Source organism: Novosphingobium jiangmenense (assembly GCF_015694345.1).
GTDB lineage: Bacteria > Pseudomonadota > Alphaproteobacteria > Sphingomonadales > Sphingomonadaceae > Novosphingobium > Novosphingobium jiangmenense.
On the sequence record NZ_JADQDC010000003.1, the window covers coordinates 221,277 to 275,374 of the forward strand.

General features: G+C 65.2%; 57 protein-coding genes (1 of these 57 only partly in view). 32 read left to right on the forward strand and 25 right to left on the reverse strand.

The features are described 5' to 3' along the window. The 3 genes from I2488_RS06190 to I2488_RS06200 all read right to left on the reverse strand — a co-directional run. Window positions 1-7, reverse strand: the beginning of a protein-coding gene (locus tag I2488_RS06190; RefSeq protein WP_246465518.1) for a GNAT family N-acetyltransferase. Its footprint begins 425 nt before the window's first position; only the first 7 of its 432 coding nucleotides appear in the window; the start codon lies at window positions 5-7; its stop codon lies beyond the left edge, outside the window. A 63-nt stretch (window positions 8-70) separates the two neighbouring features. After that, the gene (gene tsaB, locus I2488_RS06195; protein WP_196274925.1) at window positions 71-688 is read right to left on the reverse strand and encodes a tRNA (adenosine(37)-N6)-threonylcarbamoyltransferase complex dimerization subunit type 1 TsaB; all 618 of its coding nucleotides are present in this window, start codon (window positions 686-688) and stop codon (window positions 71-73) included. An 11-nt stretch (window positions 689-699) separates the two neighbouring features. After that, the gene (locus tag I2488_RS06200) at window positions 700-1,278 is read right to left on the reverse strand and encodes a NifU family protein (RefSeq protein WP_196274926.1); all 579 of its coding nucleotides are present in this window, start codon (window positions 1,276-1,278) and stop codon (window positions 700-702) included. A gap of 114 nt (window positions 1,279-1,392) precedes the next feature. Between I2488_RS06200 and I2488_RS06205 the strand changes: the two genes are divergently transcribed. Both I2488_RS06205 and I2488_RS06210 read left to right on the forward strand, forming a co-directional pair. Next, complete coding sequence (locus tag I2488_RS06205; protein WP_196274927.1) at window positions 1,393-1,965, forward strand: FKBP-type peptidyl-prolyl cis-trans isomerase; 573 nt, start codon at window positions 1,393-1,395, stop codon at window positions 1,963-1,965. Window positions 1,966-2,013: 48 nt separating this feature from the next. Then, entirely contained in the window at window positions 2,014-4,905 is a 2,892-nt protein-coding gene (locus tag I2488_RS06210; RefSeq protein WP_196274928.1) for a M16 family metallopeptidase, read from the forward strand. Between the two features lie 5 nt (window positions 4,906-4,910). On the opposite strand, the gene I2488_RS06215 is transcribed toward I2488_RS06210, so the two are convergent. The 3 genes from I2488_RS06215 to I2488_RS06225 are packed head-to-tail and all read right to left on the reverse strand — an operon-like array spanning window position 4,911 to window position 8,082. Beyond that, on the reverse strand, window positions 4,911-5,561 hold the full coding sequence (locus I2488_RS06215; protein ID WP_343070996.1) for a TadE/TadG family type IV pilus assembly protein: 651 nt from the start codon (window positions 5,559-5,561) through the stop codon (window positions 4,911-4,913). Beyond that, complete coding sequence (locus tag I2488_RS06220) at window positions 5,558-6,142, reverse strand: TadE/TadG family type IV pilus assembly protein (RefSeq protein ID WP_196274929.1); 585 nt, start codon at window positions 6,140-6,142, stop codon at window positions 5,558-5,560. Before I2488_RS06220 ends, I2488_RS06215 begins: the two co-directional genes overlap by 4 nt. Next, window positions 6,139-8,082, reverse strand: a complete 1,944-nt coding sequence (locus I2488_RS06225; protein WP_196274930.1) for a TadE/TadG family type IV pilus assembly protein — start codon at window positions 8,080-8,082, stop codon at window positions 6,139-6,141. The genes I2488_RS06220 and I2488_RS06225 overlap by 4 nt, the downstream gene beginning before the upstream one ends. 196 nt (window positions 8,083-8,278) lie before the next feature. Between I2488_RS06225 and I2488_RS06230 the strand changes: the two genes are divergently transcribed. Beyond that, window positions 8,279-9,652, forward strand: a complete 1,374-nt coding sequence (locus I2488_RS06230) for a class II 3-deoxy-7-phosphoheptulonate synthase (protein ID WP_196274931.1) — start codon at window positions 8,279-8,281, stop codon at window positions 9,650-9,652. Window positions 9,653-9,696: 44 nt separating this feature from the next. Here I2488_RS06230 and I2488_RS19785 read toward each other — a convergent pair whose 3' ends face one another. The 6 genes from I2488_RS19785 to I2488_RS06260 all read right to left on the reverse strand — a co-directional run bounded on the left by I2488_RS19785 (window position 9,697) and on the right by I2488_RS06260 (window position 16,677). Next, the gene (locus I2488_RS19785; protein ID WP_196274932.1) at window positions 9,697-10,380 is read right to left on the reverse strand and encodes a winged helix-turn-helix domain-containing protein; all 684 of its coding nucleotides are present in this window, start codon (window positions 10,378-10,380) and stop codon (window positions 9,697-9,699) included. A gap of 453 nt (window positions 10,381-10,833) precedes the next feature. Then, complete coding sequence (locus tag I2488_RS06240; protein WP_196274933.1) at window positions 10,834-11,910, reverse strand: phosphotransferase family protein; 1,077 nt, start codon at window positions 11,908-11,910, stop codon at window positions 10,834-10,836. Then, window positions 11,907-12,995, reverse strand: coding sequence for a Zn-dependent alcohol dehydrogenase (locus I2488_RS06245; RefSeq protein ID WP_196274934.1), 1,089 nt, complete (start codon window positions 12,993-12,995; stop codon window positions 11,907-11,909). Before I2488_RS06245 ends, I2488_RS06240 begins: the two co-directional genes overlap by 4 nt. An 11-nt stretch (window positions 12,996-13,006) precedes the next feature. Next, window positions 13,007-14,299 carry an acyl-CoA dehydrogenase family protein gene (locus tag I2488_RS06250; protein ID WP_196274935.1) on the reverse strand — a complete coding sequence of 431 codons (1,293 nt, stop codon included), beginning with the start codon at window positions 14,297-14,299 and terminating at the stop codon, window positions 13,007-13,009. A 105-nt stretch (window positions 14,300-14,404) separates the two neighbouring features. Beyond that, entirely contained in the window at window positions 14,405-15,832 is a 1,428-nt protein-coding gene (locus tag I2488_RS06255; protein ID WP_196274936.1) for an MFS transporter, read from the reverse strand. Further along, window positions 15,829-16,677: an SDR family NAD(P)-dependent oxidoreductase gene (locus I2488_RS06260; protein WP_196274937.1), complete on the reverse strand. Its 849-nt coding sequence runs from the start codon at window positions 16,675-16,677 to the stop codon at window positions 15,829-15,831. Before I2488_RS06260 ends, I2488_RS06255 begins: the two co-directional genes overlap by 4 nt. A gap of 193 nt (window positions 16,678-16,870) precedes the next feature. On the opposite strand from I2488_RS06260, the gene I2488_RS06265 reads away from it, so the two are divergent. The 3 genes from I2488_RS06265 (at window position 16,871) to I2488_RS06275 (ending at window position 20,111) form a co-directional block, all read left to right on the forward strand. Then, window positions 16,871-18,031 carry an acyl-CoA dehydrogenase family protein gene (locus I2488_RS06265; RefSeq protein ID WP_196274938.1) on the forward strand — a complete coding sequence of 387 codons (1,161 nt, stop codon included), beginning with the start codon at window positions 16,871-16,873 and terminating at the stop codon, window positions 18,029-18,031. 3 nt (window positions 18,032-18,034) lie between these two features. Beyond that, window positions 18,035-19,174, forward strand: coding sequence for an acyl-CoA dehydrogenase family protein (locus I2488_RS06270; protein ID WP_196274939.1), 1,140 nt, complete (start codon window positions 18,035-18,037; stop codon window positions 19,172-19,174). 133 nt (window positions 19,175-19,307) lie between these two features. Further along, on the forward strand, window positions 19,308-20,111 hold the full coding sequence (locus I2488_RS06275; RefSeq protein ID WP_196274940.1) for an SDR family oxidoreductase: 804 nt from the start codon (window positions 19,308-19,310) through the stop codon (window positions 20,109-20,111). Window positions 20,112-20,234: 123 nt separating this feature from the next. Here I2488_RS06275 and gmk read toward each other — a convergent pair whose 3' ends face one another. The 3 genes from gmk to I2488_RS06290 are packed head-to-tail and all read right to left on the reverse strand — an operon-like array spanning window position 20,235 to window position 21,861. After that, window positions 20,235-20,885, reverse strand: coding sequence for a guanylate kinase (gene gmk / locus I2488_RS06280; RefSeq protein WP_196274941.1), 651 nt, complete (start codon window positions 20,883-20,885; stop codon window positions 20,235-20,237). 51 nt (window positions 20,886-20,936) lie between these two features. Beyond that, window positions 20,937-21,329, reverse strand: coding sequence for a hypothetical protein (locus I2488_RS06285; RefSeq protein WP_196274942.1), 393 nt, complete (start codon window positions 21,327-21,329; stop codon window positions 20,937-20,939). Window positions 21,330-21,363: 34 nt separating this feature from the next. Beyond that, window positions 21,364-21,861 carry an SspB family protein gene (locus I2488_RS06290; protein WP_196274943.1) on the reverse strand — a complete coding sequence of 166 codons (498 nt, stop codon included), beginning with the start codon at window positions 21,859-21,861 and terminating at the stop codon, window positions 21,364-21,366. A gap of 85 nt (window positions 21,862-21,946) precedes the next feature. On the opposite strand from I2488_RS06290, the gene hisB reads away from it, so the two are divergent. The 16 genes from hisB (at window position 21,947) to I2488_RS06370 (ending at window position 33,165) form a co-directional block, all read left to right on the forward strand. Then, window positions 21,947-22,540, forward strand: coding sequence for an imidazoleglycerol-phosphate dehydratase HisB (gene hisB, locus I2488_RS06295; protein ID WP_196274944.1), 594 nt, complete (start codon window positions 21,947-21,949; stop codon window positions 22,538-22,540). Next, window positions 22,533-23,162: an imidazole glycerol phosphate synthase subunit HisH gene (gene hisH, locus I2488_RS06300; RefSeq protein WP_196274945.1), complete on the forward strand. Its 630-nt coding sequence runs from the start codon at window positions 22,533-22,535 to the stop codon at window positions 23,160-23,162. The genes hisB and hisH overlap by 8 nt, the downstream gene beginning before the upstream one ends. Before the next feature lie 68 nt (window positions 23,163-23,230). Continuing rightward, entirely contained in the window at window positions 23,231-24,370 is a 1,140-nt protein-coding gene (locus I2488_RS06305) for a glycoside hydrolase family 130 protein (RefSeq protein ID WP_196274946.1), read from the forward strand. Between the two features lie 22 nt (window positions 24,371-24,392). After that, on the forward strand, window positions 24,393-25,118 hold the full coding sequence (gene hisA / locus I2488_RS06310; protein WP_196274947.1) for a 1-(5-phosphoribosyl)-5-[(5-phosphoribosylamino)methylideneamino]imidazole-4-carboxamide isomerase: 726 nt from the start codon (window positions 24,393-24,395) through the stop codon (window positions 25,116-25,118). A gap of 1 nt (window position 25,119) precedes the next feature. Beyond that, window positions 25,120-25,881 (forward strand): imidazole glycerol phosphate synthase subunit HisF, encoded by a 762-nt coding sequence (gene hisF / locus I2488_RS06315; RefSeq protein ID WP_196274948.1) that lies wholly within the window; start codon window positions 25,120-25,122, stop codon window positions 25,879-25,881. Window positions 25,882-25,978: 97 nt separating this feature from the next. After that, window positions 25,979-26,143, forward strand: coding sequence for a PEP-CTERM sorting domain-containing protein (locus I2488_RS06320; protein ID WP_196274949.1), 165 nt, complete (start codon window positions 25,979-25,981; stop codon window positions 26,141-26,143). A gap of 149 nt (window positions 26,144-26,292) precedes the next feature. After that, the gene (locus I2488_RS06325) at window positions 26,293-26,616 is read left to right on the forward strand and encodes a phosphoribosyl-ATP diphosphatase (protein ID WP_196274950.1); all 324 of its coding nucleotides are present in this window, start codon (window positions 26,293-26,295) and stop codon (window positions 26,614-26,616) included. 1 nt (window position 26,617) lies between these two features. Then, complete coding sequence (locus tag I2488_RS06330) at window positions 26,618-26,995, forward strand: histidine triad nucleotide-binding protein (protein ID WP_196274951.1); 378 nt, start codon at window positions 26,618-26,620, stop codon at window positions 26,993-26,995. A 75-nt stretch (window positions 26,996-27,070) separates the two neighbouring features. After that, window positions 27,071-27,535: a YbgC/FadM family acyl-CoA thioesterase gene (locus I2488_RS06335; protein WP_196274952.1), complete on the forward strand. Its 465-nt coding sequence runs from the start codon at window positions 27,071-27,073 to the stop codon at window positions 27,533-27,535. Further along, window positions 27,532-28,233 carry a protein TolQ gene (tolQ, locus tag I2488_RS06340; protein WP_196274953.1) on the forward strand — a complete coding sequence of 234 codons (702 nt, stop codon included), beginning with the start codon at window positions 27,532-27,534 and terminating at the stop codon, window positions 28,231-28,233. The genes I2488_RS06335 and tolQ overlap by 4 nt, the downstream gene beginning before the upstream one ends. Before the next feature lie 3 nt (window positions 28,234-28,236). Next, a complete protein-coding gene (locus I2488_RS06345) occupies window positions 28,237-28,689 on the forward strand; it encodes an ExbD/TolR family protein (protein ID WP_196274954.1) in 453 nt (150 codons plus the stop codon). A 10-nt stretch (window positions 28,690-28,699) separates the two neighbouring features. Further along, a complete protein-coding gene (locus tag I2488_RS06350) occupies window positions 28,700-29,635 on the forward strand; it encodes a hypothetical protein (RefSeq protein WP_196274955.1) in 936 nt (311 codons plus the stop codon). Then, window positions 29,632-31,014, forward strand: a complete 1,383-nt coding sequence (gene tolB / locus I2488_RS06355; protein ID WP_196274956.1) for a Tol-Pal system beta propeller repeat protein TolB — start codon at window positions 29,632-29,634, stop codon at window positions 31,012-31,014. Before I2488_RS06350 ends, tolB begins: the two co-directional genes overlap by 4 nt. A gap of 102 nt (window positions 31,015-31,116) precedes the next feature. After that, on the forward strand, window positions 31,117-31,635 hold the full coding sequence (pal, locus tag I2488_RS06360; protein ID WP_196274957.1) for a peptidoglycan-associated lipoprotein Pal: 519 nt from the start codon (window positions 31,117-31,119) through the stop codon (window positions 31,633-31,635). Between the two features lie 109 nt (window positions 31,636-31,744). Beyond that, window positions 31,745-32,278: a J domain-containing protein gene (locus tag I2488_RS06365; protein WP_196274958.1), complete on the forward strand. Its 534-nt coding sequence runs from the start codon at window positions 31,745-31,747 to the stop codon at window positions 32,276-32,278. Beyond that, the gene (locus tag I2488_RS06370; RefSeq protein ID WP_196274959.1) at window positions 32,266-33,165 is read left to right on the forward strand and encodes a phytanoyl-CoA dioxygenase family protein; all 900 of its coding nucleotides are present in this window, start codon (window positions 32,266-32,268) and stop codon (window positions 33,163-33,165) included. Before I2488_RS06365 ends, I2488_RS06370 begins: the two co-directional genes overlap by 13 nt. Here the strand turns inward: I2488_RS06370 and I2488_RS06375 are convergent. The 4 genes from I2488_RS06375 to I2488_RS06390 are packed head-to-tail and all read right to left on the reverse strand — an operon-like array spanning window position 33,083 to window position 35,975. Continuing rightward, window positions 33,083-34,285, reverse strand: coding sequence for a CCA tRNA nucleotidyltransferase (locus tag I2488_RS06375; RefSeq protein WP_196274960.1), 1,203 nt, complete (start codon window positions 34,283-34,285; stop codon window positions 33,083-33,085). The two genes, I2488_RS06370 and I2488_RS06375, sit on opposite strands and share 83 nt — an antisense overlap. After that, window positions 34,278-34,880, reverse strand: a complete 603-nt coding sequence (locus tag I2488_RS06380; protein ID WP_196274961.1) for a CoA pyrophosphatase — start codon at window positions 34,878-34,880, stop codon at window positions 34,278-34,280. The genes I2488_RS06375 and I2488_RS06380 overlap by 8 nt, the downstream gene beginning before the upstream one ends. After that, window positions 34,877-35,443 (reverse strand): DUF1285 domain-containing protein, encoded by a 567-nt coding sequence (locus tag I2488_RS06385; RefSeq protein ID WP_196274962.1) that lies wholly within the window; start codon window positions 35,441-35,443, stop codon window positions 34,877-34,879. The genes I2488_RS06380 and I2488_RS06385 overlap by 4 nt, the downstream gene beginning before the upstream one ends. Window positions 35,444-35,465: 22 nt before the next feature. Next, a complete protein-coding gene (locus I2488_RS06390; RefSeq protein WP_196274963.1) occupies window positions 35,466-35,975 on the reverse strand; it encodes a GNAT family N-acetyltransferase in 510 nt (169 codons plus the stop codon). Between the two features lie 237 nt (window positions 35,976-36,212). On the opposite strand from I2488_RS06390, the gene I2488_RS06395 reads away from it, so the two are divergent. Genes I2488_RS06395 through I2488_RS06405 form a run of 3 tightly spaced genes read left to right on the forward strand, consistent with a single transcriptional unit; the run spans window position 36,213 to window position 38,765 of the window. After that, a complete protein-coding gene (locus I2488_RS06395) occupies window positions 36,213-37,622 on the forward strand; it encodes a cytochrome ubiquinol oxidase subunit I (protein WP_196275080.1) in 1,410 nt (469 codons plus the stop codon). Beyond that, on the forward strand, window positions 37,619-38,617 hold the full coding sequence (gene cydB / locus I2488_RS06400) for a cytochrome d ubiquinol oxidase subunit II (RefSeq protein ID WP_196274964.1): 999 nt from the start codon (window positions 37,619-37,621) through the stop codon (window positions 38,615-38,617). Before I2488_RS06395 ends, cydB begins: the two co-directional genes overlap by 4 nt. Then, on the forward strand, window positions 38,604-38,765 hold the full coding sequence (locus I2488_RS06405; RefSeq protein ID WP_196274965.1) for a DUF2474 domain-containing protein: 162 nt from the start codon (window positions 38,604-38,606) through the stop codon (window positions 38,763-38,765). Before cydB ends, I2488_RS06405 begins: the two co-directional genes overlap by 14 nt. Here I2488_RS06405 and I2488_RS06410 read toward each other — a convergent pair. Next, window positions 38,746-40,140, reverse strand: a complete 1,395-nt coding sequence (locus I2488_RS06410; protein ID WP_196274966.1) for a short-chain fatty acyl-CoA regulator family protein — start codon at window positions 40,138-40,140, stop codon at window positions 38,746-38,748. The two genes, I2488_RS06405 and I2488_RS06410, sit on opposite strands and share 20 nt — an antisense overlap. 147 nt (window positions 40,141-40,287) lie before the next feature. Here I2488_RS06410 and I2488_RS06415 point away from each other — a divergent pair, with 147 nt between their 5' ends. The 3 genes from I2488_RS06415 to I2488_RS06425 all read left to right on the forward strand — a co-directional run bounded on the left by I2488_RS06415 (window position 40,288) and on the right by I2488_RS06425 (window position 44,674). Next, window positions 40,288-41,883: an isocitrate lyase gene (locus I2488_RS06415; protein WP_196274967.1), complete on the forward strand. Its 1,596-nt coding sequence runs from the start codon at window positions 40,288-40,290 to the stop codon at window positions 41,881-41,883. A 112-nt stretch (window positions 41,884-41,995) separates the two neighbouring features. Beyond that, window positions 41,996-42,154 carry a hypothetical protein gene (locus I2488_RS06420; RefSeq protein WP_011444689.1) on the forward strand — a complete coding sequence of 53 codons (159 nt, stop codon included), beginning with the start codon at window positions 41,996-41,998 and terminating at the stop codon, window positions 42,152-42,154. Between the two features lie 156 nt (window positions 42,155-42,310). Further along, on the forward strand, window positions 42,311-44,674 hold the full coding sequence (locus tag I2488_RS06425; protein ID WP_343070997.1) for a putative bifunctional diguanylate cyclase/phosphodiesterase: 2,364 nt from the start codon (window positions 42,311-42,313) through the stop codon (window positions 44,672-44,674). Here I2488_RS06425 and purQ read toward each other — a convergent pair. Next, window positions 44,671-45,348 carry a phosphoribosylformylglycinamidine synthase subunit PurQ gene (gene purQ / locus I2488_RS06430; protein WP_196274968.1) on the reverse strand — a complete coding sequence of 226 codons (678 nt, stop codon included), beginning with the start codon at window positions 45,346-45,348 and terminating at the stop codon, window positions 44,671-44,673. The genes I2488_RS06425 and purQ overlap by 4 nt on opposite strands. A gap of 17 nt (window positions 45,349-45,365) precedes the next feature. After that, window positions 45,366-45,599: a phosphoribosylformylglycinamidine synthase subunit PurS gene (gene purS / locus I2488_RS06435; protein WP_039332834.1), complete on the reverse strand. Its 234-nt coding sequence runs from the start codon at window positions 45,597-45,599 to the stop codon at window positions 45,366-45,368. Window positions 45,600-46,034: 435 nt separating this feature from the next. On the opposite strand from purS, the gene I2488_RS06440 reads away from it, so the two are divergent. From I2488_RS06440 to I2488_RS06455, 4 genes are all read left to right on the forward strand, one after another. Then, window positions 46,035-46,649 carry a TetR/AcrR family transcriptional regulator gene (locus I2488_RS06440; RefSeq protein ID WP_196274969.1) on the forward strand — a complete coding sequence of 205 codons (615 nt, stop codon included), beginning with the start codon at window positions 46,035-46,037 and terminating at the stop codon, window positions 46,647-46,649. Then, complete coding sequence (locus I2488_RS06445) at window positions 46,646-47,620, forward strand: HlyD family secretion protein (RefSeq protein WP_196274970.1); 975 nt, start codon at window positions 46,646-46,648, stop codon at window positions 47,618-47,620. The genes I2488_RS06440 and I2488_RS06445 overlap by 4 nt, the downstream gene beginning before the upstream one ends. Window positions 47,621-47,717: 97 nt before the next feature. Continuing rightward, a complete protein-coding gene (locus tag I2488_RS06450; protein WP_196274971.1) occupies window positions 47,718-48,641 on the forward strand; it encodes an ATP-binding cassette domain-containing protein in 924 nt (307 codons plus the stop codon). A 169-nt stretch (window positions 48,642-48,810) separates the two neighbouring features. Beyond that, entirely contained in the window at window positions 48,811-49,947 is a 1,137-nt protein-coding gene (locus I2488_RS06455; RefSeq protein ID WP_196274972.1) for an ABC transporter permease, read from the forward strand. Here the strand turns inward: I2488_RS06455 and I2488_RS06460 are convergent. Genes I2488_RS06460 through I2488_RS06470 form a run of 3 tightly spaced genes read right to left on the reverse strand, consistent with a single transcriptional unit; the run spans window position 49,944 to window position 53,871 of the window. Beyond that, window positions 49,944-52,790, reverse strand: a complete 2,847-nt coding sequence (locus tag I2488_RS06460) for a M16 family metallopeptidase (RefSeq protein WP_196274973.1) — start codon at window positions 52,788-52,790, stop codon at window positions 49,944-49,946. The two genes, I2488_RS06455 and I2488_RS06460, sit on opposite strands and share 4 nt — an antisense overlap. Window positions 52,791-52,839: 49 nt before the next feature. After that, the gene (locus tag I2488_RS06465) at window positions 52,840-53,220 is read right to left on the reverse strand and encodes a DUF5615 family PIN-like protein (protein ID WP_196274974.1); all 381 of its coding nucleotides are present in this window, start codon (window positions 53,218-53,220) and stop codon (window positions 52,840-52,842) included. An 18-nt stretch (window positions 53,221-53,238) separates the two neighbouring features. Then, the gene (locus I2488_RS06470; protein ID WP_214652237.1) at window positions 53,239-53,871 is read right to left on the reverse strand and encodes a DUF433 domain-containing protein; all 633 of its coding nucleotides are present in this window, start codon (window positions 53,869-53,871) and stop codon (window positions 53,239-53,241) included. Between the last annotated feature and the right edge of the window lie 227 nt (window positions 53,872-54,098).

Genomic DNA, 54,098 nt, shown 5'->3' on the forward strand with positions numbered 1-54,098 from the left:
GTTCCATTACTGCCATGATCCTGTCGATGTCGTCTTGCGGCAAGGTCATGGTCTGGGTCCGGAAACTGATTCAGGCGGCCGAGGGCAACCGCGCGTCGGGCGCGCGACCGTACCGGGGGCGGGGATCGCCGTGGAGTTCGGCGGGAGCGAGGAGGTGCGCCTGTCTGGCGTCAGGCCGCAGGTCCAATGCATCGACGTCGGAGCGACCGTTGGCCAGCGCCACAGCCTGACTGCCCGCGACCAGCGGCGCGCAGGAGCGTGCGATCGCATCGGCAGGCTTCAGGGAAACGACTTCGCCCAGCGGCACGCATCCAGCGTCGAAAGGCTGGAAAAACCATTCACCATGTCCGCCGGTCATGCAAACGTCGACCGGTTGTCCGGGACGTTGCGCAAGGGCCATGGCCGCCACGAGAGCAAGGCTTTCGAAGCCTTCCAGCCTCGCGCCCCAGGCCAGCGCCAGTGCGCGTGCCGCGGCAAGTCCGACGCGGATGCCGGTAAAACTTCCGGGGCCCACGTCAACCGCGATGACATCCGCACGCCCCTTGCCGGGGAGGCCGGCGATCATCGGAACGAGCCGTTCGGCATGGCCGCGACCGAGCAGTGCAAAATCGCCCGCAAGCAGCGTGCCGTTCTCGATCAGTGCGACCGAACAGGCTTCCGTGGCGCAATCGATGACCAGCTTGCGCATGGGCAGGGCGATCAGGCCGCGCGGACTTCGCTGACCTCGGGGACGTAGTGCTTGAGCAGGCTTTCGATCCCGTTCTTGAGAGTTGCCGTCGAAGACGGGCAACCCGAGCAGGCACCCTGCATCTGGAGGTAGACCACGCCCTCGCGGAAGCCCTTGTAGATGATGTCGCCACCATCGTTGGCGACAGCGGGCCGCACGCGGGTCTCGATCAGGTCCTTGATCTGGTCGATGATGTCGGCATCGGCGGGATCATCGGCAAATTCATCGTCTGTATCAGCCGGCACGGCGATGCCCGCAGCCGATCCGCCGACGAATAGCGGTGCCTGGCTCACGAAATGGTCGAGCAGGATCGAAAGCACCTGGGGCTTCAGGCTCGCCCATTCGACGCCGGGTGCCGCCGTTACCGAAACAAAGTCACGTCCGAACAGCACGCCGGTGACGTCGCCAAGGTCGAACAACGCCTGGGCAAGAGGCGATGCCTCGGCGGCCTCGGGCGATGTGAACTCGCGCGTTCCGCTGGCCATGACCTGCTCGCCCGGCAGGAACTTGAGCGTGGCGGGGTTCGGAGTGGTTTCGGTCTCGATGAACATGATTCGCATGTAGGCCGGTCGTTTGCCGGGTCAAGTGCCGGAAGGGCCGGGTTTTGCGCAGTTTCAGCGCAAGGTCTCATGGCGCATTGCCCGAAGGCCCGCTAAGGCGAGGGCATGACCAAGTTGATCCATGCGCTCGGCCGCATCGCCCCCGTCATCATCGTCTGCTCTGCGGGCGCTTCGGCCCTTCATGCTGCGGCCCCTGCAGCGAAGCCCGTGGCGCCGTCGGCCGTCGCCATACCCATGCCGCTCAATCCCGTGGTATCGCCCGCACAGCGGCTCTGCACGGCAAAGACCGCCAGCGGGCTCGGCACGATGGTGCTGAAGGCCGCCGAAGGGGCGAAGCCGGCCAAGGGCGACTACGTGCTGGTCAATTACGTGGGGTATCTCGCCGCCAATGGCGAGGTCTTCGATCAGGGCACCCAGGCAGCGTTCCCTGTCGACGGCGTGATCCCCGGCTTCTCGGAAGGCCTGAAACTGCTTCCGAAGGGCGGCCTGATGCGGCTGTGCGTCCCCTCGGCGCTCGGGTATGGCGCGGAAGGTTCGGGCCCGATCGGCGCGAACGCGGATCTCGTGTTCCAGGTCGAACTCGTTGACTTCAAGACCTCTGCCGAAGTCGAGGCGATGCGCGCGGCACAAGCGGCAAGTCAGCCCGCACAACCGGCTCAGGCCGCACCCCAACAGTAACGGGTCTATTCACTGGTCCTTCATCGGAAGGCTTCCTATAGTCAGCCGATGCGATCCCGTAACACGCGCGCCCGGCGCTTCGGCCTGTTCCTCTCCCTCCTGCTGGTTTCGGCGGCCCCCGTGGTCGCCGAAGCGCCTGCAAAGGCTCCGGCCACAGCAGCGAAATCCTCTGCCCCGTGGCTCTACAAGGGCTCGGACGTGCCGCAGGACAAGGCGTGGACATTCGGTGTCCTGCCCAACGGCATCCGCTATGCCGTGCGCCACAGCGGCGTGCCGCCTGAACAGGTCTCGATCCGCGTGCTGGTCGATGCCGGTTCCATGTACGAGACCGAAGCGCAGCGCGGCTACGCCCACCTTATCGAGCACCTGACCTTCCGCGAATCGAAGTATCTCAAGGAAGGCGAGACCATCCCGACCTGGCAGCGCCTCGGCGCGACGTTCGGCAGCGACACCAATGCCGAGACCAGCCCGACGCAGACGGTCTACAAGCTCGACATTCCGAACGCGACTGCGCCCAAGCTGGACGAGACGTTCAAGCTGCTTTCGGGCATGATCACCGCGCCGATCTTCACCGATCACGGGGTGAAGACCGAAGTGCCGATCGTGCTCGCCGAGATGCGCGAACGGACCAGCCCGCAATCGCGCGTGCTCGATGAAACGCGCGGCCTGTTCTTCAAGGGCCAGCTGCTTGCCTCGCGCAGTCCGATCGGCACCGTGCAGACGCTCGAGGCCGCCGATGCCGCAGCCGTAAAGGCATTCCACGACAAGTGGTATCGCCCGGACAACACGGTGATCGTGGTTGCGGGTGACGCGGATCCGGCAACGCTGGTTGCGCGTATCGAGCAGTGGTTCGGCGGCTGGAAGATCGCCGGCAAGAAGCCGCTTCAGCCTGACTTCGGCAAGCCTGTGGCCCCGGCCGGCATCAACCCTGCCAACCCGGTGGGCGAGGCCAAGGTTCTCGTGGAGCCGGACCTGCCGCGTCTGGTCAACTGGGCGATCCTGCGCCCATGGACCAAGGTCAACGACACCATTGTCTACAATCAGGGGCTGATGATCGACCGTCTGGCCCTGGCGCTGATCAACCGGCGGCTCGAGGCGCGGGCGCGTGGCGGCGGCAGCTATCTCGTCGCCTCGGTCGACGAGATGAAGCAGGAGCTGTCGCGCTCGGCCGATGCCACGATCGTGACCGTCACCCCGCTTGGCGAGGACTGGAAGAGTGCGGTCACCGATGTCCGCGCGGTCATCGCCGATGCGCTGGCCACGCCGCCTTCGCAGGAAGAGATCGACCGCGAAGTTGCCGAGTTCGAGGTCGCGTTCAAGGTATCGGTCGAAACCCAGTCGACCATTGCCGGATCGAAGGCTGCCGATGACATCGTCAACGCGGTCGATATCCGTGAGACCGTGGCCAATCCCGATACGGTGTACGACATCTTCAAGCGGTCGATCCCGCTGTTCAAGCCGCAGGCGGTGCTCGATCACACCCGGGCCCTGTTCAAGGGCACGGTCGTGCGCCCGATGATGATCACGCCCAAGTCGGGCGAAGCGGACGAGGCATCGCTGCGCGCAGCACTGACCGCGCCGGTCAAGGCTGCATCGGAAAGCCGCGTTGCCGCCAATGCGCTGAAATTTGCCGACCTGCCGCCGGTCGGCACCCCCGGCACCGTTGCCAGTGCGCGCCCGATCGGCCTTCTCGGCATCGAGCAGGTCGAACTGTCCAACGGGGTGCGCGTCTTGCTCTGGCCGAATGATGCAGAGCCGGGGCGGATCATCGTCAAGGCTCGTTTCGGCGGTGGCTACTCCGCCATTGCGCCGCAGGATGCAGTCTACGGTCCGATCGGCGAAGTCGCGCTGATGGACAGCGGGATCGGTGCGCTCGGGCGGGACGATCTCGATCGCCTTGCCACCGGTCGCAAGCTCAGCCTCGATTTCAACATAGACGATACTGCCTTCGTCCTGTCCGCCGATACGCGTCCGGCCGACCTGACCGACCAGCTCTATCTGATGGCGGCCAAGCTCGGCATGCCGCGGTGGGACCCCAATCCGGTCCTGCGGGCCAAGGCTGCGGCGAAGCTGCAATACGAAAGCTTCAACGCGGCGCCGATGGCGGTGCTCAATCGCGATCTCAACTGGTTGCTGCGTGATGGCGATCCCCGCTATGCCACGCCCAATCCGGCCGAATTGGAAAAGGTCACGCCCGAGGGCTTCCGCAAGGCGTGGGAGCCGCTGCTTGCCCAAGGCCCGATCGAGATCGACATGTTCGGCGATTTCACGCGCGAGCAGGCGCTGGCAGCTCTGGAAAAGACCTTTGGCGCCCTGCCGGTCCGCGCGCCGGCTCCCTCTGCTACGCTCGCGCCCAACATCCCCGCGCACAACACGGAACCTCTCGTGCTGACGCATCGTGGCGATCCGGGGCAGGCGGCTGCGGTCATCGCATGGCCCACTGGCGGCGGACAGGCAGGCGTGCGCGAAAGCCGCCAACTCGAAATTCTCGCGCAGATCTTCAACAATCGCCTGTTCGATGCGATGCGCGAGAAGGTTGGCGCAAGCTATGCGCCGCAGGTCGGTTCAAACTGGCCTCTCGATTTGCCCTCGGGCGGTTACATTTCTGCCATGGTCCAGTTGCGTCCCGGCGATTTCGACACGTTCTTCGCCGCGGCCGACAAGATCGCGGCTGACCTCGTCGCTACGCCACCGACGGCAGACGAGATTGCGCGCGTGACCGAACCCCTCAAGCAGCTGATCACGCGGGCCAGCACCGGCAACGGGTTCTACATGTTCCAGCTTGAAGGCGCTGCCTACGATCCGCGCAAGATCGCTGCCATCCGCACGATCCTGTCCGACTACAGCCAGACCACGCCCGAGCGGATGCAGGCCCTCGCCCAGCGATACCTCAAGGCGGACAAGAGCTGGCGGCTGGAAGTGGTGCCGGAGAAGCGATAGGCGCGTCAGCAGGCAATCCTGGCTGTTGCACCGCTGAGGCCGGGACTCACATTGCGGTCGTCGCGCGCGATGACTGCTGCCTGCTCGTGGATGGTGATCGGCTTGACGAACATCGTTCCGAACAGACCGTGATACTCGTACCAGACTTCGGCAACCATGACCGCGCTCCGGTTGGGAGAGCTTATCCGCCGGTTGCCCAGCGAAATGCCTGAGGCAACAAGCGCAAGCGAGTTGCCGGTCAGGTCGGGCTTGCCGAACCTCGAGTTCTGCCGGCCATTGCCCATGCATTGCTGCCAGTGGAGGTATTGCTTCCCGGTCACCGGGTGAACCTCGAGGCTGGAGAGAATGACCCGCCCGTTATCGCCCAGTTCGATGTTGGACCCTTCCTCCAGCGCGCCCTTGAGCACCGATTCCACATCGCCTGTCGTTATCGTCGGCGTTACCCCGCTGTTATCCGTCTGGCCGAGGCGCGAAGCGTTGTCTGCCAGCGCCAGGGCAACCTGGCTCGCCTCCATTGATGCAGCATTAAGCCAGGCGATCTCGGCACCGTACATGCCAAGAATCATGAACAGCGGCACCACCAGCGCAAACTCGACCGTCGAGACCGCGTCCTGACGCTTCGCAAGCGCACGCAGTGTCCGGATTGCCCGCCTCACGGACAGCTCCCTGCCGTTGCGCCATAGGAGGTCTGGTTGCCGAACGGCTGGTTCTTGGTGACCGCCGTCGCCTGAAGCGACCGTTCTGCCCACAGGCGCGGCAGGAACGGTACCTGGAACACCGGCTTGAACTTCGCGGTCACCTGATAGACGACGACGTCGTTGGCAGAGCCGGAACTGCCCTTCTGCCCAACGTCCTCGTCCCATTGGCCGTTGCGGTTTTCGTCGGTGTAGGTCTCGCCCGCATCGCACAGCGCGTTGGCGTTCTTGTCGTTCCACTTCTCGGCACGGCCAACGTCGGCGAAGTCGTAATAGCTGGTCCGACTTGTCGTGATCTTCACACCGGGCAGGACCGGGCGGATGGCCTCCAGTACGGTGGCGTCGGCTTCGCTGGTGTTGCGCGTCTCCAGAGAGGAATCGCGCGCGGCACGGTGGACCGCACCGGTCAGCACGGCTTTGCCATAGACCATCTGCCCGACATCCATGATGCCAATGAGCAGCACGAGGAACAGAGGGACGACGATCGCGAACTCGACGATCGTCGATCCGCTCTTGTCCCTGAAAAGACAGGCGCCACTCATTGCACCACCCGCAGTTCGCCGACCTGCTTGGCAATCGCCTGGAATGCAGCATCCAGTTGGCTCGCATTGGCGGCGGTGAAGGCGCTGTCGGTCGAGGAGCAGGCCTGAAGTTCGGACGTCATTGCTTGTGCGAAAGCAATGACCCAAATCCGGATGCCCTTGGCCTTCACGGCCTCGCACAGGGCAAGGAACCGCGAGTTGTGGCGGGCAGCATCTTCGCTGTACCCATCGTCGGTGACGCGTCTGTCATGGAACTCGATCCCCCAAGCTGACTGGATGGCGTAGGACGGCGCCATTTCCCCGTCGGTCATGAAGATCATGTGCCGCGAAACCTCGCCGCCGTTCGCGGGTGGCTCCCGGACATTGCTGGACCACAGGCCGTCGGGCGAGGCGAGGCGCGCGCCCCAGACCATGCCGATGTCGTGATAGGTCGCGCCCTGCGCCACGAGAGAATCCGCAAAGGCACTGAATGCGCTGCTGTTCATCGTCGAAAGCAGGCGGGCTGGCGTCGGGCAGAACGACTGCGCCTGCTGTCCGGTTGAGGAAGGCGAGGCGCTGTTCATGTATACGACGCCGTTGGAGGTCACCGTGCGGATATAGGCGACATTGGGCCACATCGGCGCCCACTTGCTCCCCGCCGAGCTGTCCGGCGCCAGGTCGATCTCCATGTCCTGCGCACCTGCAGGGGTAAAGCCGCCCAGAGTGGACCAGGTGAAGCTCGGCTCCGAGACGGTCGATCGTTCCTCGATGCAACCGGCCCAGGTCGACGAGACCAGTGCTCCGTTATCGCCGGTTGGCGTCGAGACGCTCTCGAAATTCTTGAAGCGGCTCGTGTCATAAGTGACTGGGAGATAGTCCCAGCGGTCGAAGACCTGCGAGCTGGTCTGGATGGGGTTTTCCGTGTCGTAGGTATAGGAGTAGGAATCGCGATAGGCATAACGCCAGATGATCCCCCAGCCCGAACCGCCCGAGGAGCTGCAGGCGTACTCGGTCAGGCGCTGCGGCTGCGTCACAGTCGTGGTGGTCACGCGCTGGCCCGAACTGTTGGTTCGCGTCTGCGTCGTGGTCGTCGAAGACCCGTTGTTCGCCCAGGCCGTGTTTGCCGGCAGGGCTCTGCTGCATTGCGTCGAGTTGTTGTAGCGCGTGCTCGAGAATGACGAGTAATTGCTGTAGCTTGTGCTGCTGGTGCCCGATCCGGTCGTCCTGACCGGTGCGCTGTATCCGGTGGTGGTCTGCACCGTGCGATAGACCGCCCGCCGCGACTGGATGGTCCAGCTGTCGACAAGGTAGCTCGGGTCGAGATTGCGCAGGAGCGCGCCGACGTTGACCGACGAGCTGTAGGGCACGAAACCATAACGCACGCGGGCATTCGTGCCGGAAAGCGATGCCTCGACGGTGGCGTAGAAGTTCTTCATCGCCGCGCGCAGCGCCTCGATTCTGGTCTGGGTCGATCCGGCCAGCTGCCAGCTCATCGAACCTGTCGTGTCCAGCACCATCATGATGTCGCTGTTGCCCACGCCCATCGATGCCGTGCAGCGCACGCTGAGGTCAAAGCCGGCAAATCCGAACAACTGCATCATCAACGGCGGCAGCGTCGTTGTCGCCACGGCATCGATGCTGCCGCCCCGGTCGGCGGATTCGGGCGCGAAAGCCGTGTCGCGAGATCCCTGATGTGCCTCGTCGAAGTTTGCGAAGAAGTAGTTCTCTGCCTGTGATCTTGCCGTGGCATCGAAGCCGTTCGTCGTCACCGCGCGGCGGCCCGCCAGAACGCCCGCATCGCATGCTGCCTGCAACCTTGTCTGCGTTCGCCACGCCCTGCTGATGTCGATGGCGCCGCCGATCAGCGCGGCAACCGCGAAGATCGCCATGGCCGATAGCGGCAGGATGTTGCCTTGGCGGTTCCGGGCAAGGGATTGCAGAAGGCGGCGGAGGGCAGGCATCGATGCGGGGCGGACCTTTGGTGGGCGCAGAGGGTTAACTGCCGGTCCACCAAAACATCCTCATGCGCAGGCTAGGGATTACCCCCTAGCGTCGCCTCCCGCCGTGACTGCGATATCCGATTGCCGTGATCGCAAGCCTTCCTTTGCATTTCTTGCGTGGTGCGCGTATGGGCGCGCCTCTTGAAAGGAATGGAAAGTGGCACAGAACTGGACTGCGGATTCGTGGCGTGCGTATGAAGGACGGCATTTGCCGACCTATCCCGACGCCGAAAAGCTGAACGGGGTCGAGAAGACTCTTACGAGCTTTCCGCCGCTGGTCTTTGCTGGCGAGGCACGTGCCCTCAAGGCAGATCTCGCACAGGTCGCCGCAGGCAAGGGTTTCCTGCTTCAGGGCGGCGACTGCGCCGAGAGCTTTGCCGAATTCCATCCCAACAACATCCGCGATACCTTCCGCGTGTTGCTGCAGATGGCGGTCGTCCTGACCTTTGCCAGCAAGCAGCCTGTCGTGAAGGTCGGTCGCATGGCCGGCCAGTTCGCCAAGCCGCGCTCTTCGCCGGTCGAGAAGATCGGCGATGTCGAACTGCCGAGCTACCTTGGCGACAACATCAACGGCATCGAATTCACGCCGGAATCGCGCATCCCCGATCCCGAGCGCATGCTGCGTGCCTACAGCCAGGCCGCAGCTACGCTCAACCTGCTGCGCGCGTTCTCGACCGGTGGCTATGCCAACCTGCGCCAGGTCCATCAGTGGACGCTCGACCACATCGGCAAGAGCCCGTGGGCCACGAAGTTTGCCGAGACGGCCGACAAGATCGGCGAAGCGCTCGACTTCATGGAAGCCTGCGGTGTCGATCCGCGTACCGTGCCGCAGCTGCAGGGAACCAGCTTCTACACCAGCCACGAAGCCCTGCTGCTCCAGTATGAAGAGGCCATGACACGCCAGGATTCGCTGACCGGCGAATGGTACGACACCAGCGCCCACATGCTGTGGATCGGCGATCGCACCCGTTTCGAAGGTTCGGCCCATGTCGAATACCTGCGCGGCGTGAACAACCCGATCGGCATGAAGTGCGGTCCGTCGCTGACCCCGGATGCGCTGCTGCGGATGCTGGACACGCTCAATCCCGGGCGCGAGCCAGGCCGCATGACCCTGATCAGCCGCTTTGGCCATGACAAGGTGGAAGCAGGGCTTGCTCCGTTGGTGCGCGCGGTCAAGCGCGAAGGCCATCCGGTGGTCTGGTCGTGCGATCCGATGCACGGCAACGTGATCAAGGCCGACAACGGCTACAAGACCCGCCCGTTCGACCGCATCCTCACCGAAGTGAAGGGCTTCTTTGCCGTCCACCGCAGCGAGGGCACGCATGCCGGCGGCATCCATATCGAGATGACCGGCCGCGACGTGACCGAGTGCACGGGCGGTGCAGTGGCGATCACGCAGGAAGGCCTGGCAGATCGCTATCACACGCATTGCGATCCGCGTCTGAACGCTGCCCAATCGATCGAACTGGCTTTCCTTCTCGCCGAAGCGCTCAACGCGGAGCGTGCAGAGGCGAAGTCCGAAGCAGCCTGAACGCATTTGCCGGCCCGTCTTTGAAAGGCAGGGCCGGCAAGGGCTCAGTTCTCTGTGGGCAGGCTCAGCGCATAGCCGCTCTGCCGGTCGCTGCGAATGTCCGCGCCTTCGCGAAGCTTCTTGCGCAAGGCCGATACGATGACCTTGATCGTGGCCGGCTTCAGCGGTTCCTCCCGGCCAAGTGCCCGCGCCAGAGACCGGGCGGGCACGGCGCTTCCCTTCGCGGCAAGCAGCAGTTCGAACACGGCTCTTTCCCGGCCGGATGGGGCTTGGGCAAAATGCCGTTCCTGATCGTTCGAAGCAACCCGTTCCACCGAAGCGCCATGGCCGAGCCGAGCCAATCCATAGCGTTCGACCAGGGCTCGCATTCTGGCCTGCGCTTCGGGCATGGGCATCCGGGTATCGAAAACGTCGTCGAAGCCCGCACGCAGCAGCGCGGCGCGTTCGGAGGGCGAACTGGTCCGGGCAAGCGCGATCTTCGGCTTCAACGCCAGCGCGGGGGCGTAGTAACGCAGCAGTCTCTTGATGCGCTTGGTATCGTTTCCGGCAATGATCAGTACATCGTAGAAGAAGCGCTGCGGCGATATGTCGGCGAGGTAGTTCTCGGACGCGCGGCAGATGGCGATGTCCCGGTGCAAAAGCTCCGACCACACAAGTAAAGCCGAAGAACTGGCCTCACCTACCAGAGCCATTCGAACAACGATATCCGTACGGGCGTCGTCGTTCACGGCATCCTCGGGCAAAGTCGGCCGCGAGCGCTCTCGCCGGCCAGTTTCCGGTCTTCCAAACGGAGCCATAAGCATTTTATTCGCTTCCTGAGTACGAAGTTGAATAGACAATGAAGGAAAATTCATTTTCTATTTATGCACTCTGCAAGTGCATCTGCGCCCCCAGGACTGCCAAGTCATTGTCTGACTTCATTTCTAATTATTGCGTCAGATTCGAACGACTGACAGAACCACATCCAAACAGATTAGTGCTGTTATGGAAGTATTCTACGTTAAACTACGGATATTACAAGCTTTCGGAAAGGTTAACGCCGGGTTCTGCCATTCGATCAGATCGCCAAGCCGACAAGGCGTTGAAATCAAGACAAAACCTGTGCGGAGTGAGGGCGCACTCCCCTGATGCAGGGAACTGCGCCACTAGAAATTCCTATATTTTACAAATAGAACCGGGCTTCAGGCCCCTGCCTTGATGGCATAGCTCAGTGCCAGATCGGCAAGCGGCTGCACTCGCTCGGACATCGCCTTGGCATGCGCGCTGGAGGCGGTACCGTCGATAACGCGTTTCTTGATGCCCTGGATGATGCCGGCAAGCCTGAAGAAGTTGTAGGCAATGTACCAGTCGAGATCGGGAAGTCCGTCACGGTCGGTCTTCTCGCAATAGCGGGCGACAACGTCATCCAGTTCGGGAATGCCAAGGGCCTTGCGGTCAAGATCCTGCACGCCGGAACGGCCGCCATTGTCCTGCACCCAGGCCGTGCAGAAATAGGTGAAGTCCGCCATTGGATCGCCCAGCGTCGACAGTTCCCAGTCGAGCACGGCGACGACTTTCGCCTCGCTCGGATGGAAGATCATGTTGTCGATGCGATAGTCGCCGTGGACCACGCTGGTCCGCGTCTGCTCGGGCAGGGTCGCCGGCAGCCATTCGATCAGCCGCTCCATTGCCGGCATCGTCTCGGTTTCGGAAAGCCGATACTGCTTGGTCCAGCGATCGACCTGACGGCCGAAGTAGTTGCCGGGCTTGCCGAAGTCGGAAAGTCCGGCTGCCTCGACATCGATCGAATGCAACGCCGCCAGCGTATCGACCATCGCGTCGTAGGTCGCACGCCGGAACTCCGGAGTTGCCCCGGGCATGGCGCCGTCCCAGATCGTCCGCCCGTCGACGCAGCCCATCACGTAGAACCACGAACCGATCACGCTGTCGTCTGTGCACAGGCCGTATTGCCGGGCAACCGGAAAGCCGGTTCCCGCCAGTCCGGCCTGAACCTTGTACTCGCGATCGACTGCATGGGCCGAGGGCAGCAGCTTGCCGAACGGCTTGCGGCGCAGAACGTATGGGCCGGACGGACTGTCGATCTTGTAGGTCGGGTTCGACTGGCCACCCTTGAACTTTGAAACGCTCAGCGGCCCTTGGAAGCCGTCCACGTTCTCTTCGAACCAGCGGGTCAGCGCCGCTTCGTCAAGTTTGTCGGCGCCTTCGGGCACGACCGTGCCGGTAAACGCCGCCTGTGCGTCGATCGGTGCCCCGCTCATTGGCCGAACACGATGACCGAGCGGGCCGAGTGGCCCTGCTTCATCTTCTCGAACCCGTCGTTGATGCCTTCCAGCGGAATGCGCTCGGCAATGATCGTGTCGAGATCGAGCAGCCCGCGCATGTAGAAGTCGACCAGACGCGGCAGGTCCACCGGGAAGTGGTTGCCCCCCATGATCGCGCCCTGCAGCTTCTTGTCCGAAAGCAGGTCCATCGCCGAAAGACCGACCTTGTGGTTCAGCGGCATCATGCCGAGGATCGTCGCCGTACCGCCGCGCCGCAGCGAGGCGACCGCCAGATCGCCCGAGGCTGGACGACCCACCGCCTCGATGGCGTGGTGTACCCCGCCCTTGGTCATCTCGACGATTTCCTTGGCCGCATCCGGGCCGGCGTCGATCGCATCGGTCGCACCGAGCCTGAGCGCAAGTTCACGCTTCTCCGGCATGGGATCGACCGCGATGATCCGTCCGGCACCCGCGATCTTCGCAGCGTTCACCGTCGCCAGCCCCACACCGCCACAGCCGACCACGCAGATCGTCTCGCCGGGGGTCAGCTTGGCGGCGTTGAACACCGCGCCGGCACCAGTGGTTACCGCACAGCCGATCACCGCAGCCCTGTCGAGCGGCATGTCGGGCGTGATGGCAACGCAGGCATGTTCGTGCACCAGCATCTGTTCGGCAAAGGCCGAGAGGTTCAGCATCTGGTTGACGGTGCTGCCATCATCCGTCCGAGTGAGGCGAGGGGGCTGCCCGGCCCCGCGCCGCGTGTCGCCGCCAAGGCACAGCGACATGCGACCGGTCACGCAGAACTCGCAATGTCCGCAGAACGCCGAAAGGCAGGTGACGACTGCGTCACCCACCTTCACGGTCCGCACTTCCGAACCGACCGCCTCGACGATCCCCGCCGCCTCGTGTCCCGGAACTGCAGGCAGCGGGTGCGGATAGGCGCCTTCGATGAAGTGCAGGTCCGAATGGCACAGCCCGCAGGCGGCCGTACGGATCAGCACTTCATGCGGACCCGGCTTGGAAACGGTCAGGTCCTGGATTTCGAGCGGCTTGCCCGGTTCGACGAGTACGGCGGCTTTCATCTTCTCTCTCCTTACCGGGCCACGCCCAGATCGCCCGAGCTGAAGCCACGGTCACCCGAGGGCATTTCGGAATGGCGCGCGAACTCGATACGGGCAATGGCACGGGCGTGCACTTCGTCCGGACCATCCGCCAAGCGAAGCGTGCGCTGGTGGGCATAGGCTTCGGCCAGGCCGAAGTCTTCCGAAACGCCGCCGCCGCCGTGGGCCTGGATCGCATCGTCGATGATGCGCAGCGCCATGCGCGGCGCCTGGACCTTGATCATCGCGATTTCGAGCGCGGCTGACTTGTTGCCGACCTTGTCCATCATGTCCGCCGCCTTCAGGCAGAGCAGGCGGGTCATCTCGATGTCGATGCGGGCCTGGGCGATGCGCCATTCCCAGATCGACTGATCGGCCACACGCTTGCCGAAGGCCACGCGCGATTGCAGGCGCTTGGCCATCTTGGCAATCGCTTCCTCGGCCACGCCGATCGTGCGCATGCAGTGGTGGATGCGGCCCGGCCCGAGGCGACCTTGCGCGATCTCGAAGCCACGCCCTTCGCCAAGCAGGATGTTGGAGGCCGGCACGCGGACATCCTTCATCACCACTTCCATGTGGCCATGCGGCGCGTCGTCATAGCCGAACACCGGCAGATGGCGGATGATTTCGACGCCGGGGCTGTCGATCGGCATCAGCACCATCGACTGCTGCTGATGACGCTTGGCCTCGAAATCGGTCTTGCCCATGACAATCGCGATCTTGCAGCGCGGATCGCCAAGGCCGGACGACCACCACTTGCGCCCGTTGATCACGTATTCGTCGCCCTCGCGGCGGATCGAGGTCTCGATGTTGGTGGCATCCGAGGATGCTACTCCCGGCTCGGTCATCAGGAAGGCCGAACGGATCTCGCCGTTCATCAGCGGGCGCAGCCACTGCTCCTTCTGTTCCAGTGTGCCGTAGCGGTGGAACACTTCCATGTTGCCCGTGTCGGGCGCGGAGCAGTTGAACACTTCGCTCGACCAGCCGATGCGCCCCATTTCCTCGGCACAGAGGGCATATTCGAGGTTGGTCAGGCCGGGGCCCTCGAACTGGAAGCTTTCCTCTACGTGATGATGCCCGCCGTTGCGCGGCGGCATGAACAGGTTCCAGATTCCGGCCGCCTTGGCCTTGGCCTTCTCCTGTTCGACGACCTGCAGCACCTTCCAGCGGTCGGCAGTCCCGGCCTCGGCCTTGTATTCCTTGTGGCGCGGGCGAACGTTGTCTTCGATGAACTGGCGGACGCGGTCACGCCAGTACTTCTGGCGGTCGGTCGGTTCGAAATCCATGGGCCTCTCCTTGCTTGCCCGGCAGTCTTCATCGGGCAGACGGTGAATTCAAGCGGAAATTAAGTGACCGATTAAGTCATGTCCTTGATCGGGATCATTGTTGTGTCACGGGTGAAGCCCGGCAGCATCGGGATCTGCCCTGGCCACCTGATCCAGCCGCTCGAGCCGGGCCTGATGCGCCGCCCGGTCGATCGGAAAGCGCCGCACGACGAAGGCGGTAAGCGCTGCCAGCACCGCTATGCTCGTGGCGTAGGCAAGGCTCAGGCGATAGGTCACTTCGGGCAGGACCGCATCCGGCGGTGTATTCGCCTCAAGGCCTGCGTAGCTCAGCAGCAAGCCGGTTGCGAACACGCCAAGTCCGCCCGCGCACTTCGATGCCAGAAACGCTCCTGCGGAAAGCGTCCCTTCCGAACGCCGTCCGGTCTGCTCCTCCGATGCTTCGACGACGTCGGCGACCATCGACCACAAGGTCATCGTGCCCGTAACGGTGAAGGTGTTGGACAGGAGCGTACAGGCGAACATCATGCCGAGCGAGGCCGTGGTCCCGTCCGGTGCCCAAAGGCCAAGCCAGCGCAGCACCAGCGGCCCTGCCCAGAACACCATGCCGACCGGCGCCATGCGCATCACCGTTCCGGCCTTGCCCCAGCGCTTTTGCGCGCGCCCGACCAGCGTCGAGGCACCGACCACGCTCGCGAACAGCAGGAACGGGAAGGCCTGCAGGGCAGTCGGCGTGAACTTCCAGACGTAGAGATAGAGGTAGTTGGACAGCGCAAAGGTGATGCCCTGCGAGGTCAAAGCCGCGGCGATACCTGCCATCACGATCAGGCAGGCGGGGTGCGAAAAGCTCTCGCGGATTTCGCCAAGCGAGGCGAGGGCGCTCTTTTCGTGGCCTGCCCGCTCCTGCGGCCAGCCTGCCACTGCACGATGTTGTCCGATCGCCGAGGCGAGGACGCACGTTACCATGAGCCCTGCGCCGAACAGCCCGTAATTGCGGTATCCTTCCCGCGCCAGCATGGCATCGGGCAAAAACACGCCATAGGCCAGCAGCAGCATCAGCAGCCCGCCGCCCCACGAGAACAGGAAGCGGAAGCGGGTCAGGCGCGTGCGCTCGTCGTAATCGCGGCTGATCTCCGCCACCAGCGCCGCCGAAGGCACCTCGCACATCGCCACCAGCGCGCGCACCATGATTGCCGATACCAGCAGCATGACGAAGCTTGGCTCGCCGATCGGCGACCACAGGAATATCCAGGCAAAGCCCAGCGGAATCGGCGCAAGGTACAGGAACGGCAGTCGTCGCCCCCATGCCGTGCGGGTGCGGTCGCTGAAATGGCCGACGATCGGGTCGATCAGTCCGTCGAACACCAGGGCGATGAGCAGGGCCAGGCTGACCAGCCGCGCATCCATGCCCAGCACCTGATTGTAGAACAGCAGCAGGAACGTGGCGAAGCCGTTGTCCTTCACCCCATAGGCGACGCTGCCCAGCCCGTTGGCGAGGGCAAGGCGAGTGGGGACACGGCCGTCGACAGGGATCATGCGGTCTTGCCGCTCTCTGCCATCTGCTGCAGCGCATCGAACAGGCCTGGCATGTTCGGGTCCCAGCTATGGCGCGGCCCGATGGTGATCCCGCCATCGACTATCAGCGATGTGCCGGTGACGAAGCCTGCCGCCTCGCTCGCAAGGAACAGCACCGCCTGCGCGATGTCCTCCGGCTGCCCGCCACGCGCCACCGGCTGCGCCTGCTGCGACATTGCGGCAATTGCGCCCTTGGCCTGCGCCTCGAGTTCGGCAGGCATTTCCAGCGACGCCGTGAAGATATTGGTGTTGATGAAGCCGGGTTGGACCGCATTCACCCGGATCTGGTGCTTGGCGAGGTCTGCCGCCGCAACCTTGGTGAGATGCAGCACGCCGGCCTTTGCCACGGCATAGGCCGTCGGCGAATAGCCCGGACTCACCGCCGCCACGCTCGAGGTGTTGACGAACGAAGCTCCCTTGCGCCCGATCATGTGCGGCACGGCATAACGGATGCCGAAGGCCACTGAGCGCAGCAGCAGGTCCATGGTCCGGTCCCAGCCTTCCGGCTCGATCTCGTCGATCGGGGCACGGTCGCCACCGGCACCGGCATTGTTGAACACGCTATCGATGCCGCCGGTCTCTGCCGCGGCGCGATCCATCAGCGCCTTGATGTCCTCGCACCGGGTCACGTCGCAGCGCGCGGTGACGACCTTGCCATTGGATGCGCTGGCGGTTGCGACAAGGCCCGTCTCGTCGATGTCGGCAGCGTAGACCGTTGCCCCCTCGGCAGCGAATGCGATGGCCGCCGCTCGTCCGATTCCCGATGCCGCACCGGTCACCACGACCGTCTTGCCGTTGAATCGCATCCTTCTCTCCAGCACTTTTCTATCGTTTTACGTTTACGTCAGCTTAGGCGCGAAAGACCGTCCGTCAATGCCGATGCGGTTGACGCTACGGCATGCGAGGCTTGCCCCAAAGCGCAGGAAACGCCTCGCAAATAGCCGCTTGCCAGACCGTCGCGACTCGCTTTAACCTTCCGATTAAGAGAGGAGCATTGCCATGTCTGACCTTGATGCCTTCCGCGCGGAAATCCGCGCCTGGCTCGAAGAGAACTGCCCTGCCGAGATGCGCGAGCCTGTCCGTGACGAAGGCGATGTCTGCTGGGGCGGACGCAACTTCCAGTTCAAGAACGAAGCGCAGAAGACCTGGATGGAGCGCTGCGCGGCCAAGGGCTACACCGTGCCCGACTGGCCCAAGCCCTACGGCGGCGCCGGCATGTCTCCGGCGGAAGCCAAGATCTGGCGCGAAGAGCTCGCCCGGATCGGCGCCCGTCCGCCGCTCTCCAGCTTCGGCATCTGGATGCTCGGCCCCGCGCTGCTGAAGTTCGGCACCGAGGAACAGAAGGTCCACTACCTCAACCAGATCGCCCGCGGCGAAATCCGCTGGTGCCAGGGCTACTCCGAACCCGGCTCGGGCTCGGACCTCGTCTCCCTGCAGACCTTCGGCGAGGACAAGGGCGATCACTGGGTCGTCAACGGCCAGAAGATCTGGACCTCCTACGCCGACAAGGCCGACTGGATCTTCTGTCTCGTCCGCACGGACAAGACCAACAAGTACCAGGGCATCAGCTTCCTGCTGTTCGACATGACCACCCCGGGCGTGACGACCAAGCCGATCAAGCTGATCAGCGGCAACTCGCCCTTCTGCGAAACCTTCTTCGACAACGTCGTCGTGCCGAAGAACCAGATCGTCGGTGAACTCAACCGCGGCTGGGACGTCGCCAAGTACCTGCTCGGCCATGAGCGCGAGATGATCTCGGGCGCCGGCGGCGGTGACCGCCTCAACGCCATCGGCGCAGTCGTTGCCCGCAATGGTCTCGAAGACCCGATCCTGCGCGCCGACCTCGCCATGTTCGATGTCGATGCGCTGGCCTATGCCTGCATGGGCGAGAAGTTCCTTGATGAGGCCAAGGTCGGCCGTGCCCATCCCGCACAGCCCAACATGATGAAGTACGCGGGTACCGAGCTGAACAAGCGCCGCCACGAACTGCTGATGTCGGCAGGCGGCGCGACTGCGCTCGAATGGGAAAGCGAGCGCACCAACGGCGGCTCGCCCTCGCGCTCGTGGCTGCGCACCAAGGCCAACTCGATCGAGGGTGGCACCAGCGAAGTCATGCTCAACGTCGTTGCCAAACGCATTCTCGAACTGCCGGGAGCCTGATCGATGCCCCTTTACCACACCGAAGATCAGGCCATGCTGGCCGAGACCGTCACCGGCTTCATGGCCGATGAGGGCGGCATCAAGAAGCAGCTGCGCCACTATCGCGACATCAACTGCCAGGACGGCTTCGGCCATGCCCTATGGAAGCAGTTCGCCGAAATGGGTCTCACCGGCATGCTCGCCGCCGAGGCCGATGGCGGCTTGGCGATGGGCCACGTCGAAGCAGGCATCGTCCTGCGCGAAATCGGTCGCAACCTGACGCCGTCGCCGTTCCTGACCACCTCGGTCATGGGTGTCACGGCGCTGTCCGGCGGTTCGGACGAACTGCGCGGCCGCTGGCTCCCCGGCGTTCTGTCCGGTGGCAGCGTGCTCGCCGTAGCGGTCGATGAAGGCCCGAAGCACCGCCCCGAACGCATCGCCTGCAAGGCCGAGAAGGCCGGCAACGGCTTCCGCCTGCAGGGTCGCAAGGCCTTCGTGGTGCAGGGCGCGTCAGCCGATGCGATCATCGTCGCGGCCCGCACCTCTGGCAGCGACACCGACAACGACGGCATCACCCTGTTCGCGGTGCCGAAGGACGCCGCAGGCGTGACCCACGAGAACCTGCGCCTTGTTGACAGCGCGATGGCCAGCAACGTCACCTTCGACAATGTCGAGCTCGATGGCGATTGCGTGATCGGCGAAGTCGATGGCGGTCGCGAGCTGCTCAACAAGGTCATCCGCGCAGGGCGCATCGGTGCTGCCGCCGAACTGACCGGCGTGGGCCAGGGCGCGTTCGACATCACCACGGCCTACCTCAAGACGCGCAAGCAGTTCGGCCAGTTGATCGGTGAATTCCAGGCGCTGCAGCACCGCGCCGCGCACCTTTATTCCGAACTCGAGATCGCCGAAGCAGCCGTGATCAAGGCGCAGCAGCTGCTCGACGGCAATTCGGAGAAGGCCGACCTCATGGTCTCGGTCGCCAAGGCCAAGGCCGCCAAGGCCTGCAACCTCTCGGTGCGCGAAGGCGTGCAGATGCATGGTGGCGTCGGCATGACCGACGAATACGATATCGGCCTCTACATGAAGCGCGACCGTTCGCTCGCCGAATTCATGGGCGACCAGTACTACCACGCCGAACGCGTGGCCCAGCTCAGCGGTTATTGATCAGGCGCAGCGCGTAATGCTTCGACAGGCTCAGCATGAGCGGGATCAGGTAGGATAAGAAATCCGCTCGTCCTGAGCCTGTCGAAGGACGCAGGTACAACGGTCGGGTGAAAAGGTCGGAAGGGAACAACACATGGATTTCAGCAAGCTCTTCAGCCTTGAAGGCCGCATTGCGGTCGTCACCGGCGGTTCGCGCGGGATTGGCGAGATGATCGCCGAAGGCTTCATCGCCGCCGGGTGCGAGCGCGTCTACATCACCGCCCGCAAGGCCGCCGTGGTCGAGGAAACCGCCGCCCGCCTTGGCGAGAAGTGCATCGCACTTCCCGGTGACATCTCGAACGTCGCCGGCATCCAGCAACTCGCCGCCGATCTCGCGGCCCGCGAAAGCAAGCTCGACATCCTCGTCAACAATGCGGGCGCGGCTTGGGGCGCCGACTTCGAAGACTTCCCGGAAGTGGGCTGGGACAAGGTCATGGACCTCAACGTCAAGACCCCGTTCTTCCTGACGCAGAAGCTGCACGGCCTGCTCAAGGCTGCGGCCAGCAAGGAGCAGCCCGCCAAGGTCATCAACATCGCCTCGGTGGACGGCCTGCGCGTCAATCCGTGGGAAACCTACAGCTATCAGGCGTCAAAGTCCGCGCTGATCCATCTTACCCGCCGTATGGCCGCGCGCCTGATCAAGGACCAGATCGTCGCCAGCTGCATCTGCCCCGGCGCGTTCCCGTCGGAAATGAACAAGGCGGCCGCCAAGAACCCGGAGGCTTCGGCCAAGGGTATTCCGTCAAAGCGCATCGGCACGATCGAGGACATGGCCGGCGGCGCCATCTTCCTCGCCAGCCGCGCCGGTGACTACGTGGTCGGTACGCCGCTGCCGATCGACGGCGGCATCGTCAACGGCTGGATTCCGGACAACGCCATCGATCCCAGCGGGCATTGAGTAAGCAAAAGATGCTGCGCCCCCGCGAAGGCGGGGGCCTCAGGCGGTTTACGGAATGTCAGCGATAACGGCTTGAGGTCCCTGCCTTCGCGGGGACGCAAGTCTCGTTCTGCGCTGCAAGGGCTAGCCCCGCGTCAACCCGCGCACGAAATCAATCAGCCCCGTCTGCCGCGTCCGCTTCATGCGTTCGGCGGCAAGGATTTCGCGCACCTTGTCGAAGCAGCCTTCAACGTCGTCGTTGATGACGACATAGTCGTAGCCGTCCCAGTGGCTGATCTCGGCCTGCGCGCGGTCCATACGCGCCGCGATTACTTCGGCACTGTCGGTGCCCCGCCCGGTCAGGCGGCGGCGCAGTTCCTCGAGGCTGGGCGGCAGGATGAACACGCGCACCACGTCGGCCTGCGCTTTCTGGTAAAGCTGCTGCGTGCCCTGCCAGTCGATGTCGAACAGCACGTCGCCGCCCGCCTTCAGCCGGTCACGGATGTGCGCCTTGGGCGTGCCATAGCAATTGCCGAAAACCACGGCCCACTCGTAGAATTCGTTGGCTTCGACCATGCGGTCGAACTCGGCCTGGTCCACGAAGAAGTAATCTACGCCTTCGACCTCGCCCTCGCGCATGGGCCGCGTCGTGACCGAAACCGACGCCGCGATCTCGCTATCCTCGCTCAGAAGTTTGCGCGCGATGGTGGTCTTTCCCGCGCCCGAGGGCGAGGAAAGGATGAGCATCAGGCCCCGCCGGTGCAGGGTATCGTCGTCATGGGACTCGTGAACCATGTGCGCTAGTGGCGCATCGGTTCCCGCGCGGTCAAGTGGAGAAGGTTCCGCTCACGCCTTCTTGCCGCGTTCGGCCTGTTCCTCGACAGCGACTTCGCCCGCCGCTTCGGCCTTGCGGCTGCGCTTGCGATCATAGAGCGTCTTGGCCAGCAAACCGCCGCCAACCACGATGGCGCCGGGGACGGACCGCGTTGCCACCCGCGCGATCGCCGTGCCGACCAGCGTCTGCATCATCGAGCGACCCTTGATCACGCGACCCGCCTTCTTCGAGCCGAGCTTGCTGCCGATCAGACCCTTTTCCACGCCACGGCGCAGCAGCGCGCCGCCGGTGCGCAGGGCGATGTCGGCGAGAATCAGGTTGGTCATCGGGTTGGGGCTGGGCGCAGGCACCTTGTCAGCGGCATCCTTTGCCGCATCGGCCAGTTTCTTGCCCTTCTTCGCCATGCCCAAGCCTTCTGTCAGCGGGGCGGTGCGCCCCTTACTTCTTCTTGCCGAAATCCACAGTGACGACGTTCGAGCCATCGTCAGTCCGCTCAACGGCGGGCTTTTCGGCTTGTTCCGGCGAATCGTTCTCGGCGGGCTCGACCGGCTCGGCCTCGTCGTCCACCACTGCCTGGAACTGCAGTCCGAAATCCACCGCCGGATCGACGAAAGCGGTGATCGCCGAGAAGGGAATCACCAGATTCGACGGGATCTGGTTGAACGAAAGGCCCACGCTGAACTGGTCCGCTTCGACCTTCAGGTCCCAGAACTTGTTCTGCAGGACGATCGTCATCTCGTCCGGGAAGCGCTCGCGCAGGCGCTGGGGGATGTCCACGCCGGGAGCGCCGGTCTTGAAGGTGATGTAGAAGTGATGCGCGCCCGGCAGCATCCCGCCGCCCGCCGCCACTTCGCCCAGCACTCTGCCGACCACGGCGCGCAGCGCCTCCTGCACGATTTCGTCGTAGGGGATCAGGCTGTCAGGTGCATCGCTCATGCCGCCACAACTGGCCTTGACCTGCGCCCCGGTCAAGTGGGGACGGTGATTGATTCTCAACCGGACCGGCGTATAGGCGCTTCCCATGCGCACCGGATCGATCACGCGAAAGACCGAGGAAACCGACATCGCCGTGTCGGTGAACCTCGATGGCACCGGCACCTACAAGGTGGAAACGGGCATCGGCTTCCTCGATCACATGATCGAGCAGTTCAGCCGCCACTCGCTGATCGACATCGAATGCCGGGTGAAGGGCGATCTCCACGTCGACCAGCACCACACCACCGAGGACAGCGCCATCGCGCTGGGCCAGGCGATCTCGCAGGCGCTCGGCGACAAGAAGGGCATCACCCGCTACGGCCACACCTACTCGCCGATGGACGAGGCGCTGTGCCGCGTTGCACTCGACATTTCGGGCCGCCCGGTACTGATCTGGAAGGCGTCGTTCACACAGCCCCGCTTGGGCGAGATGGACACCGAACTGTTCGAGCACTGGTTCCAGTCGATCAGCCAGGCCGCCGGCATCACGCTGCACATCGAAAGCCTCTACGGCTCGAACAACCACCACATCATCGAAGGCATCTACAAGGGCTTTGCCCGCGCGATGCGCGCCGCGATCACCATCGATCCGCGCAAGGCCGATGCCGTGCCCTCGACCAAGGGCATCCTCGGTGGCTGATACCCTCGCGCTGGTCGATTACGGCGCGGGCAATCTCCGCTCGGTCGCCAATGCGCTGAAGGCTGCGGGTGCAGAAGGCGTCGTCGTCACGGCTGACCCCAACGTCGTCCGCGCCGCCGACCGCATCGTCCTGCCTGGCGTCGGCGCATTTCGCGCCTGCATCGAAGCCCTGTCCGCCGTGCCCGGCCTCGTCGAGGCGATGGAAGAGCGCGTGCTCGTGGGCGGCGCCCCGTTCCTCGGCATCTGCGTCGGCATGCAGCTCCTCGCCGATCGCGGCATCGAATTCGGCACGACCGACGGCCTTGGCTGGATCGGCGGCGAAGTCCGCGTGATCGAACCGGCTGACCCGTCGATCAAGGTGCCGCACATGGGCTGGAACGATGTCGCGCCCATGCCGCACCACGGCGGGGCGGAGCTGCTCGAACCGGGTGAGGCTTATTTCCTCCACTCCTACCACTTCGTGCCGGAAGAGGGCGCGCACGTGGCGGCGATGAGCGATCACGGCGGCGGCATCGTCGCGGCGGTCGCGCGCGACAACATCCTCGGCGTGCAGTTCCACCCGGAAAAGAGCCAGTCCTACGGGCTCGCGCTGCTCGCCCGCTTCCTCGAATGGAAGCTCTGACGGGATAGCCCGAGGGAACAGTTCGGCGGGCCGGGGCCTTTCCTTCCTTTGAAGGAGGCCAAACCTGCATGACCAAGTTCCCGTTCGACCGCCTCGTGTTCACGCCCTTCATGGTCGACCTTGAGCGGTCTCCGCTCAGGGGGCACTTCGGCGCAGAGACCTACGTGCTGGGCGCATTCAACCCCGGCATGACCGTGCTGCCAAACGGCAACCTGCTGTTCATGGTCCGCATCGCCGAGGCGCTGCGCCAGCCGATCCGCGACGGCAAGGTCCATGCGATCCGCTGGCACGATGGCGGCTACGTCCTCGATGGCTGGCCGCTCGAACTCGCCGATACCTCCGACCCGCGCAAGTTCCTGCTCCACGGCGGGGGGTGGAAGATCATGGCCCTGACCTCGCTGTCGTGGCTTCTCCCGGTCGAGATGTCCCCCGATGGTCTCAACGTGGTGGCTATCCACTACGACAAGGCGATCACCCCCCAAGGCTCGTTCCAGTGCTACGGCACCGAGGACGCCCGCATCTCGCGCATGGGCGAGGGCGCCTATCTGATGACCACCTGCTCGGTCAGCCCCGAACGCCATTCGACCACGCTCTATTCCTCCGAGAACGGTCTCGACTGGCACTTCGAAGGCATCGTGCTCGATCACCAGAACAAGGACATGCTGATCTTCGAAGGGCTCGTCCATGGCGAATACTGGGCACAGACCCGGCCCTTGGGCGATCTCTACTTCGCCTATCCACCCGGCAGCGAATGGCGCTCCGGCCCCTCCATCAACCTCGCCACCTCTCCCGACGCTCTGCACTGGAAACCGCGCATCGAGCCCGGCATCCGCCCCCACGCCGGCACTGCCGCGACCGCGCGCATGGGTGGCGGGACGCCCCCGATCCTCACCGAGATCGACGGCCAGCGCGGTTGGCTCACACTGTGGCACGGTGTCGAGCCAAAGGAGATCGTCGGCATCTACCGCACCTACTGGTCGCTGCTTGACGAGAACGAGCCGTGGAAGACCATCGGCGGCAGCCACACCCCGCTGCTGGAGCCGGACGCAGAGCTGACCCGCCCGCTCGAAGACCTGCTCTACTTGCGCGATGTCGTGTTCACCACCGGCATTGCCGAACTTGAGGATCGCTACATCGTCGCCTCGGGCGAGGCCGATCTTGCCTGCCGCATCACCCATGTGCCCAAGGAAGCCTTCCGTTCGGCGTAAAGCGCTGCTAGGCGCGCGATCCATGATCGTCTTTCCCGCCATTGACCTGAAAGCTGGCCAGGTCGTTCGCCTCGCCGAAGGAGACATGGACCGCGCCACGGTCTACGGCGACAACCCCGCCCATCAGGCGAGTCTGTTCGCCGAGGCCGGATCGCAGTACCTCCACGTCGTCGATCTCGACGGTTCGTTCGCCGGCCGCGCCGAGAACCGCGAGGCGGTGGAAGGCATCCTCAAGTCCTTCCCCGGCCACGTCCAATTGGGGGGCGGCATCCGCACGCGCGAAGCGGTCTCGGGCTGGTTCGACCTCGGCGTCAGCCGCGTCGTCATGGGCACCGCCGCGCTCAAGGACCCGCAGTTCGTCAAGGACATGGCCAAGGAGTTTCCCGGCGGCATCGTCGTGGCGGTTGACGCGCGCGACGGCATGGTCGCCACTGAAGGCTGGGCCGACGTCTCGGACGTCTCGGTCGTCGATCTCGCCCGCCGCTTCGAGGATGCCGGCGTCGCCAGCCTGCTCTTCACCGACATTGGCCGCGACGGCCTGCTCAAGGGCGTCAACCTCGACGCCACCGTCGAGCTTGCCCGCCGCGTCGACATTCCCGTGATCGCCAGCGGCGGCGTCAAGGGCATCGACGATATCCGCATGCTCAAGATCCACGAAGCCGACGGCATCGAAGGCGTCATCACCGGCCGCGCGCTGTTCGAAGGCAAGCTTGATCTTGCCGCGGCCATCGCGATGGCCGAGGCCTGACATGACCGTCCGCGTCCGCGTCATCCCCTGCCTCGATGTCCGCGATGGCCGCGTGGTCAAGGGCGTCAACTTCGTCGATCTGCGCGATGCGGGCGATCCGGTCGAACAGGCGCGTGCCTATGACAAGGCTGGCGCCGACGAACTGTGCTTCCTCGACATTTCCGCCAGCCACGAAGGCCGCGGCACGCTGCTGGATGTTGTCGCGCGCACCGCCGAAGTCTGCTTCATGCCGCTCACCGTCGGTGGTGGGGTGAGGGCAGTCGAGGACGCCCGCGCACTCCTCCTCGCCGGGGCTGACAAGGTTGCGGTCAATTCCGCCGCCGTCGCCCGGCCCGAACTGGTGCGCGACATTGCCGAGAAGTTCGGCGCGCAGTGCGTGGTCGGCTCGGTCGACGCCCGCCGCACCGGACCCGGCAAGTGGGAAATCTTCACCCACGGCGGGCGCAAGGCCACCGGCATCGATGCGCTGGCTCACGCCGTCAACCTCGCGACCCTCGGTGCTGGCGAACTGCTCGTCACCTCGATGGACGGCGACGGCACGCAAAAGGGCTATGACCTCGAACTGACCCGCGCCATCGCCGATGCCGTGCCCGTTCCGGTCATCGCCAGCGGCGGCGTCGGCAGCCTCGATCACCTTGTCGAAGGCGTGACCAAGGGCCATGCCAGCGCGGTTCTCGCAGCCTCGATCTTCCACTTCGGCACACACTCGATTGCAGAGGCGCACGCCGCACTGCGCGCTGCAGGACTGCCCGCAAGGTCCTGAGTCCCAAGATGGGGCATTAACCATCTGATATACGGGATTTTACCGAATCGCGTCCTCTGGCATTGGTCTGGCGTTAACAACCAAGGTCGCTGGTCACGTGCTTCGTATCGGAACGTCCCTCTTTGCAGTCCTGCTGTCGGTCGCGCCAGCTCTGGCGCAATCGAGCGGCATCTCGATCCCGGAACCCACCGATGGCGCCCTGTTCGGCATCGGCCTCGTCGGCCTGATTGTCGGCCGCCACATCGCCAAGCGCCGCAAGTAGAATCGTCATCCGCGCGCAGGCGGGGGCCCAGCGACAAGCAAGGCCGTCGCAGCGCGACGACGCTTCAGCGAGGCTGGATTCCCGCCTGCGCGGGAATGACGAAGTGCGCCCCTTGACCACCCCCCTCCATCCGCGCCATTGCGCATGGCATGGAACACGGTGAAATCCTCGCCCGGCTCGAAGCCACGATAGCCCAGCGCCGTCAGGGCGATCCATCTGCCAGTTATGTGGCCAAGCTTAACGCCAAGGGCATTGCCAAGATCGCCCAGAAGGTCGGCGAGGAAGGCACCGAAACCGTCATTGCCGCGCTCGCGGGAGACCGCAAGGAGCTCGTCGGCGAAGCGGCGGACCTTATCTTCCACCTGATGGTGCTGCTCTCCGCCAAGGACGTGCCGCTGGCCGAAGTCCTGGCCGAACTGGAACGCCGCGAAGGCACCTCGGGGATCGCCGAAAAAGCCAGCCGGAGCAACTGACATGGCCGTTGACGCAACCCAGCCTTACGACGACCAGAACGTCTTCGCGAAGATCCTGCGCGGGGAAATTCCCAACCGCACCGTCTATGAAGACGACTTTGCGCTCGCCTTCCACGACATCAATCCGCAAGCACCCACCCACGTGCTGGTGATCCCCAAGGGCGCCTATGTGTGCTGGGACGACTTTTCGGCCAAGGCATCCGAAGCGGAAATCGCTGGCTTCGTCCGCGCCGTCGGCAAGGTCGCCCGCGATCTCGGTCTGGTGGCTCCGGGCTATCGTCTCCTCGCCAACACCGGCACCGACAGCCATCAGGAAGTGCCGCACCTGCACGTCCACCTCTTCGCCGGGCAGCCGCTCGGCCCGATGCTGGTGCGCTGAAAAGGGGGAACACGGGGGTAAGCCGTTAACCACCCCTTGCCCTTCGACTCGTCGCAAGGGTAGGGTCACCGCCGAATGTCCGTTCCGCTTGCGCCCTCCGGCCTGTTCGATGGCCCTCAGCACCTTTACCCGGTCCGCGTCTACTTCGAGGACACGGACCTTTCGGGCGTGGTTTATCACGCCAACTACCTGCGCTGGTTCGAGCGCGCCCGCTCCGACATGCTGCGCCTGCTCGGCATAGACCAGCGCGCTGCCCACGAAGCGGGCGAGGGCGCCTACGCCGTCAGCGAGATGGACCTGCGCTACCTGCGCCCGGCCAAGCTTGATGACGAAGTGCTCGTCCGCAGTCACGTTGCCGAACTTTCGCCCGCCACCTGCCGGATCGTGCAGCGTGCGTTCAGGGACGAGACGCTTCTGTGCGAGGCGAGGGTGCGCGTCGCCTTCGTCGCGCCCAATGGCCGTCCCCGTCGCCAGCCGCGCGAATGGATGGCCGCTTTCCAGACGATAACAACTGCTCCCGAAGGACAGGAAACCGCATGACTCTCCCGATGCTCGCCAATGGCGTTGCCTTCGCGCCGACCTCGCTCAACCCGGTGAAGCTGTTCCTCGATGCCGATTACGTCGTGCAGGCCGTCATGATCGGCCTCGTGCTGGCCAGCGTCTGGACCTGGACGATCATCATCGGCTTCTCGCTGAAGATGGGCAGCGTGCAGAAGGGCTGCGACAAGTATGAGCGCGAGTTCTGGGAAGCCCGCGACATTGACCAGTTCCAGAAGGACAACAAGGGTTGCGATCTCCCCTCGGTCCGCGTGGTCAATGCCGCGCTCGCCGAATGGCGCCGCTCTACCTCGGGCAATGCGATCGATCGCGAAGGCACACGCCAGCGCCTGAACACTGCGCTTGACGGAGCGGTTGTTGCCGAGACCGACGCCCTTGCCAGCCGCCTCAACTTCCTCGCCACGGTCGGTTCGGTCGCGCCGTTTGTCGGCCTGTTCGGCACGGTCTGGGGCATCATGGACAGCTTCTTCAACATCGGCGCGCAGCAGAACTCCTCGCTCGCCGTAGTTGCGCCGGGCATTTCCGAGGCGCTCTTCGCCACCGCCATCGGTCTGTTCGCGGCTATTCCCGCCGTCATCGCCTACAACCGCTTCTCGCACCGCGTGAACCGCTTCGAGACGCGGCTCTATCGCTTCGCCGACCGTTTCCACGCCTCGCTCAGCCGCGAACTGGAGGTCTGAGTCATGGCGATGTCCATGGGTTCCGGCGGCGGAGGCGGTCGTGGCCGCAGAGGCCGTGGCGGCCGCGCCGCGATGAGCGAGATCAACGTCACCCCGCTGGTCGACGTCATGCTCGTGCTGCTGATCATCTTCATGGTCACCGCGCCGATGCTGGCGGCGGGCGTGCCGGTCGACTTGCCCGACAGCAAGGCCGACCCGCTCGATCAGCAGCAGGACCAGATCACCGTCACCATCGATGCGCAGGGCAACGTCTTCCTCGATGACCAGCAACTCGCTCCCGGCGAACTGACCGACCGTCTGGCAGGGCTTCAGAAGGGGCCGAAGCCGCCGCTCGTCACGTTGCGCGCTGACCGCGTACTCGATTGGGGGCGCGTCGCTGCCGTGATGGGCGAGCTCAATGCTGCGGGCTTCAAGTCGATCTCGCTGGTCACCAACAGTTCATCCGCACCGCAATAGGCCTGAAGCGATGCGCGATCCCACCGCAGGAGGACTTTCGAAGCAGGAAGGGGCAGGGCTGGCCATCGCCGCCTTGGCGCACGCCGGCCTGCTCGGCTTCCTGATGCTCTCGCCCCCGGGCAAGACGATCAAGCCGCCGCCGCAGCGGATGGAAGTGACCTTCTCCGACGAAATCGCCGACCAGTCGACCTCGCCCGATCCCATGGCCGAGTCCGCGCCCGACGTTGCGCCGGAACTGGGCGAACCTGCGCCCGAACCCGTCGCACAGCCGCAACCGTTGCCCGAGCCGCCGAAGCCGGTCCCTGCGCCACCACAGCCCAAGCCAGTGCCCGCACCGCCGAAGCCCGCGCCAGCGCCTCAGCCGCAACCCAAACCCGCTCCGCCGAAACCGGCCCCGCCCAAGCCAGCCCCGCCCAAGCCTGCCCCGCCCAAGCCAGCCCCGGCAAAACCGGCGCCTGCAAAACCGGCTCCCGCCAAGGCAGCACCGGCCAGGCCCGGCGACGAAAGCCCCCGCCGCCGCCCCGACGCGCCATCGGGCGGCAGCCGCATCGGTTCGGACTTCCTCAAGGGTATCCCCGGCTCGACCAAGCCCGGCACGGCAAAGACTCCGCCTGCCGCAGTCGCCGGGCCCGAGGTCAAGGCATCGCTCGCCAGCGCCGTCGCGCGGCAGGTCAAGGCGCATTGGGTCGGCCCGCAAGGCGTCGATATCGACAAGCTGGTCACGGTGCTCGCCTGGGATCTCAATCCCGATGGCAGCCTCGTCGGGCGTCCGCGCGTGGTCAGCCAGACCGGCATCACGCCCGCAAACGAGGCTCAGGCCAAGCGCCACGCCGAACTCGCCATCCGCGCGGTCCAACTCGCCGCGCCCTTCGATCTTCCCTCCGAATACTACGCCAACTGGAAGCGCATCTCGGCCTTCCGGTTCGACAAGAGGCTGTCCCAATGAAAATCCGCGATCTTCTCCTGTTCGGCACGCTTCTGACGGCACCGGCCATGCTTGACGCGCAGCAGACCACGGTGCCTTCGTCGAGCGCTTCGCAGGCCGCTCCGGAAGACGAAGGCCTCACCGGCTCGGTCACCGACGAAAGCGAATGGCAGGACCTCGGCATCGCCATCCCGTCCTTCCCGACCAACGCCTCGGTCCCGACTGCGGCCGAGGGCGGCAACACCGAGGCCCTCGGCCGCAACGTCGCCCGCGTCGTCTACAATGACTTGCGCAACAACGGCCTGTTCAAGCCGGTCGGCCCCGACCAGCTCCCCGAAGTCGCCTTCCCGCAGGTCACCGCGCCGACTTTTGACGCCTGGCGCGGACGCTCTGCCGAAATGCTGGTGCAGGGCTTCGTCAAGGCCAACGACGATGGCCGCCTGACTGTCGGCTGCTACCTCTACGACGTCGCGCTCGGCAGCGAACTTGCGCGCCAAGGCTATGTCGTGAAGCCCGAGGAATGGCGCCGTGCCGCGCACAAGTGCGCCGACATGGTCTATTCGCGCCTCTCCGGCGAAAGCCCGTTCTTCGACAGCAAGATCGCCTATATTGCCGAAACCGGCCCCAAGGACCGTCGCCGCAAGCAGCTGGCGATCATGGATTCCGACGGCGCCAACCACCGCTTCATCACCAATGGCCAGGCCACCGCGCTGACCCCGCGCTATTCGCCCGACTATAGCAAGATCGTCTACCTCAGCTATCTCAACGGTGCGCCGCGGATCTACGTCTACAACATCGGCACCGGCCAGCAGACGCTGGTCACCTCCAGCACCAATCCCACCTTCGCCCCGCGCTGGTCGCCCGATGGCAAGTGGATCCTCTATTCGATGGCCATTGCCGGCAACACCGACATCTATCGCGTGCCGGCCACTGGTGGCCAGTCCACGCGCCTGACCGACAGCCCGGGCATCGACGTCGGTGGCTCCTATTCACCCGACGGTAGCAAGATCGTGTTCGAAAGCGACCGTTCGGGCAGCCAGCAGCTCTATGTGATGGACGCCGATGGTTCGAACCAGAAGCGCATCAGCTTCTTCGGCGGCCGCGCCGCCACGCCCGAATGGTCCCCACGCGGCGACCAGATCGCCTTCACCCACATCGGCGGCAACTTCCGCATCGCCGTGACCGACCCATATGGCAAGGGCATGCGCTTCCTGACCGACTCCTGGCAGGACGAGGCTCCGACCTGGTCTCCGAACGGTCGCATCGTCCAGTTCTTTCGCACCGAGCGCGGCAGCGGCAAGACCGGCATCTGGCAGGTCGATCTGACCGGACGCAACGAGCGGAAACTCAATACGCCCGTCGATGGTTCAGACCCTGCATGGGGTCCCGTACTGCCGTAGCCTAGGGGCCTCCCGTAACCAAAGGGTGGAATTGCGTCCTTGTCATTCCATCGCACAGACTGCACGATACGTCGCCATCTCTCCCATCCCTCCCACAGGAGAATGCCCATGAACCGTCCGATCCTGATTGCCGGCCTTGCTGCCGTCACGCTCAGCCTCGGCGCCTGCGCGTCGAAGCCCAAGCAGCTTCCGCCTGAACCCGGCACCACCACGACCACGCAGACGACCCCGCCGCCCAGCCAGCCGACCGGCCCGGTTCCCGGCAGCCAGGCCGATTTCGTCGCCTCGGTCATTTCCGATACGGTCAACTTCGATACCGACCGCTACAACATCGACGCGTCCGATCAGGGCATCCTGCAGAGCCAGGCCTCGTGGCTTGCCCGCTATCCGGCCAAGCGCATCACCATCGAAGGCCACTGCGACGAGCGTGGCACCCGCGATTACAACATCGCGCTGGGTGAGCGCCGCGCCAATGCGGCCAAGAACTATCTCGTCAGCCTCGGCGTCGATCCCTCGCGCATCACCGTCGTCAGCTATGGCAAGGAACGGCCGCTGGCGCTGGGGTCGGACGAGGAATCGTGGGCGAAGAATCGCCGCGCCGTCACCGTCACCGTCAGCTGATCCGCTGCACAGCATGCAAAGGCCCGGTCCGCAAAGGTCCGGGCCTTTTGCTTTGCCTGCACCACACCCATCTTGACCTTTCCCGCCGGTTTGGCTTGAGGCTAAGGCAATGGCACGCAACACACGATCGAGCGATTGGGGCTTCCCCCGCTGGCGCGGCTACGGCAGCGCCTTCGAGGCTGCGCCGGTGCGCCTGTGCGATCGTGCCGGGTGCGACCAGAAGGGCGATTGCCCCGCACCCAAATCGCCGAACAACCCGGATCGCTGGTACTTCTGCCAGCAGCATGCCGCCGAATACAACCAGGGCTGGAACTACTTCGAAGGCCTCGACAAGGAAGAGGCCGAGCGCCGCGAGGCAGAGGAGCGCGGCGAGGCCTCGGGCTTCCGTCAGGCCGCATGGGCCGAATGGGGCGGTTCGGGCGACGGCACCCGCAGTCGTGACGAGTTGCGCGCTCTCGAAACGCTCGGCCTTGATCCCGACGCGGATTTTGACGCCGTGAAAAAGGCGTGGCGCTCCAAGGCAAAGGAAGTCCACCCCGATGTCCGCCCCGGCGACAAGGCGGCGGCAGAACAGTTCCAGAAGCTTCAAGTCTCCTACGAAGTATTGCGCGCGGCCGAAGAGCGTCGCGAATGGAAGGGCTAGAAATGGCGGGGATCGAACGGTTCGGCGCCGGGCAGGCCGCTCAGGCGGCGGAAGTTCTGGCCCGCGATGGCGTCATAGCGTTCGACCGCATCTTCGATCCCGGACTGATTTCGCGGATCGGCCAGGAATTGCGCCGCCAGGTGCCCGGAGCCTTTGACGAAGCGGCGCGACAGCCGGAAGATTATCTCAGCGTCGGCGATCATCGCATCAACGGCCTTGTCCCGATCGGCAGGCGTCTTTCCGGCGTACTCGATCTTCTGCTCGATCCCGCACTGGAAACGTTCTTTGTCGGCGCGCTGGGCGAGGGCTGGGTCTATGAGTCGTTCGGCGTGATCAGTTCCTTTCCCGGAGCTACGCTGCAGCATCTCCATTCCGACGACAATTTCCTGTTCGAAGGCAGCGAGCATGACGGGCAACTGCCCGCCTTCGCCCTGACCATCGCGATCCCGCTGGTCGAAGTGAACGATGTCAACGGCGGCACCGAATTCCTCATCGGCACCCATCGGGAGAAGAAGCAGCAAAGCTATCCCGGCACTGCCGTTTCCAGCCCGATGCAACCGGGCGACTGCATGATCTGGGATTTCATGATCCGGCATCGCGGGCGGCCCAACACCAGCACGGCGGCGCGGCCGATGCTCTACATCACCGCCTGCCGTTCCTTCTGGACGGACTCGGTCAATTTCCGGCCCAACGCCCAGAAGCTGGTCATCCAGCCCGATCTGGTCTGGTCCCTGCCGCCCGAAAAGCGCCGCCGCCTCAAGCGCTTCAAGCCGATGCCGGGGCTCGGCACCGGCCTGCGCAGCGTCAGCCGTGCGGTGAACTGGTATGCGCCAGGGCTTCATCAAGGATTGATGAAACTCTTGCGTCGTCGGGGAAGCCCTCGCTGATCCACTGATTTTCCACCGTGCGTAGCAAGCGCGCGACTTCGGGACCGGCAGTCACGCCACGCGCAACGATTGCACCGCCCTTCAGCGGGAACACCGGCGCGGTCCAACCATCGAGCGGTGTGATCGACGTCCCGCCGATCAGCAACCGGTCCCGCGCTTCCTCGATCCCCACGCGATAAGCCAGCGCCCGCGCATCCGCTTCCCCAGCCTCACGTGCAGCAACCGTTGCCAGCCGCTTGCGCTGCGCCACCGACAGGCGCAACCGTGCCGCAACCTGCTCGGCCAGCGGCGGATCAGGGGGCAACAATGCCGCCAACCGTCGCAATCCAACCCCCTGCGCACCCGCCTCGCGCTCGTTGCCGATCAGCCTGTCGAGCGCAGCGAGCCCTTCGTTGGTGGCTTCGGGCAATACATGGGCCAGAACCCCAAGCTCGGCCATGCGCCGGACCGTCGGCGCCGGATCGGGCAGGCCCAGCAGGTTCATCAGTTCCCACCCTACGCGCTCGCGCGAAAGCCCCTTCATCCCGGCGGCAAGCTCCGCAACTGCCCCTTCCGCCTCCGCATCGGCAGGAATGGAACCGAACCGCGCCTGAAAGCGGAAGTAGCGCAGGATGCGCAGGTAATCCTCGCGGATGCGTTCGCGGGCGTCGCCGATGAAGCGCACGCGCCGTGCGGCAAGGTCGGCCAGCCCGCCGTGATAGTCGAACACGTCCAGCGTGCGCGGATCGGCATAGAGCGCGTTGATCGTGAAGTCCCGCCGCGCCGCATCGTCGCGCCACTCGGTCGAAAAGGCCACGGTGGCATGGCGGCCATCGGTCGAAACGTCGCGGCGCAGCGTGGTGATTTCGACCGTTCCCCCGGGCAGAACAGCTGTCACTGTGCCATGGGCTATGCCGGTCGGCACGGCCTTGATCCCGGCGGCTCCAAGCCGTGCAGCGGTCTCATCCGGCAGCAGCGTCGTCGCCATGTCTACGTCCTTGGGCGCGATCCCCAGGATCGTGTCGCGCACCACGCCGCCCACCCAGCGACAATTGCCCTGAGACGCAGGATCGAGCGCAGCGACCAGCGCGGCAAGGTCCTCGCGGGCGGTCCACGCTGCGGCAGGCAGGCGCTCAGTCATGCCAGCTTATCCGCTTTGCCAGGTTGGAGATGATCGCCGCCGTCACGCCCCATATGCGATGCTCGTTCCACAGGATCTCGATGAAGCGCCCCTTGTGCCCGTTCCATTCCGCCGATTGCCACACATGCTGCGCCGGATCGAGCAGGAAGCCCAGCGGCGGCTCGAACCAGCCCGCCACTTCGGCAGGGTTCGGCTGCAACGGCAGGTCGGGCGGTACCATCGCCAGCACCGGCGTGATGTCATAGCCGGTGCCAGTGCGGAATCGGTCGGTTTCGCCGATCACCGTGACGTCCTCGGGCCGGATGCCCAGTTCCTCGTTCGCCTCGCGCAGCGCCGCCTCGATTGGCGTCTCGCCCGGATCGAGCTTGCCGCCGGGAAACGCCGCCTGTCCGGGATGCGCGCGCATGTGCGAAGGCCGATGGATCAGCAGCACGCCGGGGCCGTCTGGATGATCCCGCCGCTCCGTCACCGCGATCAGCACGGCGGCAGGGCGCAAGCCATGTTCGGGCAGGGGGCGCCAGTCTTCGTAGAGTTCCTTCGCCGGTACGCGATGCCCCTCGGCGTAGAGGTCCGTCAGTCGCGCAAGAAGGCTCATGCGTCAGGAACCAGCGCGAAACGCTGCCCCAAACTCTCGACCACAAGCTCCTCGCCAAGCGAAAGCGCGTGCTCGATCAGTTGTCCATAAGTGCTGCGATTGAGCCGCGCCTCGGTGCCATACCGCACCGCCAGATAGAACGCCGGCACGTCCGCCGTGCCCGCCACGCGCAAGGGGTGATCATGCCCGCACACCACCAGATCGTCGCTGTTCAGCCGGAACGCCAGCGCCGCGCGCCCCTCGGCATCCAGCTTGACCTGCATGTCCGTGGCGATGAAGGCGGCGTCCTCCACCTCGATCGAAAGCTTCTGGAACGGCGTCACCATCCAGTGCTGCCCCTGCTCGTCCCGCGTCAGCAGCGAGGAAAACGCCCGCACCATGGCAGGGCGCCGGATCTCGCCACCCTGATGGAACCACCGCCCGTCGGCGGCAATGCGCATCTCGCTGTCGCCAATCTCCTGCGGGCTCCACTGGTCGACCGGCGGCAGTTTGCGCGCGGCCACCTGCTCGGCCAGTTCGGCAAGGCTCAGCGATGCGAGTTCGGGCGGGGGAGAGTAGGGCACCGTTTGCCGATGCCAGATCGGATCAGCGCCGCCAAGGCCCCAACATGCCCTCTTGCGGCAGGACGGCAGGATTGGCGGTGCGGCACAGCAGGCGATGCTGCTCATACGGCCCGGGCAGGCGCCATCCTCCGGTGTTGGCATTGCTGAAGCCGAAGAAGCGCTCGTAGTATTCCGGATCACCGATCAGCACCTGCGGCAGCGGCGCGCGCGGATCGATCGCGGTCAGCGCCGCCGTCATCAGCGCCTTGCCAAAGCCTTCGCCCTGCAGGTGCGGCATCACCGCCACCGGGCCGACCATGATCATCGGATGCATCCGCCCGCTCTCGTCGGTCAGCGCCACCGGCCAGCACTGGATCGTGCCGGCCAGCATGTCCTCGTCATCGAGCGCGGCGAACGACAGGTTCGGCAGCCACTCCATGCCCTCGCGCACCTTGTAGGCGGTTCGCTGGTGCCGCGCCGGTTCGAACGCGGCATCGAGCAACTGCTCGACCAGCGCGGGATCGACATCGGCAAGCGGGATGATCTTGGACAACGGCAGGGCCTTACTGAAGCCGGTCACCCGGCGGGAAGCGCGCCGATAGCCCCCATGGTCCCCCGCTGCAAGTTTGGAGGAACATGACGTTCGTACGGCGGTTCTCCATGTGCAGAAACTGCAAGCGCCACAACGGGAATATCACTTTAGCTTCTTCTCATATATAGCTAGGAAGTGCTTGAGGCGCCAAGAGAAGACGCCCGGTCCCGCGCAGGGGAGATAGACGTGTTCGCAGGTATGGACGCCCAAGCGGCGGCGCTGGTTCTGGCGCGTATGCAGTTCGCCTTCACGGTGAGCTTCCATTTCATCTTCCCGGCCTTTTCCATCGGCCTTGCCAGCTACCTTGCCGTGCTCGAAGCGCTCTGGCTCAAGACCGGCAAGGACCTCTACCTCGACCTGTTCCGCTACTGGTTGAAGATCTTCTCGGTGGCCTTCGCGATGGGCGTGGTCTCCGGCCTCGTGATGTCCTACCAGTTCGGCACCAACTGGTCGGTCTTCTCCGACAAGGTCGGCGGCGTGATCGGCCCGCTGATGGCCTACGAGGTGCTGACCGCGTTCTTCCTTGAAGCCGGGTTCCTCGGCGTCATGCTGTTCGGCATGAACCGCGTCGGACGCGGCCTCCACTTCGCCGCCACGCTTATGGTCGCCGTCGGCACTTTCATCTCGGCTTTCTGGATCCTCTCGGTCAACTCGTGGATGCAGACGCCGACGGGCTTCGAGATGGGGCCGAACGGCGAATTCCTCCCCGGACCGAGCTGGACGGCGATCATCTTCAACCCCAGCTTCCCCTATCGCCTCGTCCACACCGTCATCGCCGCTTACCTCACGACGGCCTTCGTCGTCGGCGCGGTCGGCGCGTGGCACCTGCTCAAGGACCGCGCCAACCTCCACGCGCGCAAGATGTTCTCGATGGCGATGTGGATGGCAGCGCTGGTCGCCCCGGTGCAGATCCTCGTCGGCGATGCCCATGGCCTCAACACGCTTGAGCATCAGTCCGCCAAGGTCATGGCGATGGAGGGTCACTACCAGTCCCACCCCGATGGCGCGCCGCTCTACCTGTTCGGCATTCCTGACGACGCAAATCAGAAGCTCGACTACGCCATAGCCATCCCCAAGGCCTCGAGCCTGATCCTCAAGCACGATCCCGACGCCCCGCTCGCAGGTCTCGACACCATCGCGCCCGACAAGCGCCCGCCGGTGTGGATCGTGTTCTGGTCGTTCCGCATCATGGTCGGCCTCGGCTTCCTCATGCTCGGCCTCGGCCTGTGGAGCCTGCTCGCCCGCACGCGCAAGAAGCTCTACGACTGGCCCATGCTCCACCGCCTCGCCGTGCTGATGGGGCCCTCGGGCTTCGTCGCCGTGATCGCCGGATGGGTGACGACCGAAGTCGGACGTCAGCCCTGGACGGTCTATGGCCTCCTGCGTACCGCTGACTCGGTCAGCCCCATCGCCGCGCCCGCCGTCGCCACCTCGCTCGCCGCCTTCGTCGTGGTCTATTTCGCGGTCTTCGGCATCGGCACCTGGTACATCCTCCACCTGATGAAGGACGCGCCGCATCCGCACGAGCCCGGCCCCGAACAGGACGAGCGCGCCCCGATCCGCTCTGCCGGCATCACCCCCGCCCAGCAGCAGGAGGAAGTGGAATGATCGACCTCACCACGATCTGGGCCCTGATCATCGCCTTCGCCGTGCTCATGTACGTCGTGATGGACGGTTTCGACCTCGGCATCGGCATCCTCTTCCCGTGGTTCGGCGTCGGAGAGGAGCGGGATCAGGCGATGAACGCCATCGCCCCGGTGTGGGATGGCAACGAGACCTGGCTCGTCCTGCGTGGGGGAGGGCTGCTCGCCGCGTTCCCGCTGGCCTATGCCATCATCCTGCCCGCAACCTACCCGCTGATCATCGCGATGCTGCTCGGCCTCGTCTTCCGCGGCGTCGCGTTCGAATTCCGCTGGCGCGATCCCCGCCACCGCGCCTTCTGGGACTTGGCGTTCTTCTCGGGATCGCTCGTCGCCGCCCTCGCGCAAGGCATAACCCTCGGCGCACTGCTGCAGGGCATCCATGTCGAGGGCCGCGCCTATGCCGGTGGCTGGCTTGACTGGCTCTCGCCCTATTCGCTGCTGACCGGCGCTGGCGTCGTCGCCGGTTACGCCCTGCTTGGTGCCTGCTGGCTGACAATCAAGGTCGAAGGCAGCGCCGAGGACAAGGCCTTCCGCTTCGCAAGGCTATCCGCTTTTGCCACGCTCGCCCTGATGGCCGCCGTGAGCCTCGCCACGCCGTTCCTCGCCGGGCAGTACTTCCAGCGCTGGTTCACCGAACCGATGGTGTTCTGGCTGACCCCGGTGCCGCTCGCGACGGCAGCACTGGCCATATCGCTCCTGCGCTCGCTGCAGCAGCGCCAGCCGGTGCGCCCGTTCCTCTACGCGCTCGGCCTGTTCCTGCTCGGCATGATCGGCTTGGGCGTCTCGATGTGGCCATGGGTCGTGCCGCAGAGCATTTCGATCTGGGACGCCGCCGCGCCTGAACGCAGCCAGGTCTTCATGCTGATCGGCGTCGGCCTGATCATGCCGCTGATTCTGGGCTACACCGGTTGGGCCTACTGGGTCTTCCGGGGGAAGGTCGGCACCCATGGCTATCATTGATCCGCGCCTCGATGGAGCGGACCGGGCCGAGGCCACGCCGCTATGGCAGCGCCTCGGCTGGATGGCCGCGATCTGGCTCGGCAGCGTCCTGACCTTGGGCGCGGTCGCCACGGTCATCCGCTACTGGCTCAACTCTCCGCAAAGCTGAACGGCTCGGCCCCGCGCCGGTAGTCGTCGGGCAGGATCTCGCGCCCGATCGGTGGCTCGGCCCGCGCCGTGCACTGCGCGCGATGGCACAGGCGGCAGGTCACCCCGATCGGCGTCGCCTCCACCGCCTTGGGATCGGCCCCCGCCGCATAGACCAGCCGCGGCGCATGTTCCGCCGCGCAGGCCAGCGCAATCGCCCGTGTCCATCGCGGCCGTCCGAATCCGCCGCCGCCCGAAGTGACCGTCCGCGCCAGCGAGAAGAAGCGCTGACCGTCCGGCAGTTCCAGCCACTGCGTCACGATCTCCCCCGGCGTGCGGAAGCATTCGTGCACGCTCCACAGCGGACACCCGCCGCCATGCGCGGCAAAGGGAAAACCCGCCCCGTCCAGCCGCTTGGAAACATTGCCTGCGGTATCAACGCGGATGAAGAAGAACGGCACCCGCTCCTGCCCCGGCCGGTTGAGCGTGGTCAGCCGGTGCGCCACCTGCTCGAAACTCGCCCCGAACTGTCCCGACAGCGCCTCGATGTCATAGCGCCGCGCGTCGACAGCCCGCGCAAAGCGGTCATAGGGCATCACCAGCGCCGCCGCCGCATATCCTGCCAGCGCCCGCCGCACCAGTTGCGCCGCCGTCTCGCTGGCAAAGCTCTCGCCCCGGATCACGCCCGCGATCTCGCTGCGCAACGCGGTATAGGCAATATGCTGCATCAACTGCCACGCGCGGCCCGATGGCGACAGCGTATCGTCGATCAGCAACTGCTCGTTGTGCCGGTCATAGCGCCGCACCGCATCCATCATCACGTCGGGTGGCAGGAAGCGCACCCGCACCCCGCGCAGGCGCAGCCACTCCGCCGCGCCACCCGCCTTGGCGATCTCGTCGGCCAGTTCCTCCGCCTTCGAATCGATCGCCGGGAAGTAATTGCGCCGCGCCGCCACAAAGCGCCGCGCCTCGCCCACCGGATCGCTCGCGCCGGTTCCCGGCACCGCGCTGCGCTGTTCCGCCAGCGCCTGCTGCTCGCGCTGCCAGGCTCCGTAAAGCCGCAGCAGTGCTTCGGTCACCCCCGGAAAGCTCGCCGCCACGTCCGATACTTCCAGCGCAGGCAGGTCGATGTCGTTGAAGATCGGATCGCGCAGTGCGTCCGCCATCCTGCGCGCGTAGTCGTCGCGCTCGTCGCTGGCGAGGTCGGCCATGTCGAGCTTGTAGGCCCGCGCCAGCCGCAGCAGCAGGTCCGCCGTCAAGGGCCGCTGGTTTCGCTCGATCAGCGCGATGTAGCTTGGCGAAATGCCCAGCTCGTCGGCCATCGCCTGCTGCGTCAGGCCCAGTTCGCGGCGGATGCGCTTGAGCCTCGGCCCGAGGTACAACGGTCTTGTCGACACTTCACACGTCCCTTTGTCGTCACTGCACAACTTTACAAGCAGATCCTGTAAAGTTTGACAACATCACTCCGCGCGCCGTTCCGCTCCAGCGATTCGCGCGTTACCCCGATCTCACACAGACGCACACCACGTGAGGGAACACGGGAAATGACCTACCACAGCAAGATCGTCGAAGCCGGCAAGGCCATCGCGCCTTTCGCCCAGACCTGGGATGGCATCGAGCCCGAGAACGTGGCCCGCATGCGCCTGCAGAACCGCTTCCACACCGGCCTCGACATCGCGCGCTACACCGCCAAGATCATGCGCCGCGACATGGAAGCCTATGACGCCGATCCGGCGAACTACACCCAGTCGCTCGGCTGCTGGCACGGTTTCATCGGCCAGCAGAAGATGATCTCCATCAAGAAGCACTTCGGCACCACCAAGGGCCGCTACCTTTACCTGTCGGGCTGGATGGTCGCCGCGCTGCGCAGCGAGTTCGGCCCGCTGCCCGACCAGTCGATGCACGAGAAGACCAGCGTCCCGGCGCTGATCGAGGAACTCTACACCTTCCTCAAGCAGGCTGACGCCCGCGAACTCGGCATGCTGTTCCGCGATCTCGATGCTGCCAAGAAGGCTGGCGATGCGGTCAACACCCACCGCCTGCTCCACAAGATCGACGAATTCGAAACCCACGTCGTGCCGATCATCGCCGATATCGACGCAGGCTTCGGCAATGCCGAGGCAACCTACCTGCTCGCCAAGAAGTTCATCGAAGCCGGTGCCTGCTGCATCCAGATCGAGAACCAGGTCTCGGACGAAAAGCAGTGCGGCCACCAGGACGGCAAGGTCACCGTCCCGCACGAGGACTTCCTCGCGAAGATCCGCGCGGTCCGCTACGCCTTCATGGAACTCGGCGTCGATGACGGCGTGATCGTGGCCCGCACCGACTCGCTCGGCGCAGGCCTGACCAAGCAGATCGCCTACGTGAAGGAGCCGGGCGACCTCGGCGACCAGTACAACAGCTTCCTCGATTGCGAGGAAGTCGATGCTGCGAACCTCGGCCACGGCGACGTGCTGATTGCCCGCGATGGCAAGCTGATGCGCCCCAAGCGCCTGCCTTCGAACCTCTACCAGTTCCGCCCCGGAACCGGCGAGGACCGCTGCGTGCTCGATTGCATCACCTCGCTCCAGAACGGCGCGGATCTGTTGTGGATCGAAACCGAAAAGCCGCACATCGGCCAGATCGGTGGCATGGTCAGCCGCATCCGCGAAGTGATCCCGAACGCCAAGCTGGTCTACAACAACAGCCCGTCGTTCAACTGGACGCTGAACTTCCGCCAGCAGGTCTATGATGCGATGGTCGAAGCCGGCAAGGACGTGTCTGCCTATGACCGCGCCAAGCTGATGAGCGTGGACTATGACGGCACCGAACTCGGCATCGAGGCTGACGAGCGCATCCGCACCTTCCAGCGCGATGCTGCGGCGCAGGCCGGCATCTTCCACCACCTGATCACGCTGCCGACCTACCACACCGCGGCGCTCAGCACCGACAACCTCGCCAAGCGCTACTTCGGCGAAGAGGGCATGCTCGGCTACGTCAAGCAGGTCCAGCGCGAGGAAATCCGCCAGGGCATCGCCTGCGTGAAGCACCAGAACATGGCCGGCTCCGACATCGGTGACGACCACAAGGAATACTTCGCCGGGGAGGCCGCCCTCAAGGCCGGCGGCGCCCACAACACGATGAACCAGTTCGCAGCGTAACAACAAATAGCCCCTCCCCTTGAGGGGTGGGGTTGGGGAGGGGTGTACCCCCTCTCAGACGAAGAAATCCTCGCGGCAATCACGCCTCGAAGATCCAGGATGGAGACCCACCATGGCTGAACCTGCACGTGCCCGCGCGGTCCTCTCGACCGAGGACTTCAAGCTGATCCGCGAAGCCGTACTGCACTACCTGAAGGCAATCGAGGACCAGCCCGAATCGGTCAAGTTCTCGAACCTTTACCACCGTCTTGGCAGCGCGCTCGGGCGTTAACCCCTCGCACTGCCTGCAAGGACCTTTCCTGGGGAGGAAAGTCCGGCCCGTCGCGTCTCAGCCGAGGCGCGGCGGGCTCTTTTCTGCGGTGAACGGTTCACCGAAAAGTGCGCGGCGCTTACCTTTGGCTAATGAATTCCCGGTAACCCCGGCAAGGTGAAGAACCCGCACGCGCCCGTTTCCGAAACTGCATCGGCCAAGCTGCCGATCCTCGCTGTCATCGGGCTGCGCGATCCGGCCGAGGGTGACTGGGGCCGCCTGCGCGGACTGCAATACTCCAGCCTTGCCAAGCTGACGTTCGCCCGCCTGGTCGCCCATGCGCTGGCGGCCCTGCTGGTCCTCCAGACGTACGCGGGCAACGTCCATGTCGTGTTTCTCGTTGGCTGGATGGCGCTGCTGGTCGGCGTGCTGATCTCCGGTGCGCGCTTTGACCGGACCCTGATCGACGCGGACCGGCGGCGGATCAGTCGCCAGGAAATGCACCGGCAGACGATCAGTTCGCTGTTCGTCGCGGTGGTCTGGGCGGTTCCGATGCTCGCCTTCTCGCCCTTCGGCGACCCGGCCCAGCGCATGACTCTCTGGACGGTCCTCGCCATGCTGATGACCGGCATGGCGGTAACCTTCGCGGCGATGCCGATGGCGACGGTGATGTTCGGCGGCATCGTCGGTCTGTCCGGCGTCGTCTCGTTCCTGATCTGGGGCGAGTACACCGCCGCCGCCGTCGCGGTCGCCTTCGTCACTATCGTCAGCGTCGGCGGAGTCGAGGCCGCGCGAACTTTCCTCGGCGCCCGCGTCGCCGAGGCGGGCATGGCGGAGAAGGCCGAAGTCGTCTCGCTGCTGCTGCGCGAGTTCGAGGAGGGCGATGCCGACTGGCTGTGGCAGGTCGATGCCAACCGCCGCGTCCGCTCGGTCAGCCCGCGCTTCGCCTTCGCCTTGGGCGAGGACCCCGAGGACGCCGACGGCAAGCCGCTGATCCAGCTCATCGCCGGCCCGGCCTGGGATTCCGGCCACTTCCATTCCAGCCTGCATGACCTCGCCGAGCGCCTCAAGCGCCGCGAGAGCTTCTCCAACCTGCTGGTTCGCGTCACGCTCCACGGCAGCCATCGCTGGTGGGAACTCTCGGCATCGCCCAAGGTCGACGAGAACGGCACCTTCATCGGCTTCCGCGGCGTCGGCTCGGACGTGACCGAACAGCGCGAAAGCGCCGAGAAGATCGCCTATCTCGCCCGCTACGATACCCTCACCGGCCTGCCCAACCGCCTGATGCTCACCGAGGCGCTGGGCGATGCCATGGGCTATGCCGAGAAGTGGCGCACGCGCTGTGCCTTCCTGATGATCGACCTCGATCGCTTCAAGGCGATCAACGATACGCTCGGCCATCTCGTCGGCGACCAGCTGCTGGCGCTGGTCTCCGAACGCCTCAGGCTGATCATGCGCGACGACGAAGTCTGCGGGCGCCTCGGCGGCGACGAGTTCGCGGTCGTGATCCGTGATGCCGCCGACGAGGAGCGCATCGGCGAACTGAGCGCTGCGATCATCGCCACGCTGTCGCAGCCTTACGAAATCGACCACCACATGCTCTACGTCGGCGCCAGCGTCGGGTCGGCCATTGGCCCGCGTGACGGTTCGACGGTCGAGACGCTGCTGCGCAATGCCGACCTCGCACTCTATCGTGCCAAGGACGAGGGCGGCGGGCGCCACTGCACTTACGAACCCTCGCTCCACGCCCATGCCGAGGAGCGCCGCAAGCTCGAGTTCTCGCTGCGCCACGCGCTGGAACGCAACGAATTCTCGCTGATGTTCCAGCCCGTCGTCGATGCGACGACCGAGGAGGTCCTGAGCTTCGAAGCGCTGATCCGCTGGAACAGCACCGAGCATGGCTTCGTCAGCCCGGCCAAGTTCATTCCGCTGGCCGAGGACACGCGCCTGATCGTGCCGATCGGCGAATGGGTCCTGCGCACCGCCTGTCTCGAGGCGATGAACTGGCCCGACCACGTCAAGATCGCGGTCAATGTTTCGGGCGAGCAGCTGCTCGATCCCTACTTTGCCGAGACCGTGGTCGGCGCGCTGGCATCAACGGGCCTCTCGCCACACCGGCTCGAGATCGAGGTGACCGAGAGCATCTTCGTGCGCGATGGCACCACCGCGCAGATGACGCTCGAGAACCTCATGGGCATCGGCTGCGGCGTGGCGCTCGACGATTTCGGCACCGGCTACTCGTCGCTGGGCTACCTCCGGAAGATGCGGTTCTCGACGATCAAGGTCGATCGCAGCTTCGTGCAGGGCGCGGCCAAGGACAATCCGGAAAGCCTGGCCATCGTTCGCGCCGTCGTTGCCATGGCCGATGCGCTGGAGATGTCGACCACGGCCGAGGGCGTCGAGACCGAGGACGAGCTGGCCTGCATCCGCCGCCTCGGTGCCAAGAAGATCCAGGGCTACTACTTCGGCCGTCCGATGAACCGGACCGACGCGCTGGCGCTGTTCAGCCAGACCCGCTTCCGCGAGCGGGCGGTCGGTTAAGCCGCGACCAGCCCGCGCACGACGCTTTCGAACAGCGCGCGGCCGTCCGAACCACCCTGCGCCGCTTCGATCATGCGCTCGGGGTGCGGCATCATGCCGAGCACATTGCCGCGATCGCCCAGCACGCCCGCGATGTTGCGCGCCGAGCCGTTGACGCTTTCCGCATAACGGAAGGCCACGCGGCCTTCGCCTTCCAGCCGGTCGAGCGTGGCGTCGTCGGCGAAGAAGTTGCCGTCATGGTGGGCGACGGGGATCGTGATCTGCTGGCCGGCGTCATAGCCGGCGGTGAACAGCGACTGGTTGTTATCGACCGTCAACTTCACGTCACGGCAAACGAAGCGGATGCCGGCGTTGCGCATCAGCGCGCCGGGCAGCAGGCCCGCCTCGGTCAGCACCTGGAAGCCGTTGCACACGCCGAGCACGGTCACGCCACGCTCCGCCGCGCGGACCACCGCCTGCATCACCGGCGAGCGAGCCGCCATCGCGCCCGAGCGCAGGTAGTCGCCGTAGGAGAAGCCACCGGGCAGGGCGATGAAATCGAGATTGTCGGGCAGGTCGGCATCGCCGTGCCACACGCGATGGACCGTGCCGCCGCAGACCTGCTCGATCGCCACCGCCATGTCGCGATCGCAGTTCGAGCCGGGGAAGGTGATGACGGCGGAGGTGAAAGCCATGGCGCGGGTTCCTAAGCTCAGGCGGCCTTTTCGATGCGGTAGTTCTCGATCACCATGTTGGCGAGGAGCTTGCTGCACATCTCGTCGAGCGCTGCGTCCGAAGTGGTGTCGGCCACGTCGAGTTCAATGACGCGCCCTGCGCGCACATCGTTCACGCCTTCGAAGCCGAGGCCTTCGAGCGCATGATGGATGGCGCGGCCCTGCGGATCGAGCACGCCGTTCTTGAGGGTGACAATGACGCGGACCTTCATCGGCGGGGCCTTTCGGACACTGAATGCTGGAGAATCTTGGGGGCGCCTATGCAACCTGATGGCCGGAAGAGCAAGGGCGAGATCAGGGATGATGGCGGGGGTTTACGCGGTTTACACTGTTCAGGGAAACTTCGTCAGCACCCCTGAAGCTGGCAGGACAATGCCCCCGGAGGCCGGAAAAGGGTCGCAGGAAGGGGCCAAGGCTCGTCATGATTCGCAGCCTAGCGCGTAATCCGTAAGTAGGAAAACGGGGACGCGCAGGTCCTTGAAATGTGGCAGGAATGCCGAGCCGCAGGACCGGCAAAAGTCCGTGCGGTGGCAGGTTGCCGGCCCCATCAAACGCACCCCACGCGCACGTCCGGCACCTGCCACCGCCCTTTTGCTGCCATAGCGATTGCCTGTTTACATGACTGACGCGTCAGTTATTATCAAGACATGCCACGCGTCACGCCAGCCGATCGCAGAGACCGCATTCTCGCCGCCGCGCGCGAGGAGTTTGCCGAACGCGGCTTTGCCGCCGCACGGCTCGAGGACGTGGCCAAGCGGGTCGGGATCAGCCGCGCCGCGCTCTACCTTGCCTTCGACAGCAAGGAGGCGATGTTCCGCGCGCTGGTTTCCGAAGTCATCACCGAGATGATGCCCAAGCTGCTGCCGAGCGACTACGGCAGCCTGCCCGCACCCGCGCTGATGCGGGCCTTCGTCAAGAACGCGATGAAGCGCATTGCCAGCCCGGACATGGCCTTCCTGCCGCGACTGATCGTGGGCGAGGGGCGCAACTTCCCCGAACTAGCGCGCTTCTATCACGAGACCGCGATGATCTGCGTGCTTGGCGCGATCGAGCGGTTGATCGTCCACGGCATCGCCCGGGGCGAGTTCGCCTGTCCCGATCCGAAGATCGCCGCGCGCAGCGTGGCCGGCGGGATCATCTTCGCCGCGCTGTGGCGCAACGTGTTCGAACCGGTCGGGGCCGAACCGCTTGATATCGACTGGATGGCCGAGAACCATGTCGGCATGGTGCTTTACGGCCTGTGCAAGGAGCTCCCCGCATGAAGGCACCGCCAAGACCGGTGATCGCGCTCGGTGTGCTGGCCCTGGCGGGTGGGGCCTATGCGCTGTTTGGCCCGAAAGCGGAGCCGGATCGCTGGCTGGGCTATGTCGAGGGCGAGCCGCTGCTGATCGCCGCGCCGGTCCCCGGGACGCTGGCATCGCGGCCTGTCACGCGTGGGCAGTCGGTCGAACGCGGCGCGCCGCTGTTCACGCTCGATCCGCGCACGACCGATGCCGAAGGGGCGCAACTCGCCGCGCAAGTCGCTGCGGCAAAGGCGCAGGCGGCGGACCTTTCCCAAGGCCGCAATCGCGCGCCCGAACAGGCGGCGGCACAGGCGGCATTGGCCTCGGCCCGCGCGCAGGCGGCCAGGGCAGGGGCAGACTTCGAGCGGATTGCGGCGCTGGCGGGCAAGGGCTTTGCCAGCCGGACCCAGCTGGATGCCGCGCGGGCGGCGCGCGATTCCGCCAGCGCGGCGGTGCAGCAGGCGCAGGCCGTGCTGGCGAGTGGTGGCTTGAGCGCCGGCCGGCCCGAGCAGCAGGCCGCCGCACAGGCAAGCGTCGGCGCCGCCGAAGCCGCCTTGCGCGCGCAAACCCGGCGGCGCGAGGAAATTGCCCCGCTGGCCCCGGCCAAGGGCGTGGTCGAACAGACCTTCTATGATCCGGGCGAATGGGTCCCGGCCAACCAGCCGGTGCTGTCTGTCCTGCCGGACGACCAGCGCAAGCTGCGTTTCTTCGTGCCGCAAGAGCGCGTGGCGGGGTTGAAGGTGGGGGCCACGGTGCATTTCACCTGCGATGGCTGCGGTGCGGGCGCACGCATGGCGACGATCAGCTATATCTCGCCGCGTGCCGAGTTCACGCCGCCGGTGATCTATTCCGAACGGGCGCGGGCCAAGCTGGTGTTCATGGTCGAGGCGGCCTTACCCCCGGCGCAGCCACTCCCGCTCGGACTGCCGGTGGCGGTGGTGCCGGAGTGAAGATGGTCCTGATCGTGGACGTGGCTGCCCTCCCTTGCCGAGGGTGCCCCTCCACCATCCTTCGGATGGTCCCCCTCCCCGGGGCGGGGAGGAATTGGTGAGCGATCTCGTCATCGATGTGCGGGGCCTGACCAAGCGGTTCGGGGGGCGGACCGTGGTCGATGACGTCAACTTGCAGGTGGCGCGCGGGTCGATCTGCGGCTTTCTGGGGCCGAACGGGTCGGGCAAGACGACGACGTTGCGGATGATCTGCGGGCTGCTGATCCCCGATGCCGGGGAGGGTGAGGTGCTTGGCCTTGACCTGCGCAAGCGGCGCGGCGCGATCAAGGGCCGGGTCGGCTACATGACGCAGAAGTTCGGGCTGTTTTCCGACCTGACCATTGCCGAGAACCTCGAGTTCTTTGCGCGCGTCCACGGTCTCGATCGGCGGCGCGAGCGCGTGGCCGAGGCGCTGGAAGGGCTGGGCCTGGCCACGCGCTCCGACCAGTTGGCGGGCAAGCTTTCGGGCGGGTGGAAGCAGCGGCTGGCGCTGGCGGCGGCAGTGCTGCACGAACCGGAAATCCTGCTGCTCGACGAGCCGACCGCAGGTGTCGATCCACAAGCGCGGCGCGAGTTCTGGGACCAGATCCACGAACTGGCGCAGGGCGGGATGACCGTGCTGGTCTCCACCCATTACATGGACGAGGCGGAGCGCTGCCACGAGATCGCCTATATTGCCTATGGCCGGATGCTGGCGCGGGGCACGATCGGCGAGGTGATTGCCGGGTCGGGCCTGCAGGCGTTGCTGGGCGAGGGGCCGGGGGCGGACCGGCTGGCGACGCGCATCGAGGGCCGTCCCGGCGTGGCGATGGCGGCGCCCTTCGGCACGGCAATTCACGTTTGCGGGCCGGACCTTTCGGCGCTGCGGGCGGCGGTGGCCGAGTTCGATGGCGTGACCTGGCGCGAGGCGCGGCCGAGCCTCGAGGATGTGTTCATCCACCTGATGCGCGGGGCCGAGGACAATTCGGTGGTGGTGGCGTGATGGGCCTCTGGCGTTTGTGTGTGGCGCTGCCCACCCCCAACCCCTCCCGCCTGCGGGAGGGGAGGCGGCAAACGGGTTTCAGCCCTCCCGCAAGCGGGAGGGCCGCGAGACTTTACGAGCCGCAGGCGAGTTTAGTCGCAGCGGGGTGGGACTGCGGGTGCCACAGACCATGAAATGGCGCGCGGCCTTTGCGCGGATTGCCGCGATGGTGTTCAAGGAAGTGCGGCAGATGCTGCGCGATCCCGGCACGATCGGCATGATGCTGATGATGCCGATCGTGCAGCTGACGATCTTCGGCTTTGCCATCAACAACGATCCGCGCCAGCTGCCGATGGCGCTGGAGATCAACGATACCTCGCAGTTCGCGCGCAGCATCGACGCGGCCTTGCGCAACACCACCTATTTTCGTGTCACGCATGTCGTGTCCGCGCCGGGCGAGGGGGAGCGGCTGCTGAAGGATGGCAAGGTGCAGTTCCTTGTCACCGTGCCGGTCGATTTCGGGCGCGATCTGGTGCGGGGCGAGCGGCCGCAACTGCTGGTCACCGCTGATGCCACTGATCCTGCCTCCACCGGCAATGCCCTCGGTGCGATCCAGCAGGCGGTGGATGGGGCGCTGACGCATGACCTGATCGGGCCGCTGGCGGCGCGGGCGCAGGGCACGCCACCGGTCGATCTGGTGATCCACCGCAGCTACAATCCCGAAGGCATCACCAGCCACAATACCGTGCCGGGCCTGCTCGCCATCGTGCTGTCGATGACCATGGTCATGCTCACCGCGCTGTCGGTGACGCGCGAGGTGGAGCAGGGGACGATGGAAAACCTGCTGGCGACCCCGCTGCGCCCGTTCGAGGTGATGGTCGGCAAGATCGTGCCCTATCTGGTGATCGGCATTGTGCAGATGGTGGTGATCCTGAGCGCGGCGCTGGTCGTGTTCCATGTGCCGTTCGAAGGAACGGTGGCGCTGGCGCTGTTTTCCACGCTGCTGTTCATGATTACCAGCCTGGCGCTCGGCTTCATGCTTTCAACGGTGGCCACCAGCCAGTTGCAGGCGATGCAGATGAGCTTCTTCTACATGCTGCCCTCGATCCTGCTTTCGGGCTTTGCCTTTCCGTTCAGGGGCATGCCGGTCTGGGCGCAGTGGCTGGCCGAGGTGCTGCCGACCACGCACTACATCCGGCTGGTGCGGGGGATCATGCTCAAGGGCTGGACCTTGGCCGATGCGGCGGGGCAGCTTGGCGTGCTGGCCGTGATGCTGGCAGTGCTGGGGACGGTGGCGGTGCGGCGGTATCAGGATACGGTGGCTTAACGCTCCGGCGCGCTTGCTCCTTCAGGCAGGACCAGCACCTGCACCGCTTTCTCCGGCGCAAGATATCGGCGCGCGATGGCCTGCAGGTCTGCTGCCGTCAGCTTTTCCAGCCGCGCGCGGGCCGACTTTGCCCGCGCCAGTCTGTCCGGCTGGGTCTGGGCGCGTTCGGCAAGAGCGCTCCAGCCGCCGTTGGTCTTGAGCGAATTGTCGATGCGTTCGAGCATCGGGGCGCGGGCGCGCTGCAGGACGTCGGCATCGACCGGGCCGGCGATCAGGGTGCGCGCAGTTTCCTCCAGCGCGGCGCGCGTGGCGGCAACGTCTGCAAGATCGACCGAAGCGCTCATGGTGAAGGTGCCGTAGCCGGTCCAGACGCGGCTGAGCGCCGAGGATGCGCCGGGGCTGTAGGCCTTGCCGAGCTTCTCGCGCACCGAATCCAGCACCTCGATCTCGGCGACTTCGGCGAGGAGCGAAAGGGCCATGGCCTCCTCCGGATCGCGGTCGTCGCGGGTGGGCCAGGTGGTGCGGACGATCGCCTGGTTGGCCTCGCCGGTGTGGCGGATGACTTGCAGGCCGCGCTTGGCGGTGAAGCTGCGCTGGCGTTCGGCGGCGTAGGGGCGGAAGACTGGTTCGCGTGAGGGGAGAGCGCCGAAGGTGCGGGCGACGGCGTCGATGGCGGCGGCTTCGTCGATGTCGCCGACTATGGAGATTTCCAGCGCGCCGTGGGCGAGGCGATCCGAGATCGCCTGCTTCAGCTTGCCGTAGCCAAGCGCCGCATAGGCCTCCTGCGGCTGCAGCGTGAAGCGCGGGTCGTTGTCCGAAAGGATGCCGCCGATGCTGTTGGAGAGGGCAGCGCCGGGGCTGGAGCGCAGGCGGGCGAAGAAGTTGGCGATGTTCTGGCGGTAGAGCACTTCGCCTTCGGGGCGGTAGCCGGGGTCGGTGAGCAGCGCGGCCATGAGCTGGAGCTGCAGCGTCAGGTCGCGCGGGGTGGTGGTGGCGTCGGCGGAGAAGGTGTCGCCCGCCGCGCCGAGGCCGAAGGCGACCGAGCGGCCTGCAAGCAGGGTCTGCAGGTCGTCCTCGCTGTGTTTGCCCAAGCCTCCGCGCGCGAGGACGCCGGTCATCTCGGTGGCGAGGGGATTGTCGCGGGTGTCGAGCATTTCCCCGCCATCGAGATTGAGGCGGACGTCGATGCGGTCCCTGGCAAGATCGGTGCGCTTGAGGTTGAGGCGCACGTTGTTGGCAAAGCGGATCTGGCGGATGCCGTAGAGCGCTTCGGTGACGTCCGAGACGACGGTGCCCGCCGGGCCGAAGTCGGTGTAGGCGAACGGGATCGGCGCGGGGACTTCACCGGCCGGAGCCTTGGCGCGGGTGGCCTTGGCCCATGTCTGGCGCAACGCCTGCTCGCCGCCCTTGGGCGCGGCGCGGCCCTGGAAGCGGATCAGCGGGTCCTTGAGCGGGACCGCTTCCTCTTTCAGCGCGGCCATGACGGTCTTTGGCGTGATTGTCGGGGCGAACTGGTTGAAACGGGCGAGGCCGGACTGCGGCGTCGTCGGCACCTGCTCGTCGCGGATCAGGGCGAGGGCGGCACCGACCAGCGCGCCGTGGGGGCGCGTGTCTGCCCCGGCGGCGGCATTCTCGAGGCCGGTGCGGATGTCGGCCAATTGCTCGTCGATCTCGGGCTGGGTGAACCCGCTGGCGAGGGCGCGGGCATAGACTCCGGCGGCAGCGGCGAACCCGCGCTGCCAGCCACCATCGACGGTATCGACGATGACATTGGTGGTGCGGCCGATCTTGAATACCTCGCTGGTGCCGAAGCCCGCGCCGCGGAACGGCGGATCGATCGCGCGGCTCAGGCGGGCGAGGCGGCGGTTGACGACGCCGTAGCCGATCTGGCGCAGGAGGTTGCGGCGGCGGTTGGCGATGGTGTCGGGCTCGTCCAGCCACGGCCCGTGGCGCGATGCGGTGACGCGCTCGGACAGCGAGGGATCGAGGTGGATGTCGACCCTGGCCTTCTGCCTGGGATCGACCTTGCCCTGATCGGGGCGCGGGGTTTCAGGGCTGGCCTGCCAGTCGGTGAAGCGGGCGCGGATGGCCTGCTCCACGGCATCGGGCTCAAAATCGCCGACGACGATCAGCGTGGTCTTCGACGGCACGTATTCACGTGCCCAGAAGGCCTTGAGGGCATCGGCCGTTGCGGCGTTCAGCGTCTCGACCGTGCCGATGGGGAGGCGTTTGGGATAGGTGGCGGCGGGGTAGAAGAAGGCGAGCTGGTCTTCGAGGTTGGTGCGGCTCCAGCCTTGTCCATCACGCAGTTCGGACAGGACGACGCCGCGTTCGCGCGCCACAGCCTCGGGATCGAACGACAGCTCGCTCGCCGTCTCGCGCATCAGCATCAGCGCGGTGTCCAGCAGCTTCGCATCGTTGCGCGGCAGGTCGAGCATGTAGAGCGTCTGCTCGAACGAGGTTTGCGCGTTGGTGTCCGCGCCGAACGAAAGCCCGTTGCGCTCCAGCAGCTTGACCATCTCGCCCTCGGGCACATGGGTGGAGCCGTTGAAGGCCATGTGCTCGACGAAATGGGCAAACCCGCGCTCGGCCTGGGTTTCGTCAAGCGAGCCAGTGGCGACGTCCATGCGCACTTGCGCGGTGCCCGCAGGCGTCGCGTTCTTGCGGATGATGAAGCGCATGCCGTTGGGCAACTGGCCGTAGCGGTAGGCAGGATCGGGCGGCAGGTCGCTCTTTTGGAAAGCCCATGTTGGCTTGGGCGCGCTGGCAAGCTGCGCAGGCTGCGCGGCGCAGGCGGCGAGAGACAGGGCAGCGGCGAGGGGAAGCAGGCGGCGCAGGATCATTGCGAGGGGGTGTGCCCGGTTGGGGGCGGGGGTGCAATGAAGAGTTCGTTTAACGATGCAGACGGATGCGGCGCTCACAAACCTCAAACATCATTGCTTCACTAGCCGTCACCGCCTCCGAAAACTCCAGTTCGACCAAAGGCATAAACTTGGTCAACCGACTGGCCGCCAAAGGGTAGGGTAAACAAAGCATAAGCCGACAAAGAGTTGGATACCGCGTTCGGTTTTTCTCCGATATTCGACGCTCAATTCGCTTCATGTCCACATCGTGACTAACAAGCACGCGCTGATCCTGAACCGCTGCCGTGGCGACTATGTGATCCTCGGTGCCTCGTTCCAAAATGTGGTAGGCGAAGACTACGTCATGCCCTCTTTTGACCAATGCTTGGCCCACAGAGAGTTGAACATTCTCGTCCAGCAAAAATCGCATAAGACAAATCAGATGCGATTACGCCACCTGAGTCAACCGGCACTTTTCGAGAACTACTTCGACATCACCTGCGGAAAGACTAGGGAACTCCGCCAAGATTTCGCCCAGCGAATACCCTGCATCGGCCAAAGCGCGCACGCTAGATACCGGAATGCGTGTGCCCTCAAAGACTTCTTCGCCGCCCATCACGGCCCTGCGTTTTGTGACTTTGCCGACAGCACCTGGTTTACGTCGCTTGAGCGCTTCGGCTTTCTCCCGGATTTCCTCAGCAATGCTTTCGAGAGGAATTGTAGCGCCATACTGGCCGGACACGGCCCCTTCTATCACGTCTGACGAAGGACGTCGAAAGTGGACTTCACCGTTCAGAGTGAAGAGTGTCAGTTGGCTCCACGGTTTGCCGCTGTGCTCCTTCAGGCGCTTGGCCGCTTCGCGAAGATGTTGCATCGAAACCCGCTCGCGGAGAATGGCCAAAGTCCTTAGGCCGACAACGTCCTCGAACGAGTAAATGCGGCTGTAAGGACTACGGCGATTCTCGTAGGCATATGCAGGAACAAAAAATCCGCTCAGGTCCCAGTCGATAAGCTGGCCTTCGGAGAGTCCGGTCAGATTCTGCACCTGCTTCATACTGAAGGCGGCGATTACGTCGGTCATGATCGCTCCTTCTCACGGCGACCTGACCCCCGCCGTCAGATCGGATTTCCCAAGGCTATACTGTGCCGGAGCGCAGTTGGCGGAGCAAGCGACTATTTAGCATTACGTCTAACCCAACGGGGTGAACCTGCAGTTAAGCCGCGACCGCAAATCTGCTCGAAAGTGCCTTTCGAACAGCAGGCATTTACTACCTCCCCATTTGTGCTTCGCAAAAACGGGGAGGATCT

What these genes read in the sequence shown, in the direction of transcription:
- I2488_RS06465 (WP_196274974.1), bottom strand. Translation starts at nt 53,220, where the DNA reads ATGCGATTTTTGCTGGACGAGAATGTTCAACTCTCTGTGGGCCAAGCA.
- I2488_RS06200 (WP_196274926.1), bottom strand. Translation starts at nt 1,278, where the DNA reads ATGTTCATCGAGACCGAAACCACTCCGAACCCCGCCACGCTCAAGTTC.
- I2488_RS06305 (WP_196274946.1), top strand. Translation starts at nt 23,231, where the DNA reads ATGACCAAGTTCCCGTTCGACCGCCTCGTGTTCACGCCCTTCATGGTC.
- I2488_RS06275 (WP_196274940.1), top strand. Translation starts at nt 19,308, where the DNA reads ATGGATTTCAGCAAGCTCTTCAGCCTTGAAGGCCGCATTGCGGTCGTC.
- I2488_RS06210 (WP_196274928.1), top strand. Translation starts at nt 2,014, where the DNA reads ATGCGATCCCGTAACACGCGCGCCCGGCGCTTCGGCCTGTTCCTCTCC.
- I2488_RS06395 (WP_196275080.1), top strand. Translation starts at nt 36,213, where the DNA reads ATGGACGCCCAAGCGGCGGCGCTGGTTCTGGCGCGTATGCAGTTCGCC.
- I2488_RS06380 (WP_196274961.1), bottom strand. Translation starts at nt 34,880, where the DNA reads ATGAGCCTTCTTGCGCGACTGACGGACCTCTACGCCGAGGGGCATCGC.
- purQ (WP_196274968.1), bottom strand. Translation starts at nt 45,348, where the DNA reads ATGGCTTTCACCTCCGCCGTCATCACCTTCCCCGGCTCGAACTGCGAT.
- I2488_RS06285 (WP_196274942.1), bottom strand. Translation starts at nt 21,329, where the DNA reads ATGGCGAAGAAGGGCAAGAAACTGGCCGATGCGGCAAAGGATGCCGCT.
- I2488_RS06350 (WP_196274955.1), top strand. Translation starts at nt 28,700, where the DNA reads ATGCGCGATCCCACCGCAGGAGGACTTTCGAAGCAGGAAGGGGCAGGG.
- I2488_RS06205 (WP_196274927.1), top strand. Translation starts at nt 1,393, where the DNA reads ATGACCAAGTTGATCCATGCGCTCGGCCGCATCGCCCCCGTCATCATC.
- hisA (WP_196274947.1), top strand. Translation starts at nt 24,393, where the DNA reads ATGATCGTCTTTCCCGCCATTGACCTGAAAGCTGGCCAGGTCGTTCGC.
- I2488_RS06455 (WP_196274972.1), top strand. Translation starts at nt 48,811, where the DNA reads ATGAAATGGCGCGCGGCCTTTGCGCGGATTGCCGCGATGGTGTTCAAG.
- I2488_RS06255 (WP_196274936.1), bottom strand. Translation starts at nt 15,832, where the DNA reads ATGATCCCTGTCGACGGCCGTGTCCCCACTCGCCTTGCCCTCGCCAAC.
- hisB (WP_196274944.1), top strand. Translation starts at nt 21,947, where the DNA reads ATGCGCACCGGATCGATCACGCGAAAGACCGAGGAAACCGACATCGCC.
- I2488_RS06220 (WP_196274929.1), bottom strand. Translation starts at nt 6,142, where the DNA reads ATGAGTGGCGCCTGTCTTTTCAGGGACAAGAGCGGATCGACGATCGTC.
- gmk (WP_196274941.1), bottom strand. Translation starts at nt 20,885, where the DNA reads ATGGTTCACGAGTCCCATGACGACGATACCCTGCACCGGCGGGGCCTG.
- I2488_RS06325 (WP_196274950.1), top strand. Translation starts at nt 26,293, where the DNA reads ATGGAACACGGTGAAATCCTCGCCCGGCTCGAAGCCACGATAGCCCAG.
- I2488_RS06445 (WP_196274970.1), top strand. Translation starts at nt 46,646, where the DNA reads ATGAAGGCACCGCCAAGACCGGTGATCGCGCTCGGTGTGCTGGCCCTG.
- I2488_RS06260 (WP_196274937.1), bottom strand. Translation starts at nt 16,677, where the DNA reads ATGCGATTCAACGGCAAGACGGTCGTGGTGACCGGTGCGGCATCGGGA.
- I2488_RS06460 (WP_196274973.1), bottom strand. Translation starts at nt 52,790, where the DNA reads ATGATCCTGCGCCGCCTGCTTCCCCTCGCCGCTGCCCTGTCTCTCGCC.
- I2488_RS06470 (WP_214652237.1), bottom strand. Translation starts at nt 53,871, where the DNA reads ATGACCGACGTAATCGCCGCCTTCAGTATGAAGCAGGTGCAGAATCTG.
- I2488_RS06290 (WP_196274943.1), bottom strand. Translation starts at nt 21,861, where the DNA reads ATGAGCGATGCACCTGACAGCCTGATCCCCTACGACGAAATCGTGCAG.
- I2488_RS06270 (WP_196274939.1), top strand. Translation starts at nt 18,035, where the DNA reads ATGCCCCTTTACCACACCGAAGATCAGGCCATGCTGGCCGAGACCGTC.
- I2488_RS06375 (WP_196274960.1), bottom strand. Translation starts at nt 34,285, where the DNA reads ATGACTGAGCGCCTGCCTGCCGCAGCGTGGACCGCCCGCGAGGACCTT.
- purS (WP_039332834.1), bottom strand. Translation starts at nt 45,599, where the DNA reads ATGAAGGTCCGCGTCATTGTCACCCTCAAGAACGGCGTGCTCGATCCG.
- I2488_RS06370 (WP_196274959.1), top strand. Translation starts at nt 32,266, where the DNA reads ATGGAAGGGCTAGAAATGGCGGGGATCGAACGGTTCGGCGCCGGGCAG.
- I2488_RS06225 (WP_196274930.1), bottom strand. Translation starts at nt 8,082, where the DNA reads ATGCCTGCCCTCCGCCGCCTTCTGCAATCCCTTGCCCGGAACCGCCAA.
- tsaB (WP_196274925.1), bottom strand. Translation starts at nt 688, where the DNA reads ATGCGCAAGCTGGTCATCGATTGCGCCACGGAAGCCTGTTCGGTCGCA.
- I2488_RS06250 (WP_196274935.1), bottom strand. Translation starts at nt 14,299, where the DNA reads ATGGATTTCGAACCGACCGACCGCCAGAAGTACTGGCGTGACCGCGTC.
- I2488_RS06440 (WP_196274969.1), top strand. Translation starts at nt 46,035, where the DNA reads ATGCCACGCGTCACGCCAGCCGATCGCAGAGACCGCATTCTCGCCGCC.
- pal (WP_196274957.1), top strand. Translation starts at nt 31,117, where the DNA reads ATGCCCATGAACCGTCCGATCCTGATTGCCGGCCTTGCTGCCGTCACG.
- I2488_RS06420 (WP_011444689.1), top strand. Translation starts at nt 41,996, where the DNA reads ATGGCTGAACCTGCACGTGCCCGCGCGGTCCTCTCGACCGAGGACTTC.
- I2488_RS06415 (WP_196274967.1), top strand. Translation starts at nt 40,288, where the DNA reads ATGACCTACCACAGCAAGATCGTCGAAGCCGGCAAGGCCATCGCGCCT.
- tolQ (WP_196274953.1), top strand. Translation starts at nt 27,532, where the DNA reads ATGACTCTCCCGATGCTCGCCAATGGCGTTGCCTTCGCGCCGACCTCG.
- cydB (WP_196274964.1), top strand. Translation starts at nt 37,619, where the DNA reads ATGATCGACCTCACCACGATCTGGGCCCTGATCATCGCCTTCGCCGTG.
- I2488_RS06240 (WP_196274933.1), bottom strand. Translation starts at nt 11,910, where the DNA reads ATGAGCGGGGCACCGATCGACGCACAGGCGGCGTTTACCGGCACGGTC.
- I2488_RS06365 (WP_196274958.1), top strand. Translation starts at nt 31,745, where the DNA reads ATGGCACGCAACACACGATCGAGCGATTGGGGCTTCCCCCGCTGGCGC.
- I2488_RS06265 (WP_196274938.1), top strand. Translation starts at nt 16,871, where the DNA reads ATGTCTGACCTTGATGCCTTCCGCGCGGAAATCCGCGCCTGGCTCGAA.
- I2488_RS06335 (WP_196274952.1), top strand. Translation starts at nt 27,071, where the DNA reads ATGTCCGTTCCGCTTGCGCCCTCCGGCCTGTTCGATGGCCCTCAGCAC.
- I2488_RS06330 (WP_196274951.1), top strand. Translation starts at nt 26,618, where the DNA reads ATGGCCGTTGACGCAACCCAGCCTTACGACGACCAGAACGTCTTCGCG.
- I2488_RS06245 (WP_196274934.1), bottom strand. Translation starts at nt 12,995, where the DNA reads ATGAAAGCCGCCGTACTCGTCGAACCGGGCAAGCCGCTCGAAATCCAG.
- I2488_RS06405 (WP_196274965.1), top strand. Translation starts at nt 38,604, where the DNA reads ATGGCTATCATTGATCCGCGCCTCGATGGAGCGGACCGGGCCGAGGCC.
- tolB (WP_196274956.1), top strand. Translation starts at nt 29,632, where the DNA reads ATGAAAATCCGCGATCTTCTCCTGTTCGGCACGCTTCTGACGGCACCG.
- I2488_RS06345 (WP_196274954.1), top strand. Translation starts at nt 28,237, where the DNA reads ATGGCGATGTCCATGGGTTCCGGCGGCGGAGGCGGTCGTGGCCGCAGA.
- hisF (WP_196274948.1), top strand. Translation starts at nt 25,120, where the DNA reads ATGACCGTCCGCGTCCGCGTCATCCCCTGCCTCGATGTCCGCGATGGC.